45 protein-coding genes and 1 riboswitch (1 of these 46 running past the window's edge) are annotated in these 57,671 nt (G+C 45.1%); of the genes, 31 read left to right on the forward strand and 14 right to left on the reverse strand.

The features are described from left to right. Positions 1 to 160 precede the first annotated feature (160 nt). Positions 161 to 1,363: a TolB family protein gene (locus tag ACP2WE_RS19810; protein WP_425217268.1), complete on the reverse strand. Its 1,203-nt coding sequence runs from the start codon at positions 1,361 to 1,363 to the stop codon at positions 161 to 163. A 261-nt stretch (positions 1,364 to 1,624) separates the two neighbouring features. Here ACP2WE_RS19810 and ACP2WE_RS19815 point away from each other — a divergent pair, with 261 nt between their 5' ends. Continuing rightward, on the forward strand, positions 1,625 to 2,509 hold the full coding sequence (locus tag ACP2WE_RS19815; RefSeq protein WP_425217269.1) for a Uma2 family endonuclease: 885 nt from the start codon (positions 1,625 to 1,627) through the stop codon (positions 2,507 to 2,509). A 291-nt stretch (positions 2,510 to 2,800) separates the two neighbouring features. Further along, a complete protein-coding gene (locus tag ACP2WE_RS19820; protein ID WP_425217270.1) occupies positions 2,801 to 3,004 on the forward strand; it encodes a hypothetical protein in 204 nt (67 codons plus the stop codon). On the opposite strand, the gene ACP2WE_RS19825 is transcribed toward ACP2WE_RS19820, so the two are convergent. Both ACP2WE_RS19825 and ACP2WE_RS19830 read right to left on the reverse strand, forming a co-directional pair. Next, complete coding sequence (locus ACP2WE_RS19825; RefSeq protein WP_425217271.1) at positions 2,976 to 3,461, reverse strand: hypothetical protein; 486 nt, start codon at positions 3,459 to 3,461, stop codon at positions 2,976 to 2,978. The genes ACP2WE_RS19820 and ACP2WE_RS19825 overlap by 29 nt on opposite strands. A gap of 43 nt (positions 3,462 to 3,504) precedes the next feature. After that, the gene (locus tag ACP2WE_RS19830) at positions 3,505 to 5,574 is read right to left on the reverse strand and encodes a ribonuclease catalytic domain-containing protein (RefSeq protein WP_425217272.1); all 2,070 of its coding nucleotides are present in this window, start codon (positions 5,572 to 5,574) and stop codon (positions 3,505 to 3,507) included. 324 nt (positions 5,575 to 5,898) lie between these two features. Between ACP2WE_RS19830 and ACP2WE_RS19835 the strand changes: the two genes are divergently transcribed. Further along, on the forward strand, positions 5,899 to 7,461 hold the full coding sequence (locus ACP2WE_RS19835) for a tetratricopeptide repeat protein (protein WP_425217273.1): 1,563 nt from the start codon (positions 5,899 to 5,901) through the stop codon (positions 7,459 to 7,461). A 141-nt stretch (positions 7,462 to 7,602) separates the two neighbouring features. Here ACP2WE_RS19835 and ACP2WE_RS19840 read toward each other — a convergent pair whose 3' ends face one another. From ACP2WE_RS19840 to ACP2WE_RS19855, 4 genes are all read right to left on the reverse strand, one after another. Continuing rightward, positions 7,603 to 8,301 (reverse strand): HupE/UreJ family protein, encoded by a 699-nt coding sequence (locus ACP2WE_RS19840; protein ID WP_425217274.1) that lies wholly within the window; start codon positions 8,299 to 8,301, stop codon positions 7,603 to 7,605. Between the two features lie 23 nt (positions 8,302 to 8,324). Beyond that, positions 8,325 to 8,470: riboswitch (cobalamin riboswitch) on the reverse strand. Between the two features lie 108 nt (positions 8,471 to 8,578). Beyond that, the gene (locus ACP2WE_RS19845) at positions 8,579 to 9,526 is read right to left on the reverse strand and encodes a PhoH family protein (RefSeq protein ID WP_425217275.1); all 948 of its coding nucleotides are present in this window, start codon (positions 9,524 to 9,526) and stop codon (positions 8,579 to 8,581) included. 10 nt (positions 9,527 to 9,536) lie between these two features. Then, positions 9,537 to 10,637 (reverse strand): peptidylprolyl isomerase, encoded by a 1,101-nt coding sequence (locus tag ACP2WE_RS19850; protein WP_425217276.1) that lies wholly within the window; start codon positions 10,635 to 10,637, stop codon positions 9,537 to 9,539. 182 nt (positions 10,638 to 10,819) lie between these two features. After that, a complete protein-coding gene (locus tag ACP2WE_RS19855; protein ID WP_425217277.1) occupies positions 10,820 to 11,473 on the reverse strand; it encodes a hypothetical protein in 654 nt (217 codons plus the stop codon). Between the two features lie 314 nt (positions 11,474 to 11,787). On the opposite strand from ACP2WE_RS19855, the gene ACP2WE_RS19860 reads away from it, so the two are divergent. From ACP2WE_RS19860 to glyA, 3 genes are all read left to right on the forward strand, one after another. Next, positions 11,788 to 12,726 carry a histone deacetylase family protein gene (locus tag ACP2WE_RS19860; RefSeq protein WP_425217278.1) on the forward strand — a complete coding sequence of 313 codons (939 nt, stop codon included), beginning with the start codon at positions 11,788 to 11,790 and terminating at the stop codon, positions 12,724 to 12,726. Positions 12,727 to 12,869: 143 nt separating this feature from the next. Continuing rightward, entirely contained in the window at positions 12,870 to 13,937 is a 1,068-nt protein-coding gene (locus tag ACP2WE_RS19865; RefSeq protein WP_425217279.1) for a glycosyltransferase, read from the forward strand. 443 nt (positions 13,938 to 14,380) lie between these two features. Beyond that, positions 14,381 to 15,676, forward strand: a complete 1,296-nt coding sequence (gene glyA, locus ACP2WE_RS19870) for a serine hydroxymethyltransferase (RefSeq protein ID WP_425217280.1) — start codon at positions 14,381 to 14,383, stop codon at positions 15,674 to 15,676. Between the two features lie 100 nt (positions 15,677 to 15,776). Here the strand turns inward: glyA and ACP2WE_RS19875 are convergent, their stop codons facing one another. Continuing rightward, positions 15,777 to 16,586 carry a Uma2 family endonuclease gene (locus tag ACP2WE_RS19875; protein ID WP_425217281.1) on the reverse strand — a complete coding sequence of 270 codons (810 nt, stop codon included), beginning with the start codon at positions 16,584 to 16,586 and terminating at the stop codon, positions 15,777 to 15,779. A gap of 186 nt (positions 16,587 to 16,772) precedes the next feature. Between ACP2WE_RS19875 and ACP2WE_RS19880 the strand changes: the two genes are divergently transcribed. Further along, positions 16,773 to 17,672, forward strand: a complete 900-nt coding sequence (locus tag ACP2WE_RS19880) for a methylated-DNA--[protein]-cysteine S-methyltransferase (RefSeq protein ID WP_425217282.1) — start codon at positions 16,773 to 16,775, stop codon at positions 17,670 to 17,672. 6 nt (positions 17,673 to 17,678) lie between these two features. Here the strand turns inward: ACP2WE_RS19880 and ACP2WE_RS19885 are convergent, their stop codons facing one another. Both ACP2WE_RS19885 and ispF read right to left on the reverse strand, forming a co-directional pair. After that, the gene (locus ACP2WE_RS19885) at positions 17,679 to 19,505 is read right to left on the reverse strand and encodes an ABC transporter substrate-binding protein (RefSeq protein ID WP_425217283.1); all 1,827 of its coding nucleotides are present in this window, start codon (positions 19,503 to 19,505) and stop codon (positions 17,679 to 17,681) included. A 39-nt stretch (positions 19,506 to 19,544) separates the two neighbouring features. Beyond that, entirely contained in the window at positions 19,545 to 20,021 is a 477-nt protein-coding gene (gene ispF / locus ACP2WE_RS19890; RefSeq protein ID WP_425217284.1) for a 2-C-methyl-D-erythritol 2,4-cyclodiphosphate synthase, read from the reverse strand. 83 nt (positions 20,022 to 20,104) lie between these two features. Between ispF and ACP2WE_RS19895 the strand changes: the two genes are divergently transcribed. From ACP2WE_RS19895 to ACP2WE_RS19955, 13 genes are all read left to right on the forward strand, one after another. Further along, complete coding sequence (locus ACP2WE_RS19895; protein WP_425217285.1) at positions 20,105 to 21,442, forward strand: hybrid sensor histidine kinase/response regulator; 1,338 nt, start codon at positions 20,105 to 20,107, stop codon at positions 21,440 to 21,442. Between the two features lie 38 nt (positions 21,443 to 21,480). Continuing rightward, positions 21,481 to 22,647, forward strand: a complete 1,167-nt coding sequence (locus ACP2WE_RS19900; protein WP_425217286.1) for a homocysteine biosynthesis protein — start codon at positions 21,481 to 21,483, stop codon at positions 22,645 to 22,647. A 1-nt stretch (position 22,648) separates the two neighbouring features. After that, positions 22,649 to 23,965: a leucine-rich repeat domain-containing protein gene (locus tag ACP2WE_RS19905; protein ID WP_425217287.1), complete on the forward strand. Its 1,317-nt coding sequence runs from the start codon at positions 22,649 to 22,651 to the stop codon at positions 23,963 to 23,965. 94 nt (positions 23,966 to 24,059) lie between these two features. Then, a complete protein-coding gene (gene galT / locus ACP2WE_RS19910; RefSeq protein WP_425217288.1) occupies positions 24,060 to 25,079 on the forward strand; it encodes a galactose-1-phosphate uridylyltransferase in 1,020 nt (339 codons plus the stop codon). 347 nt (positions 25,080 to 25,426) lie between these two features. After that, positions 25,427 to 29,875 (forward strand): PAS domain S-box protein, encoded by a 4,449-nt coding sequence (locus ACP2WE_RS19915; protein ID WP_425217289.1) that lies wholly within the window; start codon positions 25,427 to 25,429, stop codon positions 29,873 to 29,875. Positions 29,876 to 29,921: 46 nt separating this feature from the next. After that, a complete protein-coding gene (locus ACP2WE_RS19920; protein WP_425217290.1) occupies positions 29,922 to 31,715 on the forward strand; it encodes an EAL domain-containing response regulator in 1,794 nt (597 codons plus the stop codon). A gap of 30 nt (positions 31,716 to 31,745) precedes the next feature. Next, positions 31,746 to 32,498: a DUF554 domain-containing protein gene (locus tag ACP2WE_RS19925; RefSeq protein ID WP_425217291.1), complete on the forward strand. Its 753-nt coding sequence runs from the start codon at positions 31,746 to 31,748 to the stop codon at positions 32,496 to 32,498. 386 nt (positions 32,499 to 32,884) lie between these two features. Continuing rightward, the gene (locus tag ACP2WE_RS19930; protein ID WP_425217292.1) at positions 32,885 to 33,349 is read left to right on the forward strand and encodes a GNAT family N-acetyltransferase; all 465 of its coding nucleotides are present in this window, start codon (positions 32,885 to 32,887) and stop codon (positions 33,347 to 33,349) included. Between the two features lie 256 nt (positions 33,350 to 33,605). Continuing rightward, entirely contained in the window at positions 33,606 to 37,856 is a 4,251-nt protein-coding gene (locus ACP2WE_RS19935; protein ID WP_425217293.1) for a GAF domain-containing protein, read from the forward strand. Further along, positions 37,853 to 38,992, forward strand: a complete 1,140-nt coding sequence (locus ACP2WE_RS19940; RefSeq protein WP_425217294.1) for a hybrid sensor histidine kinase/response regulator — start codon at positions 37,853 to 37,855, stop codon at positions 38,990 to 38,992. Before ACP2WE_RS19935 ends, ACP2WE_RS19940 begins: the two co-directional genes overlap by 4 nt. Positions 38,993 to 38,997: 5 nt before the next feature. After that, the gene (locus tag ACP2WE_RS19945) at positions 38,998 to 40,863 is read left to right on the forward strand and encodes an EAL domain-containing response regulator (protein WP_425217295.1); all 1,866 of its coding nucleotides are present in this window, start codon (positions 38,998 to 39,000) and stop codon (positions 40,861 to 40,863) included. Positions 40,864 to 40,936: 73 nt separating this feature from the next. Further along, positions 40,937 to 41,557 (forward strand): cofactor assembly of complex C subunit B, encoded by a 621-nt coding sequence (locus ACP2WE_RS19950; RefSeq protein WP_425217296.1) that lies wholly within the window; start codon positions 40,937 to 40,939, stop codon positions 41,555 to 41,557. 125 nt (positions 41,558 to 41,682) lie between these two features. After that, positions 41,683 to 42,204 carry a DUF4330 domain-containing protein gene (locus ACP2WE_RS19955; protein ID WP_425217297.1) on the forward strand — a complete coding sequence of 174 codons (522 nt, stop codon included), beginning with the start codon at positions 41,683 to 41,685 and terminating at the stop codon, positions 42,202 to 42,204. Between the two features lie 88 nt (positions 42,205 to 42,292). Here ACP2WE_RS19955 and ACP2WE_RS19960 read toward each other — a convergent pair whose 3' ends face one another. Together ACP2WE_RS19960 and ACP2WE_RS19965 are read right to left on the reverse strand one after the other, a co-directional pair. After that, the gene (locus ACP2WE_RS19960; protein ID WP_425217298.1) at positions 42,293 to 43,126 is read right to left on the reverse strand and encodes a pentapeptide repeat-containing protein; all 834 of its coding nucleotides are present in this window, start codon (positions 43,124 to 43,126) and stop codon (positions 42,293 to 42,295) included. 617 nt (positions 43,127 to 43,743) lie between these two features. Next, a complete protein-coding gene (locus ACP2WE_RS19965; protein WP_425217299.1) occupies positions 43,744 to 44,256 on the reverse strand; it encodes an adenine phosphoribosyltransferase in 513 nt (170 codons plus the stop codon). Positions 44,257 to 44,384: 128 nt separating this feature from the next. Here ACP2WE_RS19965 and ACP2WE_RS19970 point away from each other — a divergent pair, with 128 nt between their 5' ends. The 3 genes from ACP2WE_RS19970 to ACP2WE_RS19980 all read left to right on the forward strand — a co-directional run bounded on the left by ACP2WE_RS19970 (position 44,385) and on the right by ACP2WE_RS19980 (position 45,663). Then, a complete protein-coding gene (locus tag ACP2WE_RS19970) occupies positions 44,385 to 44,699 on the forward strand; it encodes a DUF2499 domain-containing protein (protein WP_425217300.1) in 315 nt (104 codons plus the stop codon). Further along, positions 44,696 to 45,013: a DUF3593 domain-containing protein gene (locus tag ACP2WE_RS19975; RefSeq protein ID WP_425217301.1), complete on the forward strand. Its 318-nt coding sequence runs from the start codon at positions 44,696 to 44,698 to the stop codon at positions 45,011 to 45,013. The genes ACP2WE_RS19970 and ACP2WE_RS19975 overlap by 4 nt, the downstream gene beginning before the upstream one ends. A 170-nt stretch (positions 45,014 to 45,183) precedes the next feature. Further along, the gene (locus tag ACP2WE_RS19980) at positions 45,184 to 45,663 is read left to right on the forward strand and encodes a hypothetical protein (RefSeq protein WP_425217302.1); all 480 of its coding nucleotides are present in this window, start codon (positions 45,184 to 45,186) and stop codon (positions 45,661 to 45,663) included. Here ACP2WE_RS19980 and ACP2WE_RS19985 read toward each other — a convergent pair. Next, positions 45,645 to 46,142: a TIGR02652 family protein gene (locus ACP2WE_RS19985; protein ID WP_425217303.1), complete on the reverse strand. Its 498-nt coding sequence runs from the start codon at positions 46,140 to 46,142 to the stop codon at positions 45,645 to 45,647. The two genes, ACP2WE_RS19980 and ACP2WE_RS19985, sit on opposite strands and share 19 nt — an antisense overlap. A 471-nt stretch (positions 46,143 to 46,613) precedes the next feature. Here ACP2WE_RS19985 and ACP2WE_RS19990 point away from each other — a divergent pair, with 471 nt between their 5' ends. Further along, a complete protein-coding gene (locus ACP2WE_RS19990; RefSeq protein WP_425217304.1) occupies positions 46,614 to 48,425 on the forward strand; it encodes a PAS domain-containing sensor histidine kinase in 1,812 nt (603 codons plus the stop codon). A gap of 110 nt (positions 48,426 to 48,535) precedes the next feature. Here the strand turns inward: ACP2WE_RS19990 and ACP2WE_RS19995 are convergent, their stop codons facing one another. After that, positions 48,536 to 50,398, reverse strand: a complete 1,863-nt coding sequence (locus tag ACP2WE_RS19995; RefSeq protein WP_425217305.1) for a serine/threonine-protein kinase — start codon at positions 50,396 to 50,398, stop codon at positions 48,536 to 48,538. 624 nt (positions 50,399 to 51,022) lie between these two features. Between ACP2WE_RS19995 and petC the strand changes: the two genes are divergently transcribed. From petC to ACP2WE_RS20030, 7 genes are all read left to right on the forward strand, one after another. Continuing rightward, the gene (petC, locus tag ACP2WE_RS20000; protein ID WP_425217306.1) at positions 51,023 to 51,562 is read left to right on the forward strand and encodes a cytochrome b6-f complex iron-sulfur subunit; all 540 of its coding nucleotides are present in this window, start codon (positions 51,023 to 51,025) and stop codon (positions 51,560 to 51,562) included. 105 nt (positions 51,563 to 51,667) lie between these two features. Then, complete coding sequence (locus ACP2WE_RS20005) at positions 51,668 to 52,621, forward strand: apocytochrome f (protein ID WP_425217307.1); 954 nt, start codon at positions 51,668 to 51,670, stop codon at positions 52,619 to 52,621. Between the two features lie 717 nt (positions 52,622 to 53,338). Beyond that, entirely contained in the window at positions 53,339 to 53,713 is a 375-nt protein-coding gene (locus ACP2WE_RS20010; RefSeq protein ID WP_330482517.1) for a response regulator transcription factor, read from the forward strand. A gap of 6 nt (positions 53,714 to 53,719) precedes the next feature. After that, positions 53,720 to 54,598, forward strand: coding sequence for a DUF72 domain-containing protein (locus tag ACP2WE_RS20015; RefSeq protein WP_425217308.1), 879 nt, complete (start codon positions 53,720 to 53,722; stop codon positions 54,596 to 54,598). Between the two features lie 52 nt (positions 54,599 to 54,650). Then, the gene (locus tag ACP2WE_RS20020; protein ID WP_425217309.1) at positions 54,651 to 55,595 is read left to right on the forward strand and encodes a branched-chain amino acid ABC transporter permease; all 945 of its coding nucleotides are present in this window, start codon (positions 54,651 to 54,653) and stop codon (positions 55,593 to 55,595) included. Positions 55,596 to 55,720: 125 nt separating this feature from the next. Then, positions 55,721 to 56,380 carry a VanW family protein gene (locus tag ACP2WE_RS20025; RefSeq protein WP_425217310.1) on the forward strand — a complete coding sequence of 220 codons (660 nt, stop codon included), beginning with the start codon at positions 55,721 to 55,723 and terminating at the stop codon, positions 56,378 to 56,380. A 635-nt stretch (positions 56,381 to 57,015) separates the two neighbouring features. After that, positions 57,016 to 57,671, forward strand: the 5' portion of a protein-coding gene (locus ACP2WE_RS20030; protein ID WP_425217311.1) for a response regulator. 514 nt of this gene lie beyond the right edge of the window; the window shows 656 of its 1,170 coding nt (coding positions 1–656); it begins with the start codon at positions 57,016 to 57,018; the stop codon falls past the right edge of the window.

Raw genomic sequence — 57,671 nt, forward strand, 5'->3', positions numbered from 1 at the left:
CTGCTAGTTCTTGTTCTGTTTCTTTGATGACGATCGCTGTTTTCCCTGCCATCTTACTTCTGCCTTTATACTTTTTTCTCTAGTTTAGTCTATCTGTTATCCTACGCCTTTAAATTGGTATCACCTCTACATGTGGGACGACTATTGGAGGAGGCGTCATTTAACCCGCCAATTCCATTGTCGTCCGACACTTGAAACAAAGGCAATGTATTGTGCGTTTCCAATCAGGGCAAAGCCCTTTGTTGAAATCATCAAGCTCTGGATCGCTGCTGGCGATCGGAGAAGCAACTCTGGTGGTCGTTCCATTGTCAAGATCTCGTACAAATAATCCATCACTGGCAACGTTATCGACATTTGTACTGGTGGAATGGAAGGCAACATAGCGACCATCACCGCTAATGCTGGTGTTAAAACTATATCCGTTCGGGGCTTCTCCATTTTGATTGGTACTTACCCTGATCAATTGTCCAGTTTGACGATCTAAGCGAAATACATCAGAAAAAGTATTGGTGTCTTTGTTGTCGAGGCTACTGTCAATGCCAAGAGCAACATAGCGACCATCATAGCTAATTGAAGTAATGCTTCCATTGGTGATGATTTTCTTTCCAGTCTGTTTTACGGAGTATTCATAACTCGTCTTATTCTGTTTAGGATCGGTAATTGAAAGAACATTCCCAAACGCATCATAGGTCGTAGTCGTCACCTTACCCAAAGCATCCGTCACCATATTCCTGCGATTCTTCAGATCGTAGCCATAGCTCGTGCGTTGTCCCAAAGGATCGATCGCAGCCACAACATTCCCATAAGCATCATACTCAGTCTTGGTCGATTGATTGAGCAGATCGATCGCTTCGATTTGACGGTTGAGATTGTCATAGCTTGTATACACCTTCCCGCCAAGCGCATCGATTGTCAAGTATCTACGACCGAGTTGATCGTAATAATACTGAGTGCGATTGCCATTGGCATTGGTCTGGGCAGTCAGTTGATTGTTGTTATTGTATTCAAAGGTCTGGATGCCGTTGGGTTCGATAATTTTTACAAGTCTTCTACTAGCATCATATTGACGGATCGTGACGCTTCCATTCGCATCGGTCGTTGCGATTAAATTATTATTGGCATCATAGGTAGCAGTTTCTTGGCTGCCATCGGGATAAATCTTTGCGATTAAGCGATTGCGATTATCGTATTGATATTGAGTTTTGCGTCCAAGTGGGTCGATCTCGGCTGTTTTGTTGCCAGTTGCGTCGTATTCGTAGCGCATTTCGGGCGAGAGAAGTGACCCAGCTCCGTCGGGGTCTGGGTTAACTAGCTTCACTAATCTGTTGAGCGCGTCATATTCCAAGACTGTACGCCTATCCAACTCATCAATGGCTGCAACTTGATTGCCTACTAGATCGAATTCGTTCTTGGTTCTAGCGTTGTCGGCTAGAGTGGCGGGTGTATCGTCTGGATAAATGGTTTCGATTAAGCGATTGCGTGCGTCATAGCGATATTCTGTGCGTCTGCCGAGTTCGTCGATGCTGGCAGTTTGACATGGATAAATTTACCTTATGTTTACTTGCTCTGCTAAAAAAGCAAAAACTATGACAGAATAGGGCTAACGTAAAAATGTCAAAAAGCCATGTTTACTGTATCTTCGGAATACCGCCATTTACCAACTGCTGAGGAATTGCCAGATTCCGATGAAACCCCTGTGGATAACGAACTCCAAAACGACATTCCCAATATTCTGCTGAACTTGTTGAGAGACATTTGGGACGATCGCTTCGATTGGTTTTGGGGAGTAGACATGGCAGTTTATTACGAACCAAACCTTGAAAAGCCAGAGAACTCCAAAGCAGTTGTTCCCGATGGGTTTTTAGCCATAGGCGTTCCCAGACTTCGCGGCGAAAGTGGACGTTTGAGCTATTCGATTTGGGAAGAAAAAGTATTGCCGATTTTATTTTTTGAAGTAATTTCTAAGACTTATAACAGTGAATACGAGGAAAAGCTAGAACTGTATCAGAATTTAGGCATTCGCTATTACGTTATCTATAATCCCTTTAGCGGAAAAGGAACAGCCTATAAAGACCGTCCATCTTTGGAAGTGTATCAGTTGGTGAATGGCAAGTACGAACTGATGCCATCGATCGCGCTTTTGCCTGAAGGTGGCGAAATGGTGTGGCTGGAAGGTGTGGGGCTTGGTATTGGTTGCATTCGCAACGAACTATACGATTGGCGGCGGGAGTGGTTGTATTGGTACGATCGCAATGGGGTCAGATATCCGACTGCTAAAGAGCAGGCTGCGATCGCTGAGGAGATCGCCGAGCGTGCTAGTTTTGCTCAACGGAGGGCTGAGGAGATCGCTGAGCAGGAAAGACTTGCTAAGTTGGAGGCTGAGGCGATTGCTGAGCAAGCCAATCTAGAAAAACAACAAGCTGAACTAGCCCAGCAACTTGCCGAACAAAAAGCCCAACGACTTGCTGAAAGGCTTAGAGCACTTGGATTAGACCCAGACGAAATGTAATGCAGAGGTACGCATCCTGAATGCGATCGCTCGAACACATGAAATATTTCTTAAAAAAGATCGCTTGCAAGTATATGAATTATTGCTAAAAATAGGCGATCGCTGAGCAAGCCAATAACAAGCAGAAGAGATCGCTGAGCAAGAGCGTAAAATCGCTAAGCAAGAACGGCAAAAAAATGAAACATTGAGAGCTTATCTCAGATCTATCGGAGTTAACCCAGACGATCTCTGAGTTTGGCTGTGGGCGGCGGGACACATTCTGAAAGGAATCGCTTGCAAATTTGTGGATTTTTGCTAAAAACGTGGGATCGCTGTGTGTGCGAATCTAGCCAAACAACTAGCGGATCGGGGGCAACAGCGATCGGTCGCGGATATCTCAATTCTTTGATCGCGTTGGTGGATTTAGTTCTGTTGTCTATGCGATCGGTCTTTGCTTACTGTAATTTGAGTGTGTCTGTGTTTATTTTCACACAACTGGACTTGTCACTTGCTTAATTTCAGGGGTTAATTCACATTCATCATTAACAATCCCAACATACTGCACGTCAGTCCCCTCTCCACCAACAGCCTCACCAGTACAAAAATAAATCTGTAACTCAGGAGAAATATAATTAAATTCTACATAGTCATAAAAAATTTTTATCCCTCTATTAGTTAATTGTTGAATAACATCTTCAATCTCAGAGCCAATAAAGTTGATATCCTCAAAAAACAAACTTCCATTACAAAACAGAATTTCAGATAGTGAATTCTGTTCAAATTGAAATCGAATACTTGCCCCAGTTTCGAGGATATTATCTAAAAACCATCCGTTAATATGGTGTTCTTTAAGTACGCCATGAGCCTGCTTAAGATTGAGTTTTTGACATACATCCTGCCATGAATCATTAAATGTGATTTGGATTTCCCCTAGGGAAATCCCTGTTTTTGGAATTAGCTGCCAGATATTCACAAAATGACTTGATGATTTGAAGATTCAATCATACTTCAGAAACTTATGCCATGCTAAATGACTCAACCTGTTGCACCTCAAAGAACTGAATCAAATCTTTGCGCGGATCGACATCGCTGACTTTGACGTTAAAACTTTCACCGACATTTGTGGTGCGATTGATGCGCATGGGAAGCTTTAAGCCCAAATCTTCGAGAAGTACCAGTCCGAGTTTATCCTGTTCGCGCAACCAGTCCAAAAGGATTGCTCGCCAAGCGGTTTCACGATTGCGTCGCAAAAACTCTAAGCTCCAATAGCGCACGGTTTGACGTTCCAATTGATTGGCTTCATATACCGCAGGCTCAATCACAGATAGGGAATCCGATAGTGTCGCCTCTGTAAAGGGCAAAGGCGTATCATTCAGAAAAGCTTTGATTTGCCAATGGGTAAGAAGATCGGTGTAACGGCGGATTGGAGAGGTGGCTTGGGTATAGGCTTCCAGTCCCAGTCCAGCATGACGTGCAGCATAGATACCCATTTCACCCTTTGCCATGCAGCGACAGACAGCAAACTCGCGCACGGGACCAGATGGCAACTGCATCAAGATTTCTTCCGAGGGCAATTCTGGCGCTTCCTGATAGCGATAGGGAATCGGAATTCCATTCTTTTGGGCAAAATTAGCCGCAACTTCTCCAGCCAAGATCATCATCTCTGCCACCATTTGCCGTGAAAAGGGCTCATCCATCAACTCTAGGGTCATTTGCTCCGTATCGTTGGGATTGACCTTAATGATGGTTTCAGGCAGATCGATATTCACCGCACCTTGGTAGAGCCGCCAGTTGGTTCGGAGTTTGGCATAGTGGGCGATCGCATTGAGATCTTCCTCAATACTCATATCCAACATATCCATCACATCTTCATAGGTGAGGCGATAGTTGGGTTTAATCAGACTGGGATGAATCTCTGCGTAAATGACTTCGCCGCGATCGCTGAGGTCGACCCCAAACGACAGGGCATGACAAACCTGTGACTGAATCAAACTCATCGGTCCCGTTGCCAACTCGTGGGGAAACATGGGAATCATGCCCGTGGGCAAATAAACACTGGTTCCTCTTTTGCGGGCTTCGCGATCGAGTAGGCTCTGGGGTTCGATCCAGCGCGTAGGATCGGCAATATGGATCCATAGCCGCTTTTGACCATTGGGCAGAGTTTCAATACTCAAACCGTCATCAATCTCAGTCGTGCTCTCATCATCGATCGTGTAAACATGCAAATGCGTCAAATCGATCCGCTTCGCTAAAGAGCTATCTGGAATCGGATTTTCTAGGCATTGTTTGACAGCATTGAGAACTTCGGCTGAGAAGGTGGTGGGTACTTGGCTGCGCAACAGGGCAAGGTTTTCATGGCGGTTCCAAATCCCTAAGTCAACCAATAGCTGAAACGCTGATATTTCAGATTTCGTGCGCTTGACTGAAACCAAAATTTCTTGGGCAGCGGATTTATCTGAGGCTTCTTCACCGTAGAGGGCATATCGCTCTAGACTCTCTAAGCGATGCCGTTCCTGTTTTGTCCATTCTGGTTCCGTTGGCGCATCTTCGGGAAGATCGATCTGCTTGCCTGCGATCTTGTTTTGCATCTTGCAGATAAAGGCTTCGGCTTCGCGCTGGCGTTGCTGAGCTGCTTCGGCTTGGTGTTTTAACTCGGCAACTTGGGTGGCGGGTCGAGGCTCATAGCGATCGCCTTTTTGCTTAAAGTAAAGCTTGTCATTGCTCAAGAGCCAATAGGAAGCATAGGAGGTGGCGGCAGATATTTTTGAAAACAGGAGGTTGGCTAGATCGTCAGGGGTGACAGACTTGTTGTCATCGATCAAGATCTCCCAAGCTACTTCAAGACTAGAGGGATCTAAATATTGCTGAACCTGTTGAAAGAAAACTGGGATCTGTCGTGCCGTAAACATCTGCGGATCGGAGTCAGCCGTGCTTTTGATCACAAAGTCAATTTCGCGAGGATGCACTGTGTGGGTCGTGCCATTCTCGTCAATCACCTGTAGGTGCTTTTTGCCCTCAGGTCGATCTACAACTGCCAAGCGGCGATCGCCATGCAAACGAAATTCAACCAATGTGCCCTTTTCCAAAATCGCCCCTTGCCCTTTAGAAAGCTTTAAAAACGCTCTTTCTGAAACCTTACCCTTGCATTTTACTGGATAAATGCCAAGCCAAAGTTTTGTGTATGAAAGACATACTGAATTTTGCTGAAATTGAAAATTGCCTCTGTGCTAAATGTTAAGCCTCTAATTAAGTTTTCTGTATTTTTTCGCTAGAAATTGCCTTGATTTAAAGCGTTTGAGCCAAATTTGGTTGCAAAAATTAAGCTGAATGGATGAGAAAAAGTTTTCTGGGAATGGTTTACGATGGGTGTGTCGGTAATCCTAGCAAAAAGGACATCCAAAAAAAATTCTATGATCAAGCAAGCGATTACTAAGATTTCTACGGTTGGATTTATTTCACTGGTTAGTTATCTGCCCTTGTGTACCCCATCGCAAGCTGCCCCTCAATTTGCAGAGAAGATCGCGCAAACTGCCACACCCATTGAAACGAAACCCGAACAGAATCCCAATGCTGCGATCAAGCTGGTCGAGCAGGCAAATGTCCTAAGAGAGCAAAACAAACTGACTGAGGCAGTCGCACTTTACCGACAAGCAATTTCACTAAATCCTGGTTTTGTTCCTGCCCATTACGGTTTGGGCGTAACGCTGCGGCAACAAGGGGACATTGAAGGGGCGATCGCTTCCCATCGACGGGCGATCGAACTCGACAAAAACTATACACCTGCCTACTACGGTTTGGGCATTGCCCTATATAAACGAGGCGATATGGTGGGGGCGATTAATGCCTACAACGCATTCATTCGTCTCAGCAAACCAGATGCGAGTTTAGCCTCGACCTACTACAATCTCGGTCTGGCTGAAGAACAACGCAATAATCTTGATGGTGCTGTCGCTGCTTTCCAGAAAGCTGTAGGCTTAGACCCACAGTACGCACTCGCCCACAATGGTTTGGGCTCTGTTTTGCGCCGTCAAGGCGATCGCAAGGGGGCAATTACTGCATTTCGACAGGCGATTACGCTTGCACCCCAGTATGCAACGGCTCACTTTTCCCTAGGTATCGCCCTGTATGAAGACAAAGACTATGATGGCGCTATAGAGGCATATAAACGCGCGATCGCAATTAACAATCGCTTCCCCAATGTTTTTTATAACATTGGGATTGCCTACGATGCCAAAGGCGACACCGATCAAGCCATTCTTTCCTACAGGCGATCGATCGAGCAAGACAACAAAAATGCGGATGTGTATGCGGCGTTAGGCACTGCCTTGCTTAAAAAAGAAAAAGCACCTGAGGCAGTTGAGGTGTTTCGGCGCAGTATTGAGTTAAACCCTAAAGTTGCAGCCAACTATAACGGGTTGGGTTTAGCATTGCGCCGTCAAGGCGATCTAAGTGGGGCAATCGCTGCCTACGAGCAAGCCATCAATCTCAGCCCTAGATATGCGGCTGCCTACAACAATCTCGGTCGTGCCTTATCCGATCAAAATAAACCTGTGGATGCGATCGCCGCGTTTCGGAAAGCGATCGATGCCGAGCCTAGAAATAACGTTGCCTACAGTAATTTAGGTAATTTACTCCGCACCCAAGGAGATAGTGCTGGTGCTGTTGAGGCTTTTACCCGTGCGATCGTCTATGGCAAAGAAGAGTTATGGGTTGACTACGCGAGTCTTGGTTTAGCCCTTGCCGATCAAGGCAAAATGCGAGAATCTTTAGACGCTTACAACAAAGCGATTTCTCTGAACCCCAGTTACGCTAGGGCACATTTTGGTTTAGGGGCTTTATACACAATGCAAGGCGATATTAGTAGCGCCATTCGCTCTTATCAAGAGGCACTGAGGCTCTACGAGGCTGACAATAATACAGAGTGGGTAAAGCGTACCCGCCAAGCATTACAGGCTTTGCAGGGCATCACCTAAAGCAATAGATTCATCTCAAACTAAGAAAGACAGTTGTAGAGACAATTCATGAATTGTTACTACAACTGTCCTTCCAGACTCTCCGCCATTTTCAATGGTTGCTGGAGATCTAACCGCCTAAAAAGCAGTTAGATGAATTGATTAGATTTTGGAAATTGGAAATAGAACGGCAATAACTTGGGAAGCGAAGAAAGCTAGACCAATACCAGAAATCACTAGACCGGCAGAACGCAACTGTATGGGGGATTGCTGTTCGGCTTTTTGCTTGAGGATGGTTGCCTTACCAATCCAAAATGCAAGGAGTGACACCACCAGTTGCACAATTGTAAATCCAATCAGATAAGCAATTAGAGGAGTAGTTTCTGCGCCAAAAATGGATTCGCCATACGCATAACCATGAAATATGCCAGCAAGCGCTGAAAGCCCTGCAACGACAAAAGTATTAAATCTATCCTTCTCAATCAACAAAATACCGAATAGCAAGATCGATCCAGAAACAAATAGCTCAACTCCTGGAAGATTTATGCCTGCTAGATGTGCCCCAGTACCAAGCATCGCAGATAATACAAACGAAATCGGAATCATCAGTCCCTGTCGCTTAATAGCAGCAAGCAAGCCAACTGCCACAAGAAATGCAAAATGGTCGGGTCCAATCAAGGGGTGCGCTATACCAGATACAAAACCTTCAAAGAAGTTAGATGCCATTTTTCCATCCATGGCATGGTGAGCAAAAGCTGGTGTGGCTGACAACAACAAAACACCAAACAATGCAGCTAAACAGACTGCCTTATAGACAACCTTATTAAAAGGAAGAAACCGAGAATTTTTAAATTTATTCATTTTCTGTGCCTCGCAGATATTAGGAATGAGCAAGATCGTCGGCGGGCATCCTGACTCAGAGATTTTTGCGATCTCATTACAGTTGCGGGACAGTGTTGGACTTACACCAAGCTTTCCCCGTTAACTCTGACGGTCAAATTCCGACAGAACCGATTTTATAGCCTAATAAAGATATCACGCTTGAAAGTGCCCAATCCTGCCTACGCAATTCTTATTATGGCAACTGTGACAGCTTAATACTTTTCCCCAAAAACAAGGCTCGGAAGTAGTTTGCAAGCTAGTGTTCGGCTAGCTCGTAGGCAGCAACAATTTTTTGCACGAGTGGATGGCGCACAACATCAGACTTAGTAAAGTGACTAAAGGCAATACCCTCAACCCCTTCTAAGATCTTTTGCGCCATTTTGAGCCCAGATTTTTGATGATGGGGCAAGTCAATTTGGGTGACATCTCCTGTCACCACCATGCGAGAGTTAAATCCCAGACGCGTCAGCACCATCTTCATCTGGGAGATCGTGGTGTTTTGTGCTTCATCCACGATGATGAAGGCATTGTTTAACGTGCGACCTCGCATATAGGCGAGTGGAGCAACCTCAATCACACCACGCTCGATCAAGCTGGGGATTTTTTCTGGATCCATCAACTCGTACAAAGCGTCATAGAGAGGGCGCAAATAAGGATCTACTTTTTGTTGCAGATCGCCAGGTAAAAAGCCTAGCTTTTCGCCTGCCTCCACGGCAGGACGGGTTAAAATCAGACGCTCAAACTCCTGATTTTGCAATGCCTTGACGGCTGCCACCGCTGCCAGAAAGGTTTTGCCAGTCCCCGCAGGACCAATCCCAAAGATCAGATCGTGGTTTTCCATGTCCTGCACGTATTGCTGCTGCTTGAGCGTGCGTGGCTGAATCTGTCCACCTCGATGGTTCCTTGTAATCGCTGGTCGATCGCTCCATGATTCCGCCCGTTGTTCTTCCACAGCTTGTTTGGCTGCCAAAATATCGACCGAAGCGATCGCTCGATCTTGCGACCAGAGTTGCTTGAGGGCGCGAACAATTTGCAAACAGAGGGAAATCTGCGGTTCAGTACCCTCGATCAGTAAATCTTGTCCGCGCAGAACCAATTTTGTGCCTGTCTCAAGGGCAATTAATTTAAGGTTTTCTCCCCTAGTCCCTGCCAAACGTATGGCACTACTGGGACTAGGTAGACTGAAAGTTTGGGATTCACCCATGGGTTATAAATTACTTGCTGGTAACGAGGTTTTCTAACCCGCTAATAACGCGAGCAGAAAGAATTTTGTCTCCTAACTTTAGTTTACGCAAAACTTCTTCGCCTGTGGTGACATATCCAAAAGCCGTGTAGTTGCCGTCGATCAAATTTAAACCTGCAGGGGTCAGATCGGACTCAAACAAATACAGGAAAAACTGCGAGGAACCGCCATTAGGATCGGTACCAGGGTGAGCCATTGCCACGGTGCCATAGGCAGAAAACGGCAGTACGGGTAACGTGCCAACCATGCCGAGTTCATCAAAGGTATGTTCGTAGACTGGATCTTTTTTATTCACCACGCGAATTTCTAGGGGCACAGTGCGAACTTTACCTGTTGCGGAATCCACAAAGCCATCTGCCTCACCCGCAGGATCGCCAGCTTGCAAGAAGAAGTTGTCATCAGCCCGATTAAAGGTTAAACCGTTGTAAAAGCCCCGTTGAACCAAATCGACAAATTGACCTGCATTGACAGGGGCACTAAAGCCATCCAAGGTCATCGTGAAATTCCCTTTCTCTGTTTCCATTTCGACGATCGCTCGGCCCTTAAGCTGGGGCAATCCTGAATATTTTGCGGGAACTTCAAAGGGAAATGCCTGAACCATTTGGCTCTCAATCGTTCCCACATATTCCAGCGCTTTTTCGCTTAGGGGTTTGATGTTGTTTCTGTCTTTGGTGGCGATCGCTTCTTGCAGGGGAACAAGCACATTGCCAAGACTGGCAAGGCTTTCTTCCGCCGATTGTTTCGCGGCTGGGGTAACACTTGCCAAAATCTGGTCGCGTTTTTGCGACACGCTTAACAGAATACTATCTACATCTTTGCTTAGACCTTTCCAGCGTTTGAGATTGGCTTGGCGGGGCATACCCTCTAATTTAAGCTGAATCTCCCGCACGATCGAATTGTCAACGGGTAAGGCATTTCGTAGCAAAACGCTTGCATCTTTGATCGCACTTTTATTGGGTAAAGCCGCAAAACTAGGCTGAGGATAAACCACGCACCCAATTGCTATCAAAACTGTCACAGCGATCGCAATTGCGACCTGCGACCAATTTGCCAAGAATTTATTTCTAACCATGAGACCTAGATGAATGAACTAGCCATTTAAAATGCTAGGACATTTGGGAACTAGAGAAAAAAATAAAATGATTCGTTATAGCAATCCTCAATGAGTTGTAATAATTTGTTGCGCAGGCATCTTGCCTGCAAGGGCTAGAAGCCCGTACTACGTTCGCAAACACAAGGATCGCTTTAGAAAAATTAACTAGGACGAATAAACCAGAGGCTTCTTTTGCCATCATGGCTAATGGAGTCAACGATGAGGTCTTTGACTTTGAGGGGCAACCGCGCTTCTTTTCTCGCACGGCGAAGCGTATTGACCGAACATTCTAAAATTTTAGCAACCTCTGTGGTGCTCCAAAGTCGGGTAAACACATCATCGGGCAGATTAGACATGCTTTTGGCAAGTTCTGCCCAAGACTGCACGTAAATTTCTGTGGCATCTTCATGTTCGATGGTTGCTTCTGGCTCACTTTCTTCTGGCTGCACGGGGTCAAGATCTAACGTGCCGTAGATATCTGTATCGACATAAAGCTGCAAGTTGAGGATATCTTCCCAACTTTTTAAAAAATCTGAACTCGCAGGATCGTCTATGTCTTCTTGATTAACCAGTAAATGATAGTTTGGTGGACTAGGTAGGCTAGGTGGGCTTGGTGGGAAATTTACAGAAAGATCTACGCCACCCTTTGGCTCAGTCTTTAATTGCAGAATGAGATCTGAAAGCGCTTTCAGCACGCTATCTTTGCGTCCATTTTCATAAAGAGCGTTAAGCTCATTTACCATCGGAACCAACTCTTCTGGCACTGAAAGCATGGCACTGTCTAGGCGATCGCTGGGCTGGTGAGTATCTACCACAGGGCTTGTTATTGGACACTTTTAAGAAAGATTACTGTTGACAAGCAGGCAAGAAATTACAAAACAACAATAAAGTAAATATAGCAATCCTATTTAATTTGTATGTAGGGGCACATGAATCACCCCTACGATTCTAAGCAGAGAAAAATTGCTCATGAATCATGCTTGATTGCGATTGGTAATGCCTAACGGATAATTCTTAAAGTATAGCGTTAGGTTTAACGTTAAATTTAATCGCGATCGCGTTAGACTGCATTCCTCTCGTTTTACTCTGGCTCGTTGGCTCAGATATTCATCTAGAATACCCACCCTCTATGTCTTTATCAACATTCCCGATAATCTACTCAGATCGGTTTTTAGAGCATCAAACTGGGGTTTATCATCCTGAAAATTCGGGTCGATTAACCGCAATCATCGAGGCTTTAAAAACTTCTGATTTGGCAAATCGTCTGACGTGGAAACAGCCTACGCCGATCCAACAAAGAGATCGCCTGCGGCAAGAGATAGAGCGCTTTCATACGCCCGCATATATCGATGCTGTGCAGGCAATATCGGAACGGGGTGGCGGTCATATTGATGGGGATACGATCGCGTCGAGCCGCACCTATGAAGTGGCATTATTGGCAGTGAGCGCATGGTTAGATGGGGTCGATCTTGTCTTAGCCTCAGACGAACCCGTTTTTGTCGTTGCCCGTCCACCTGGACATCATGCTCGCGCTCACACGGGAATGGGGTTTTGTATTTTCTCGAATGCGGCGATCGCGGCACTGTATGCGCTCGATTTACCAAATATTCAACGAGTGGCGATTTTAGATTGGGACGTGCATCATGGCAATGGTACGCAAGAAGCGGTTTGGGATCGTCCAAATCTTGCCTATGTTTCTACCCATCAAGCCCCCTTTTATCCCTATACAGGCGATCTAGAGGAGACAGGAGCCCATGGCAATGTCTTGAATTTACCGATGAGAGCAAATTGCTCGCTTCAAGAATATTTGGTCGTATTTGAACAACGTGTCATCCCTTTTTTGCAAGACTTCAAACCAGATTTACTGATTGTCAGTGCAGGGTTTGATGCGAATTCTAACGACCCTTTGGCGAGTATGTCCCTCAAGCCTAAAGACTATGGTGTCCTCACAAAGCTCTGTTTGCAGCTAACCCACAAAATAGTATTTGGCTTAGAAGGTGGCTATGAATATTCTAGTTTGTCTGAGTCAGTATTAGCCGTTGTGGGGGCTTGTTTGGCTAGCGATTAGCTTCTATAGGAATCTCTGGTTTAGATTTTAGATCGGACTTTAACAGGCAAAGGTCTAGGGCGGAAGAGCCTCGCCCCTCCCAATGACCAAATCCACATATTGCCCTTCTTCTCTCAATTATTTTTTACGGTTCGTTGAATTCTATGAAGCTTCTATTTATCTCAACTCCTGTCGGTGCATTTGGTTCTGGTGTTGGCGGGGGCGTTGAGCTGACCGTTGAGAATGTGGCGAAGGAACTGATGTTGCGATCGCACACGGTTCATCTTGCAGCTTGTGTGGGTTCTCAATCTCAGACGATTCCACTGATTACGATTCCTGGGGAAGTGCATAGCTTTGCCCAAAATCAAACGAGAACCGATCCCGTGAGCTTCCCAAACAATTCGGTTCTAGCGAATCTGTGGACTTATGCCCGTGAAATGCAAGATAGTTATGACTTAATCGTCAATTTTGCCTACGATTGGTTGCCATTCTATCTCACGCCGTTTTTTGAAACCCCGATCGCGCATTTTGTCAGTATGGGTTCGTTGTTAGATTCGATCGATCGCGCGATCGCTCAAGTCGTACAACAATATCCCGATCGCATTGGCGTCTACACCCAAACCCAAGCCGATACCTTCGATCGCCCCTTCCCTATGGGCAGTCAGTTTCGTCTCTTGGGTAGTGGCATCGATCTCGATCTGTATGAGTTCCAGCCGACTTCAGAAGCTCGCTTGGCTTGGGTCGCCAGAATTTCGCCTGAAAAAGGTTTGGAAGATGCGGCAGCGGTGTCTGAGGCAACAGGTTTAGAGATCGATGTCTTGGGTAAAATGCAAGATCGAGAATATTGGGAACAGGTAAAGCAAGATTTTCCTAAAGCGAAATTGAATTATCTGGGCTTCCATCCTACAGAAAAGCTACAGGAAATCATGGGAGTGTGCCAAGCGCTGTTAATGACACCTAAATGGGTTGAGGCTTTTGGAAATGTCGCGATCGAGGCACTCGCCTGTGGCGTTCCCATTGTCAGCTATGCCAGAGGTGGTCCCGTTGAAATTATCAAACATGGCAAGACAGGTTATCTAGTGGAGCCCGATAATGTCCCAGCTCTGTGTGATGCTATCACAGCCGTGTCTCGGATCAATCGGATTGTCTGCCGCCGCGAAGCCGAGGCGGAATATTCTCTGACAGCTTTAGGCGATCGCTTTGAGCAATGGTTTATCGATATTCTTACTTGAGTTCTGGTCTATTTGGGACAATTCATGAATTGTCCCTACGATTCTAGGCAGAAAAAACTGTTTATGAAGCATGGCTGCAATACTTCAAAAAAAAAGATTAGAAACTTTTTGCGATCGATAATCTAATTTCAAATGAGAGCCGCCCACCCACTCCACTTGAGATTTAGCGCTCACGTTGATGCTGATACCATTTTCAAAAAATGATACGACGCATCATTTTTTGAAAATACCGCGCTCGGCGCGGAACCCCAAATTCGATCTGTTGCAAATTTAAAAGAAATTGGTATGACTTCATCAGCTAGAAGCGTAAAACATCACTGGAAAATAAGCTTGTGCCCCAACACCGATATCCCCTTGCCGTAACAAATTGCTCAATCTAGCGTGTTAGCATATCTCAGTATGACTTGCGTGCATGGATAGCACTACGTTTAGGAGATATTTGAGTGGCAGACATTTCATTTTTAGCGAATACCGACCCCGCGATCGCAGGCCTGATTAATCAAGAACTAGAGAGACAGCGCAGCAATATTGAATTAATCGCCAGCGAAAACTTTACCTCTCCTGCGGTAATGGCAGCACAAGGCTCGGTACTGACCAACAAGTATGCCGAAGGCTTGCCTAGTAAGCGGTACTACGGTGGCTGCGAAATTGTGGATGAGATTGAGGCGATCGCGATCGATCGCGCCAAACAACTCTTTGGAGCCGAACATGCCAACGTCCAACCCCACTCGGGTGCACAGGCTAACTTTGCCGTGTTTTTGACTCTTTTAGAGCCTGGCGATACTTTTATGGGCATGGACTTGTCCCACGGTGGACACTTAACCCACGGCTCACCTGTGAACGTCTCAGGCAAATGGTTTAAGGCAGTGCATTATGGCGTTAGCCCAGAAACCGAACAGCTAGATTACGACATGGTGCGCGAACTTGCCTTGAAACATAGACCCAAGTTATTGGTCTGCGGCTATTCTGCCTATCCTCGCGTGATTCAGTTTGATAAATTTAGAGCGATCGCTGATGAGATTGGGGCTTACCTATTTGCCGACATTGCCCATATTGCTGGGTTGGTCGCAACGGGACATCATCCCAACCCGATTTCTTACTGCGATGTGGTGACAACTACAACCCATAAAACCCTGCGCGGTCCCCGTGGTGGCTTGATTCTCACCCGTGATGCGGAACTAGGTAAAAAACTCGATAAGGCTGTGTTCCCCGGTACTCAGGGTGGGCCGTTAGAGCATGTGATTGCAGGTAAGGCAGTTGCCTTTGGTGAAGCCTTAAAGCCTGAATTTAAAGTCTATTCTGGCGCTGTGATTGCGAATGCTCAAGCGATGGCAACACAACTGCAAAAACGTGGATTTAAGTTAGTTTCTGATGGCACAGATAATCACTTGATGCTGATTGACCTCCGTTGCATTGGTATGACTGGCAAGGTTGCCGATCTGCTTGTCAGTGGGGTCAATATCACGGCAAATAAAAATACGGTTCCCTTCGATCCGACTTCACCGTTTGTCACCAGTGGCTTGAGAGTGGGTTCTCCCGCCATGACCACAAGGGGCTTGGGTACAGAGGAGTTTCGCGAGATTGCCGATATTATTGCCGATCGCTTGCTCAGTCCAGAAGACGAAGCCGTACAAGAAACCTGCAAACAAAGAGTGGCAGACCTCTGCGATCGCTTCCCACTCTATCCCGATCTCTATGCGGGACAAGCTCTAAAAGTTCCTGCTTTAACCAGTCGCTAAAGCCTAAACGGAAATCCTTAATACATTATAAAAATGCCTCTCTTTAATAAAGAGAGGCATTTTTTTGGTCATTCTTATCGATCGAATTTCAAGCCCAACTTCAAGTCAGCGTACTTGGATCGATACCCAACTCGCGTAACTTTGCTGCTAATACGTCAGCACGTTGGCGTTCTTGTTCGGCACGTTGATGTTCTTGTTCGGCACGTTGATGCTCTTGTTCGGCACGTTGATGTTCTTGTTCGGCACGTTGGCGTTCTTGTTCGGCTTGTTCTGCACTCCACAATAATAGGTCGCCAGCTCGATCCCACCAGCGCAGCCAAGTATTGGGTTGGCTTAGTCTTGCCCCAGACCAAATCCCTAAAAATAGTTCTAACTCAGGAATCCAGACGCGACCGCGATCGTCTGGTTTCTGCAAGGAATATTCGCCCATTTGCAGACAACGCACCTCTAAACTAGGTTCGTAGGGATCGAAGGTGACATAGGTAGGAACTTGCAGGATCTGCTCGTAAAAGTACAGCTTGCCATAGGGCGGACTCGATCGCACGGATAATTCGCTGCCATCGGTTTCGGAGAGGAACTCCATCACAATGGCGATCGGAGAACCCTCTAGGCTAGGTGTATAGCTGCGACGAATAATGCCCTCAGCAACAGGCTGCACTTGCGGCACATAAAACCAATCGGGTGCTTTGACCACGATCTTTTTATTGACTGTCGCAACCAGCGCGAAGTTGGAACCGATCAACATTTCTGGCTGGATCAGTCCTGCGGCTCCGAGCGCATCTGTAAGGGCAGCAGCAAGGGAGGGCTGTTGAATGTTTTCCACAGGATCGTCAGGTAATACAAAGTCTGCTGGTAAGGCTTCCCAAGTAATGGTTGGCGCTGTTTTGATGGGTGGGGCTTGCAGAACCATGATAAAGAAAACAAGTTGCTTGTTTTAGTAGGTTACTGAATATGCTTAGAGTGTAACAAACTCTAGCCCTTTCTGAGCTGTTTCGATCGCAGGAGAACCTGCTGATTGCGTCGAGCATCGCAAGAAATGGGTGGTATTGCAGGTTTGTTTTCGATAGAGTAGAGACCTATTCATCATTGCGCCGTTATGCAATTCATGCAGATAGAGAAGGATGACAATACCAAAGACTACGATCGCATTGCGAAAGCGATCGCTTTCATGCGAGAAAACCACCTCAGGCAACCCGATCTCGCCACGATCGCAGAGCATCTTCATCTGAGCGAATATCACTTTCAGCGATTGTTTGCTAGGTGGGCAGGCATTAGTCCTAAGCGTTTTTTGCAATATCTCACGGTGGAATATGCCAAATCTCGGATTGCTGAGACTAAGAATCTTCTAGACCTATCTGTGGATGTTGGTCTATCGAGTTCCAGTCGCCTACACGATCTGTTTGTGAATTTGGAAGCAATGTCTCCAGGGGAATTCAAATCGGGTGGTGCGGGTTTGCAGATTTGCTATGGCATTCACGACACTCTGTTTGGGAGGTGCGCGATCGCGACAACAGCACGCGGTATTTGTAACCTGCAATTTTTAGATGGTGTGGATTTAGATGTAGCTGCCCAGAATATCGTATCCCTACTACGGTTGGAATGGTCACGAGCCGAGATTCTCCACGATCCAAATGCTACGCAATTTACTTGCGATCGCATCTTTCGTCCCACGCTCTGCAAAAATGACACCACTGCGAACGAACCGTTAAAACTTTTCGTCAAGGGTACAAATTTCCAAATTCAAGTTTGGCGGGCTTTGCTCAATATTCCCTTTGGGGCGATCGCCACCTATCAGAGTTTAGCCGAAGCGATCGGTCGTCCAACCGCAGCAAGAGCGATCGGAAATGCCGTGGGAAGCAATCCAATCGCCTATCTAATTCCTTGCCATCGCGTGCTTCGTGCCTCGGGTGAGCTAGGTGGCTATCGTTGGGGATGCGATCGCAAAATTACGATCTTGGGATGGGAAGCCAGTCAATTATTCGCAAACACCGAATAACATTGGCTATTCAGTCAATTTCAACTCTTCAAGATTCCATAATGCGCCACCGATCGCAGTAGGTTTAACGCCTTGGACGCGATCGCGTATGGCAACAAGAGAAAGCGGTGTGACTAAATGAATCAAAGGAAGTTGTTCTTGGACTAACTGCTGAAACTGAGCGTAGACGGCTTTACGTTTATATTCTTTAATCTCTTGAGAAGCCTTGATCATTAAATCTTGGATTTCTTGTTCCCAAGGGGCAATCTCTCGCCCTGGATAGCTTGGTTCATCAGGACTTGGCCCTTTGTTAAACATGTGCAACTCGCCATCCGTAGCCCAGAGGTTGATACTGCCATGGGGTTCAACACCCCCAGTAAAGCCGAGAATAATTGCATCCCATTGTTTGGAATTGTCGAGCTTATCAACCAGAATGTTAAAGTCAATACCTGTAAAGTCTACAGCGATGCCAATCTTATCTAAGTCATTCTTGATCTGCGTGCCGACTTGTCCGCGCACGGGGTTGCTCCCTGAGTTAGTCAGTAAGGTAAATCGGACTGGATTGCCCTGAGCATCCTGTAGCTTGTTCTCAGAATCGTAGCGAAATCCTGCTTGCAGTAAAAGTTCTTTGGCTTTTTGCGGGTCGTAGTTATAGGTTTTTAGTCCATCTTTTTCTGATAAGAAGTAAGGACTAGGAACAGAGATGGGAGAGTTTTGGGTTGCGCCCAAACCGCGATAGGTATTGGTAATCATCGTCTGCCGATCGATCGCATAGGCGATCGCCCGACGGAAGTTGACATCGTTAAACCATTTTGCCTTCATTGGTTCCACAAAGGGCTGATTGGTTTTCGGATCGCGCCCTTTATTTAGGTTAAACATCACAAACAGTTGACCCGTGGAAGGTCCACCATTATAGATTTTGAACTTATTTCTTTGCTCTTCGCGCTTTAATAGTTGAAAATCCTCTCCACGCAAATTGTAGATATCTAATTCGCGAGAACGAAATTTTAAGAATGCAGTATCTATAGAACCTACGATTTGGTAGATAAATTTTTCAATATAGGGTTTAGGCTGATTCCAATAGTAGGGGTTGGGCTTATAGATAAACCGTTCGCTGGGACGGTATTCGGCAATCGTATAGGCAGCATTGCCGACTAGCTCAGTAACTGGGGTCTTGAGCGTCCATGTTTCTAAGAACTTCGGCCGTTTCTTATCATCTGTTTCTGTAATGGTTTTTCCTAAAATATGTTTTGGTAAAATCCCCGTGCCACCAACCGTTCGTAGAAATGGTGCGAATGGCTCTGATAGACTAAATGCAATGCGGCGATCGTCCAGTTTCTCAATTTTTGGCAGTTCCTTCTTTTTACCCACCTTGAGAATATCTCGACTACTGGTAGGAATCTGCTCGTTAAAAATTACATCTTGGAACGTAAATAGGACATCATCAGCAGTTAAAGGAGCACCATCTGACCATTTCAAATTGGGTCGCAGTGTAAATATGATGCGCAAGCCATCCTCCGACACTTCCCACTTTTCTGCTAACTCAGGCTTCAGCTCAGAAGTTACGCCATCAGAGTTCAGCAAGCCATTAAATACTAAACCTAAGACCTGACTACTTGTCGCATCCCCTACTAAGACTGGGTTAAAAGTTTTTGGATCGCTGAGAATAAAATCGACAAGGCGATTCTTTTCAGGATGCGTATCGCCACTTAAAGTTGAACATCCCATCAAAAAAATAGAGCTAACCGCTGCAATTAACAGCAAAATTAACAACCGCAACGTCGATTTAGAACTTCGCCTCACTCTTTGACGAGGATTAATTCCGATCGCATTTGATTTGGGATATGGCTTCATAAAACAAAAAATAGATAAGACTGGTTGATGATGAATAACTCATTTACATAACAAAACCACAGCATAGGCGGCAATACCTTCTTGTTGCCCCACGGAATCTAAGCCTTCATTGGTTGTTGCCTTGACGCTCACCCGATCGCTGTCTAGACCCAGCACTTCAGCAAGGCGATCGCGCATGGTTTTAATATGGGGCTTTAGTTTGGGTTTTTCGGCAATCACCACCGCATCCAAATTGCCAATTGTCCAGCCCTGCGCCAAAATTAGTTGGTAAACCTGCTGTAACAGCACAATGCTATCTGCCCCAGCCCACTTAGGATCGGTAGGCGGGAAATAATGACCAATATCGCCAAGGGCAAGTGCGCCCAGCATGGCATCCATAATCGCATGGGTCAACACATCAGCATCGCTGTGTCCGAGCAACCCTTTATCGTGGGGAATGGCGATCCCGCCTAAAACCAGGGGGCGATCGCTAACCAAGCGGTGAATGTCATAGCCGTTACCAATGCGTATATTCATGGCTCAAAAGAAAAAATAACCTAGGTGTCCTAAGTGACAAGCATCAGAGATATTATAGGGGCAAGGGATCGGGAAGCATGTAAATGAATAGCAGTAATTCTGGTAGTGGTTCTAGTTATAGATCTAGTTATAAGTCTAGCTACAAGCCTAGCTATATTTCTGGAGCTACTTCTAGCGATAATTCAAATTGTGCTGATGAGATCGAGCCGATTTTTTTAGAAGGAACCGTGATGGTGGTGGATGACAACCCCACCAATCTGGGTGTTTTGGTCAATTTGCTCAGAGAAACAGGGCTCAAGGTTTTGGTTGCTACGGACGGTGAAGCAGCGATCGAGCAAATTCAACATGCCCAGCCTGACCTAGTTTTACTGGATGTGATGATGCCCGGCATTGATGGCTTTGAGGTCTGCGGACTTCTAAAAAGCAAAGTGGGTACGCAGGATATTCCCATTATTTTTATGACGGCTCTATCTGAAACAATCGATAAGGTCAAAGGCTTCAATATGGGAGCTGTAGACTATATCACCAAACCATTTGAGCAAGAAGAAGTTTTGGTGCGAATTAAAACCCATCTCACGATTCAAAACTTACGAAAGACTTTACAGGCACAAAATCTGTCCCTACAGCAGGAAATCAGCGATCGCAAACGGGCTGAAGAAGCTTTAAAGATTTTTTTGCACGCAGTCTCTCACGATCTACGCAATCCTGTCACAGGCATGACCATGGTGCTAAACAACTTACTCGACACCGAGTCATCTGAGGTAAAGCTACCCCGTTCCACTTTAATTCGAATGTCACAAAGTAGCGAGCGGCAACTCGGACTGATTAATTCTCTCTTAGAATCCCATGTCAACGATGTCCAAGGCGTGATCTTGCATCGAAAAGCCTGTAACCTATCCGAAGTCTTAGGCGGGGCGCTTCACGATCTCGAACCTTTATTGCAAAAAGAAGAAGCGATCGTGATGAATCAATTGCCACCCGATCTACCCTTAGTCGATGTGGATGGCAATCAAGTTTGCCGTGTCTTTCAGAACTTAATCAGTAATGCAATTAAGCATAATCCTCCTAGCCTACAGCTAACCATTTATGCCAAAGCAATTCTCGACAAGACACCACCTGACCCTGCTGAGGACAGCACAGAATCTGAGTCACCAGTTTTTACCCCTCATATTCATTGTGTCGTCGAAGATAATGGTGTCGGCATGACTCTCGAACAGTGCGATCATCTATTTGAACTCTACGTGCAAGGAAAACAAAGTCGGCGATCGCTTGGTCTAGGACTAGGGCTTTATCTCTGTCGCCAAATTGTCACAGCCCACGGTGGCGAAATTGGTGTAGAGAGCACGCCCAAAGTTGGCTCTAAGTTTTGGTTTACTTTGCCTATTGCTTTAAGCTCTCAGCCGTCAGCGCTCAGTTCTTAATTCTCAGTTTTGCTTTTTACCTTTTACCTTCTCACGCTATGCCCCAAACGATCGCTGATATCAATGCCAAGATTGCCGCACAGACTGTCAAAGTGCTCACTGCCACCGAACTTAAAGCCCTCGTTGCCGAGGTTGGGGTCAAACAAGCTGCCAAACAAGTTGATGTGATTACCACAGGTACGTTTGAGCCGATGGAATCTTCGGGGGCAATCATCAACTTAGGGCATACCGATCCACCGATTAAAATTCGCTCTTGCTGGATCGATGGGGTTCCTGCTTACGCTGGGTTTGGTGCAGTCGATCTATATTTAGGCGCAACCCAAGAAGCCGACGCCAGTGATGATATCGCACTCAACCGTGGGGGTGGTCACGCGATCGCCGATCTAATCGCAGGCAAAGAAGTATCCCTGCGCGCCATCGGGCATCCCAATGATTGCTATCCCAAAGCCTCGTTTGAAACTACGATTACCAAAGATAGTATTAACCAGTTCTATTTATTTAACCCCCGCAATCTCTATCAAAACTTTATCGTGGGGATCAATGGCGGTGAAAATACGCTCTATACCTACTTAGGTCCCTTACAACCTCGTTTAGCTAATGCGGTTTACTCAAATCCTGGGGCAATCTCTCCCCTGTGGAACGACCCCGATCTTCAGCTCATTGGCATTGGCACAAAAATCTTTATGGGCGGCGGAATTGGCTATATTGCTTGGGAAGGAACGCAACATTTCCCCTTGCAAAAACGTCTGGAAAATCGCACGCCGATTGGGCCTGCTGCCACCCTCGCGCTGATTGGTGACGCTAAGCAAATGACTGCTGAATGGGTGAGAGGTTGCTATTTCCGCAATTATGGGGCTTCGCTGATGTTGGGTGTAGGAGTGCCGCTTCCTGTGATTGATGCAGAGGTGGTGGCAAGAGCGGCGGTCATGGATGACCATCTGGTTGCGCCTGTGATTGATTTCTCCATACCGAGACGGGTACGCCCTACCTTTGGTTCGGTCAGCTATGCCCAACTCAAATCAGGTAAGATTACGATTGAGGGAACGACTGTCAAAACTGCTCCTCTTGCCAGTATTTACTTATCTGAGAAAGTGGCTACTACCTTGAAGGATTGGATTGTTGCAGGAAAATTTACACTGACCGAACCTGTGGCGTTATTGCCCAGCGATCGCACCTTCGTCCCTCAAGATACGCGAGGCTTTTAACATGAAAATACACAAAAATCTGGGAATACGCTCGATCTCTTATTTTTTATCGCTGACCCTAGGTTCTTTGACATGGGGCACGGCTTTTGTCACCCCAGCGATCGCTCAGACGGATGCGAAACCTGTAACCCCGACAAAACCAATTGAGAAAACCACGTTTAAAGATTGGTGCAACGATCGCCTAAATCTTTCGGTGGAAACTTGGAATACGGTCTATGCAGTTTTAAAAGTGCTCGAAGCCACCAGTTGCGAACAAGCAGAGCAAAAGCTTGCAGTTCGTACAGAGCTGAACCTCAGTGCCAGTCGGATTACAGATTTGCGTCCTCTGAAAAGCTTGGTAAATTTTACTTACCTCGATCTAAATCGCAACCAAATTAGCGATCTTAGCCCATTACAAAATCTCACTGCACTCACAAGTCTTAACCTGAGCTTTAATAAGATTAGCGATCTCAGCCCATTACAACATCTCACTGCGCTGGCGTCGCTTAAGCTTGAGAGCAATCAAATCTACGATCTATTTCCCCTGCCCAGCCTGACAAATCTCACCGAACTCAATCTCGACATTAACCAAATTACCGATTTGGCTTCGTTGCAGAGTTTGGTAAATTTAAAGAAACTCAGTCTTGCCAAAAATCAAATTACCGACCTGAGTTCGCTTCAAGCTCTGACCAAACTGAACGCACTCCAACTCAGTTCCAATCGCATTACCGATGTCAGTCCTCTACAAAGTCTGACTGAGTTAACCACACTCTCTGCGATCGGGAATCGCATTACCGATATTAGTCCTCTGCAAAATCTAACAAAACTTACCAGTTTGCATCTCAGCTTTAACAAGATTAGTGATGTCGGCGCATTAGAAAACCTGTCAGAGCTAACTGGACTTAGCCTGAATAACAATAGCATTCAAGATATCAGTCCTTTAAGCAGGTTGACGAAGTTGACGGGACTGCAAATCAATCAAAACCAAATCCAAGACCTCTCACCGCTAGAAAACTCCACGGCATTAGTTAGCTTAGATGCTAGTAACAACAAGGTTTTTAGCCTCAATCCTCTGACCAATTTAACCAAGCTCACCAACCTCAATCTGAGAAATAATAGAATTTCGGACATCTCTGCCCTATCGGGTCTAAGCGCGCTCAATGCGCTCTATCTCAGTGGGAATGTAGTTCCAGATCTTGGTGCTGTCAGTAATCTGTCTAATCTGACTACGGTAGAACTGACCAATAGCCCCGACTCAATTCCAATTTGTCCGTTTAAACCAGAGTCAATCTGCCGTTTTGGCGCTGAGACGATCGAGAGTCACACAAAGGTCAGATGACAAGCGCCAGAAATCTAGATTGCGCTTCATTGCGATCGCTAACTGACTACAGGACTTCTTTGGTAATCTCGATCGTATGGAGTAGCGTAAACCAATGAGCGGTAGTCACATCCGATTAAATCGAGCCACTCGAGAATGGGTCATCTATTCACCCATTCGTCGCAAACGGCCCCAAGACTTTCAGCCCAAGCAGCCTGAAGTCCCCCCCCTCGAACCAAGGAGCCATCGCTGTCCCTTTTGCATGATGGACACCAACGATCGCGAGGCGATGTTGCTCGAAATACCCAATCTGACTGGAACGAGCTGGCAGACATGCGTTGTGCCCAACAAGTACCCCGCCCTCTCGCCCGATGTAGAGCCCAAGCGATCGATGTCTGGCATTTATATGGAACTGCCGGGTTACGGTCATCACGAGATTGTGATCGAAAGCCCCGAACACGATCAAACCATAGCGACCATGACGATTGAAGCTGTCAGTGCGGTAATCGAGAGCTATCGCCAACGCTATTTAGAATTAATCAAAATCAAGAAAAATCTATTCGTGATGATTTTTCGAAATCACGGAAAAGCTGCTGGGGCTTCCTTACAGCACCCTCACTCGCAGATCATCGCCACGCCCATCGTACCGCGCCGCCAACGCTGGCTAGAGGATGAAGCCCAGCGCTATTTTGATGAATGGGGAACCTGTGCCTATTGCGACATGGTGGAATTTGAGCTTAGCGATCGCCATCGCGTCATTTGCGATAACGAACAGTTCCTAGCTTTTATTCCCTATGCTGCTGAAGTTCCCTTTGAGATTTTGATTTTGCCCAAAGAGCATAATGCCGATTTCGGTACGATTTCTCCTTCTCAAACGATTTCCTTTGCCAAAATTCTCAAAGAAGTGCTTGCAAAGCTGTACGTTAAGCTCAAAAATCCTGCTTACAACTACGCGATCTTAACAGCAGCGCGATACAAAGCCAGCGAACCGCAGTTGCACTGGTACTGTCAAATTCGGCCCCACCTCACAACCCCTGCTGGTTTTGAAATGGGATCGGGCATTAGAATTAATCCTTCGCTACCTGAGGCAGATGCTGCATTTCTGAATGAGATCGAAAATGAAGTTGAAGCCTAGACATTTAGAAGTTCGGGATAAGAGAATCTGAAACGCTATACATCCCAAGGATCCCTCCAGCCTCCCTTGCAAAAGGGGGGAGAATTTATACCAATTTCTCTTGAAATTGCGACAGATCGGGTTTTGTGTTCCGCGCGGAGCGCGGTCTTTTCAAAAAGATGCGTTGCATCACTTTTTGAAAATGGTATTACTTGTCCCCCTTTTGTAAGGAGGCTGCCCTATCGGGCAGGGGGATCAAACTCTTCGGTTCCAACCAGTTGGTTTGCTTTGCTCCAAAGTCCTTAACCCGAATTCACGTTAAAGTAGAATGATTTCAAAGATGTGGAAACTTTAGCCAAAGTAGTCCTATGCGCGATCGCAATCTCCAAGATCCAGTCCTGTCTCGCAAACCCAAAAAGTTAACGCTTCGGTTTATTCTGATCGGTCAGTTCTGCGTTTTGATTGCTGGCATATCAGGACTAGCAGCCTGGCTATCTTGGCGCAGCGAACAAGAGACGATTGCAAATTTGGTCAGTCAACTTCAAGATGAAATCAGCGATCGCATCGGGCAAAAACTAACCTCCTATCTCGAAACTCCGCATCTAATCAACCAGATTAACACCGATGCCATCCAACGGGGAGAGCTAAAACCACAAGATCGAAGTAGCGAACGCTATCTTTGGCGACAGATTCAACTTTTCCCATCAGTCTCTTGGATCTATTATGGCGGCGAAAAGAAGGGGGAATTCATTGGCATCACGCGATTAGAGTCGGAGCGATCGCTACAACTGGCAATTAACCATGGTTTTCAACGCTACTATTACAGCCTAGATCGTCAGGGAAATCGTCTCAACCAGAAAGGGAATCCAGAATTTTATGATGCTCGAACCCGACCTTGGTATCAGGCATCTCTAAAAACTGATAAACCTGTTTGGAGTGAAATTTATCAAGATTCTGTTCTACTCGATCGAGTGATTACTGCCAGTCTTGCTGTCTATGATGCTGCGGGTAATCGCATAGGCGTTTTGGGTGTCGATTTTTCTCTAAAGGATATCCACAAATTCTTAAGCAGCCTAAAAATTGGCAAGTCTGGTCAAGCCTTTATTATTGAGCCTTCAGGGTTAATGGTAGCTAGCTCAGAGGCTGAAACTCCCTATGCGATCGCAAGCGACTCCAAGACAGGTCAACGACTACCGATCGAAGATAGTAGCCAGCCGCTGATTCGCTCCGCAGCTCAGTACCTAGAACGCCAGTTTGGTAGCTTCGAGCAGATTCAGAACGAACAAAAACTGGAGTTTTTTTTAGGCAATCGACGCCAGTTTCTCAGGGTAATCCCTTATCGAGACGCTCGCGGCATTAACTGGCTAATTGCGATCGTCTTACCCGAATCTGATTTCACGGAGCAAATTGATGCGAGGCGACAGGTCACAATTTTTCTCACTTGCTTGGCTCTTGGAGGTGCGATCGCTTTAGGCATTCTCACCACGCGTTATATCAACAAACCCCTGCGGCGTTTGACCTTGGCAAGTCAGGCTCTGGCGAATGGCGATCTCGAGCGGGAAGTTCCCTCTGCTGAGATTGACGAACTCAATATGCTCTCCCAAGCCTTTAACCAAATGGCATTTCAGTTAAAGCAGTCTTTTGCGAAACTAGAGAGCGTCAATCAGGGATTAGAACAACAGGTCGAGGAACGCACTTCAGCATTACGAGCATCAGAGGAACTTTTCTCTAAAATATTCTGGGCTTCTCCATACCCGATCGCGATTTCCAATCGCGCTAACAGACGAGTCGTCAAAGTCAACCAGAGCTACTTGTTTTACACGGGCTATACATTAGAAGAATTGATCGGAAAGAAGGTTGAGGAACTACCCCTTTGGTATAATCTCGAAGATCTAGTTCGTTTTTCTCAAGCTTTAGATGAAAAAGGCGCGTTTTACAACTTTGAATTTAACTATCGCAAGAAATCGCAAGAAATCGCGACAATTCTGGTCTCCGCTGAAATCGTTGAAATCAACGGAGAAGCCTGCGTTCTTTCGCTCCACAATGATATTACCGATCGCAAACAGATAGAAGCCGCTTTAAGCCATAGCGAAGAGCGGTTTAGAACCCTTGTTGCCAACATTCCTGGAATTGTCTATCGTTGTGCCTGTGATGCTGACTGGACGATGGAATTTATTGGTGGTGCGGTTTTAGAAGCAACGGGCTATCCAGTTGAAGATTTTATTGGCAATCAAGTACGAAGTTGGGCAAGCATTATCCATCCAGAAGACCAACAGATGGTGGAACGAATTGTTGGTGAGGGTGTTGCGCTCAAGCAGCCCTATATTCTTGAATACCGCATCATTGATGCTAATGGTGAGATCCGTTGGTTCTATGAAAAAGGGCAAGGGATATTCACGCAAGATGGCAACTTGCTTTGGCTTGATGGCGCGATCTTTGATATTAGCGATCGCAAGCAAGTGGAAGCCAATCTTTTAGAGCGGGTTCACCTATCGATCTTAATGGCAGAACTTGGCTCGATGCAGAGCCATGCTGATTCCTTAGCTGAACTGCTCGATGGTTGTGTTGAATCTCTATGGCGACATTTGAATATTGCCCTCGCCCAAATTTGGACGCTCGATGAAACTGAGAGTGCCTTGGAATTGCAAGCCAGTGCTGGGCTGTATCATATAGAGATGACTCACAGGCACATTCCAGTAGGTCAATACAAGGTCGGTCTAATCGCTCAAGCTCGTCAGCCATACTTGACCAACGATTTGCTCAACGAGCAGAATATTCTTAACAAGGAATGGATGCTACAAGAAAACCTAGTATCATTTGCAGGATATCCCTTGGTGGTAAAGGAACGTATCGTTGGGGTCATGACCGTTTTTGCTCGATACCCATTAAGCGATACAACGCTTAAAGAAATGGAGTCCGTAACCAATGCGATCGCCTTAGGAATCGATCGCAAACAGGCAGAAGCAACCATCCAAGCCGCAAATGCGGAAATGCGCGCACTATTTGCTGCCATGGATGACTTGATCCTCGTTCTCGATTCTGATGGACGGGTGCTCAAAATCCCCTCCACTGAGCGACAACTCGGATTCCGAACTTTTAGTGACATGATTGGCAAGACTCCCGCAGACATTTTCTCTTCAGAACAGGCTAAGCGATTTGCAAGTTCCATTCAACAATGTTTAGAAACCCAAAAAACCTTAAATATTGAGTATAGTCGCCTCAATGCCGATCGTGAAGTTTGGTTAAATGCGAGAATTTCTCCGATCGATGATGAAACAGTAATTTGGGTGGCGCGTGACATCACCGAACGCAAGCAAGCCGAGCAAGATCTCAAACAGGCAAAACAGGCCGCTGAGGCTGCTAGCCAAGCCAAAAGCCAGTTTCTAGCAAACATGAGTCACGAACTGCGGACGCCACTCAATGCCATTCTCGGATTTACGCAACTGATGGCGCGGGATCTATCCCTCAAGGAAAATCATCGTTCTTATCTAAAAATCGTGCATAACAGTGGAGAACATCTACTGGAACTAATCAATGATGTTTTGGATATGGCAAAAATTGAAGCAGGTCGAATTACGCTGAATGAAACGAGTTTCGATCTCTGTCATCTCTTGAATATCCTCGAAGAGATGTTTCAAATCAGAGCTAAGGAGAAAGCATTGCAATTGATTTTTGAGCGATCGCCAACGGTTTCGCAATGGATTATCACGGATGAAGGCAAACTGCGCCAGATTTTAATCAATCTGCTCAGCAATGCGATTAAATTTACCGATCGCGGCACTGTGATGCTATCAATTGAAGCGATCTCCCCCTCGACAGATATAGAATCTCTAAATACCGAAACCAAGACGATGCTGATCTTTGAGGTGGCAGACACAGGTAATGGCATTCCAGCAGATAAGTTAGAACAGGTATTTGAGGCATTTGAACAAACGGAAATCGGCAAACAAGCGATAGAAGGAACTGGCTTAGGATTGCCCATCAGTCGTAAATTTGCGCAATTAATGGGTGGAAAGATCTCAGTCAGAAGTAAGTTAGGCGAGGGTAGCATCTTTCAAGTCTGCCTTCCAGTCGATGTCATCGAAGCAAAAATGCAATCGCCGCGATCGCCCGATTTGCAGGTCGTCGGTTTAGCACCCAACCAACCAGAATATCGTCTTTTAGTGGTGGAAGATCGCTGGCAAAGTCGGTATTTTCTCGTTAAATTACTGGAATCCATTGGCTTTCAAGTGCAGGAGGCAGAGAACGGCGCGCAAGCGATCGCGATCTGGGAACAGTGGCAACCGCACCTAATCTGGATGGATATGCGAATGCCCGTTATGGATGGATACGAAGCGACCAGGCAAATCAAGTCTCACTTAAAAGGTCAAGCCACAGTCATTATCGCTTTAACGGCTAGTGCTTTAGAAGAAGAAAAAGCGATCGTTCTATCCGCTGGTTGCGATGATTTTGTGCGCAAGCCATTTCGAGAAGCGGTAATTTTTGATAAATTGGCAGAATATTTGGGAGTATGCTATTTGTATGAAAACGAAATAAATAAAAACACTAACTTAGAAGAAACAACTGACGCCCCTATATCTGATGCTGACCTAAAAACATACTTATGCCTGATGCCGAATACTTGGATTGAGCAACTCTATCAAGCTGCTACTCTTGCCGATAATGATTTAATTGCCGAATTAATCAAAGCAATTCCTGCAACGAATCATTCTTTAACTCAGGCATTACTCAATCTAATTAATAATTTTTGTTACAATCAAATCATGGTTTTGGCTCAAGAGGCTCTTACCAACAACGAATCAGCGACAAATAACTAGTCAGTTAGGAAGCTTTAGACCAAAACTTTACGGGTGTTAACTAAGAATGGCTAGCAAATATAACGGTGACATCTTAATTGTTGACGATACGCCAAACAACTTACGGTTTTTATCGACAACCTTGACTGAGCAAGGCTATAAAGTACGCAGCGTCATGGAAGGGGCTATGGCATTGACCGTGGCGCAGGCAGCCCAGCCAGATTTAATTTTGCTCGACATTATGATGCCAAATATCGATGGTTATGAAGTTTGCCAACACCTGAAAGCCAACATAAAAACCCGCGATATTCCTGTGATTTTTCTGAGTGCCCTAGATGAAGTATTAGATAAGGTCAAAGCCTTTACTGTGGGCGGTGTTGATTACATCACCAAGCCATTCCAGTTGGAGGAAGTTTTAGCCCGCATTCAAACCCATTTGAGCCTGAGAGCCGCTCAAAAAGAGATTCATCAGCTCAATTCCGAACTCGAACAACGGGTTCGCCAACGAACCTCTCAACTGGAACACGAGATTGCCGAACGCCTGCAAGCGCAAGAGAAGTTGCTGCATGTAGCTCTGCACGATGTCCTCACAGGACTGCCAAATCGAGCCTGGTTTATGAAGTCCTTAGAGCAAATGCTCAAACAGGTCAAGCAGCAGCCCGAGCATCACTTTGCCGTACTTTTTTTAGACTGCGATCGCTTCCAGTCGATCAATGATTCCCTTGGACATCTGGTTGGCGATCAACTGCTGGTTTCCATCTCCCGTCGTATCGAGCTATGTTTGCGCCCTGGCGCGACCTTTTGCCGCCTAGGCGGAGACGAGTTTACAATTCTGCTTAAGGACATTGAGGGTCTTACTGACGCTACCCAAATTGCCAAAGACATCCATCGAGAATTAGCAACACCTTTTCAGCTTGGTGAATACCAAGTATTCACGAATGTCAGTATTGGGATTGTGCTGGGAAGCGAAAGTTACGAACAGCCCGAACATATTTTGCGAGATGCCGATACAGCCATGTACCGAGCTAAGGCAAATGGTAAAGCTTGCTATCAGGTGTTCGAGTCGACGATGCATCAACGCGCCTTTACCAGTTTGCAGTTGGAAACTGACTTGAGAAAAGCCTTGGTAAGGAATGAGTTTGTCACCCATTACCAGCCAATCCTCTCGTTAGCTGACAACCAAATTGTGGGATTTGAAGCACTGGCGCGATGGGTTCACCCAGAGCAAGGACTGATTCCTCCTGGCAAATTTATTCCGATCGCCGAGGAAACTGGGTTAATTATGGCAATTGACCTTTGTATTATGCGCCAAGCCTGTCGCCAACTTCTGATTTGGCAAGATCGAGGTTTAGTCGCTCAGTCTTTAACCATGAGCGTAAATCTTTCGGTCAAGCACTTCATGAGTTTCGATCTATTGGAGCAAATCGATCGTATCCTCCAAGAAACAGGAATCCAAGGTCAGAATTTAAGGCTGGAAATTACAGAAAGTGACATTATGGGCAATGCTGAATTTGCCAGCAAAATCATCGAGCAACTGCAAAATCGGCACATTCAGTTGAGCATTGATGATTTTGGTACGGGTTATTCTTCCTTAAGTTATCTTCATCGTTTGCCGATCGATCGCCTCAAGATCGATCGCTCCTTTGTCATGAGAATTGGTAAAAATGGTGAGAATACTGAAATTATTCGGGCGATCGTGGCATTAGCTAAAAGTCTGGGTCTGAGTACGACAGCCGAGGGCATAGAAACTCAGGAGCAGTTAACACAGATCAAAGAATTAGATTGCGGATTTGGGCAAGGGTTTCTGTTTTCCAAACCTCTGGATGCTGAAGCGATCGGAAAAATGTTAGAACCTGTTTGAGAAGGCAGGAGATTTCTGGAAACAATATCCATGTTAGATTTTTGGGCAAGAACCAGTGGGACATGGGTTAATACCCTTGCGATCGCGATCGGAACCTTTAGCGGACTGTTACTGCGAGGGCGATTGCTATCAAATATGAAGTATATATTTACGCAATCCACAGGACTGATCGTTCTCTTTATCAGCCTCAATATGGCAAGTAACCTACTCAAGGTCAAAATCGGTAAGATCGATGGCATCTTGATTGGCTTGGCAGCCCTCGCGATCGGTGGCATCTTAGGGGAATGGTGGCAAATTGAGCGGCATTTGGAATATGTAGGCGATTGGCTAAAAGCCAAATTTAAAGGCAGTGGAAAATTTACCGAAGGTTTTGTGATAGCTAGTTTGCTCTTTTGCATCGGGCCTATGGCAATTATCGGAAGCCTCAACAATGGACTCACGGGGGACAGCAACCTGTTAGTACTTAAAGCAGCCCTAGATGGCTTCATTTCCATCGCTTTTGCCAGTAGTTACGGTATCGGTGTGGGTTTCTCGGCATTACCCGTATTTCTCTATCAAGGTGGTTTGTCCCTGTTAGCAGGTGGCTTGGCACAGGCACTCCCCGACCCCGCAAATGCTCCCCCCGTACTGCTGATTACAGGCGTGGGTGGCATTTTGCTCTTGGGCTTGAGCTTAAACCTATTAGAGCTTGCGACGGGTGCAACCAAAATCAGAGTTTCTTCTTTTCTACCCGCGATCGCGATCGCACCCTCGATCTACTGGTTCGCGATGCAAATACTTTAATGGATAGATATTTCCTTTTGCAATCTGAAACTTGCGTTATGTCCAGTTCATCTCAAGCTTTTATGGGGTAAGGCATGAGAGAATAGATGGATCGACAGATTCTATTCGGATTTGGTATTTAATACCATTTTCAAAAGATAATGCGACGCATTATCTTTTGAAAGACCGCGCGGAGCGCGGAACTCAAATCTCGATCTGTTGCAAATCTAAGTAAAATTGGTATAAAGTCAGTTCGGGATAAGAAACCCTGAACCGCAATGCAATTCAAGATCCCCCTCAATCCCCCTTAAAAAGGGGGAAGAATCAAATTGATTCGCAATATCCAAAAATCCTTAACCCGAACTCACGTTATTTAAGCAAGCGATCGCTGAGGAGGTTTGTCGCTGATGGTGGAAGTCAGATTGTTTGAAATCCAAGATGCCGCACAGGTAGCGCAGTTGTTTCACGACACCGTGCGGGAAATCAACATTCGCGATTATTCCAGCGAGCAAATTAAAGCATGGGCACCTGACAATCTTGATTTTAGAGACTGGGCAAAGGTATGTTCGAGCCGCTTTACCTATGTCGCCGAGCGAAAGGGTGAAATTATTGGGTTTGGCGAATTAGAACCTCACGGTCATATCGACTGCTTCTACAGCCATAAGAACCATCAGCGCTGTAGGGTTGGCAGTCAAATCTATCGGGCGATTGAAGCTAAAGCCGTCGATCTGGGTTTGTGTCGCGTATTTGTTGAGGCAAGCATCACGGCAAAGCCCTTTTTTGAGCGCATGGGATTTTCTGTTTTATCTCAGCAGGAGGTAGCTTGTCGAGGCGAAACATTCGTCAATTACATTATGGAGAAATTACTGTAAAATAAACTATATATAGCAATGCGCTAGATTCAGAGGGGGAAATTTAAGCAGTTGGGGAAGTTCGTTGCCAATCCGCCAAATTGTTTGATACTGAACAACTATCGAGTCTTCTCAAAAAAATGCTTCTATATAAATATTGATTTTATGTGAATGTCGTTTTTTTTAACCCATCGTTCAAAAATCCTATGGATTCAATCAATTACCCTATTTTAGCTGCCACTATAAGAATGCTAGCTATAGCCTAAGCTCCACAAAAATGCTTATTCCTGCAACAGCCCTGACTCAAGATGAACTTACTTCTGCGATCGTTCGCGATCCTTTAGTGGTTGCACCTGATATGACTGTGATGGATGCGATCGCCATGATGAGCGGTTTGCGTACGGTTTGCTCCACATTAAAAGGCGTTAATAGCCAGATGGATGACTGGCATATTGAAGCGCGATCGAGTTGCGTATTAATTGTCCAAGACCAGAAGCTTTTGGGCATTCTGACAGAACGGGATGTGGTGCGACTCAGCGCTCAGAAACGATCTTTAGATAATCTGGGAATTCGCGATGTCATGGTATCCAACTTGATTACGCTGCGCGAGTCTACCTTTACCGATCTCTTCTTTGCAATCAATCTACTCCAGCAGTACCATATTCGCCATTTGCCCCTGCTTGACGATCGCGATCGCCCAGTAGGATTGCTGACCCATGAAAGTTTGCGGCAAACATCGCGTCCAGTCGATCTGCTACGTCTGCGTACTGTGGCTGAAGTCATGACCTCTGAAGTAATTTGTGCGCCTCCAGATGTGCCGATGCTGGCGATCGCGCGATTGATGGCAGAGCATCGCGTCAGTTCCGTCGCGATCGTGCAAGCCCAAGTGGGCGAGCAGCAGGAATCCCTACAAATTCCCGTTGGAATTGTGACCGAGCGCGATGTCGTTCAATTTCAAGCGTTGAATCTAGATTTTGAGACCTATCAGGCCCAGTCAGTCATGAGTGCGCCGATCTTCTCAGTGAATCCTGATGATTCGCTTTGGGTCGTACAGCAGATGATGGAGCAGCGATTAATCCGTCGATTGGCGGTGACGGGTTCGCAAGGGGAATTGTTAGGCATTGTGACCCAGAGCAGTCTTTTGAATGCCCTCAACCCCTTAGACCTCTATAGGTTAGCTGAAGTTTTAGAGCAGAAGGTTTTGCGACTAGAAACCGAGAGAATCGATCTGCTAGAGAATCGCAATACCGAACTAGAACGGCAGGTTAAGGAACGAACTGCCTCACTACAAAAAAAAGCAGAGCGGGAACAACTGATTGCTTCAATCGCCTCCCAAATTCGGTCTTCGCTCAACTTACAAGAGATTCTCAATACCACCGTTGAGGAAATGCGATCGCTTTTACGCTGCGATCTTGTTTCTGTTTGGCAGTTTCAACCAGATTGGAGTGCAATTGTTGTAGCCAAATCGACCACCGATGGCAATGGCTCGTACATTGGGCAGCAAATTTACGATCCTTGCTTTGCGGATTGGATTGATGCCTATCGCGATGGCAAAATTCGTGTTGTGTCGGATATCTACAGCACCGAAATGAGCGCGTGCCATCGAAATCTACTGGAAAACTTACAGATTCGGGCAAAAATTTTAGTCCCCATCTTGCATGGAGAGACTCTCTGGGGAGTGCTAAATGCAACGGAAAGTCACTCTCCTCGCGAATGGCAGACAGAAGAGATCGCGCTCTTGGAACAGCTTGCAACCCAACTCGCGATCGCCATCCAGCAGGCAACTGCTTATCAACAGGTGCAATCCGAACTGTCAGAACGACAGCGGATAGAGTCGGAGCTACTTGAAAGCAAACACTTTGTCGAAGCGATCGCAAATAACTCGCCACAGCTTTTATATGTTTTCGATCCTATTGACGGTAACTATCTCTACGTTAACAAGCAGTCCTTAAATATACTTGGCTACATCCCTGAGACGATCCGTCAAAGAGGCTTCCAATTTTTCTTAGATATTCTGCACCCAGACGATCGATCTTTGTTCGTGCAAAGTCTGCTCTTTTGGGAAACTGCTAAGGATGGAGAAGTGTCAACTTCTGAGTATCAAGTGCGTCATCAAGATGGCTCTTGGCGATGGATGCGATCGCAAGAAGTCGTATTTAGTAGGAATGAATATGGTATACCCAATAAGGTTCTGGGGACAACTCAAGACGTTACCGATCTTAAAGCAGCAGAGCAAGATCTCTACCAACTGAACCAGTCACTAGAAGCAAAGGTAGAAAAACGCACTTCCGAACTTAAAGAACGGGAAGAGCAAATGCGCAGTCTGTCAAGTCGATTAGAACTAGCAGTTAAGTCTGCCCAAATCGGCATTTGGGAATGGGATGTTGTTCTGGATAAGCTCATTTGGAATGAGCAAATGCACGAATTGTATGGAACGAGTCCATCGAGCTTTGATGGCTCCTATGAAGTGTGGCTGAGTAGGTTGCATCCAGACGATCGCCCCAATGCTCAAATTTTTACTAAAATGGTATTGCAGGGCGAGGTTGAATATGACACAGAATTTCGCATTACCCACCCTAACGGAACGATCAAGTTCATTAAAGCTTATGCGCTCATCCATCGAGATCCGCAAGGTCTTCCTATCAAGTTAATTGGTGTTAATTTTGACATTAGCGATCGCAAACTTACAGAAGCCAGATTAAAAGAACAAGCACAAAGAGAAGCCTTACTGCGAGAAATCACCCAACGAATCAGTCAAGCGATTGACTTGTCTGCGATTTTTGACACAGCTTGCCATGAGATTCGTCAATTTATGCATACCGATCGTGTCGGTATCTTCAAGTTTTATCCCGATTCAAACTTTGATGATGGTGAGTTTGTCGCCGAATCAGTACTTGAAGGGTTTGACTCTGTCTTGGCAATTAAAGTTCGCGATCGTTGCTTTGGCGAACGGTACGTTGCCCAATATCAACAGGGGAGAATTCAAGCGATAGATGATATCTATAATGCCGAACTGCTTGATTGCCACCGAGATGTTTTGGCGCAGTTTCAGATTCGAGCAAATCTCATTGTGCCGTTGCTTAACGGAGAAGAGCTGTGGGGCTTGCTCTGCATCCATCAATGTTCTGATTCTCGGCATTGGAAAAAATTTGAGATTAAGTTTATTCAGCAGATTGCCAACCAATTAGCGATCGCGATTCAGCAAGCAAGCCTCATCCAGCAGTTGCAAAAAGAATTGCTAGAGAGACAAACCGCCGAGGCTCAACTTACAAAGACCAATCAGATACTTGCGATCTCTAACGAAGAACTTATGCGTGCGACTCGCCTCAAAGATGAGTTTCTCGCAAATATGAGCCATGAGTTGCGCACGCCCCTTAACGCAATTTTGGGGATGTCTGAAGGGTTACAAGAAGAGGTGTTTGGAGCGATCTCGCCTCAACAACGACGGGCATTGCAAACCATCGAGAATAGCGGTACGCATCTACTGGAACTAATTAACGACATTCTCGAACTGGCAAAAATCGAAGCTGGACAAGTACAATTGCACTGCACGTTCGTATCCATCGAACAACTTTGTCAAGCTAGTTTGGCGTATATCAAACAACAGGCTTTCAAAAAACAGCTTCAGCTTGAAGTCAAAATTCCATCCAATCTGCCAACTATGCTGCTAGATCAGCGGCGCATCCGACAGGTTTTGATTAATCTGCTTAATAATGCTGTGAAATTTACGCCAGAGGGAGGTCATATCACCCTAGAAGTAACATACCTTCCCTCTCTTGCAGAAAAGACAAATTTCTCTGCATCAGGTTTCCCCCCTCAGGATTTTATTCGGATAGCAGTGATCGATACAGGCATTGGGATTGCGCCAGAAAATCTCAACAAATTATTTCAGCCCTTTATCCAAATCGACGGTGCCCTAAACCGCAAATATGAAGGCACAGGACTTGGACTTGCCCTCGTCAAGGGCATCGTCGAACTGCATGGGGGAAAAGTAGGTTTGAGCAGTGAAGTCGGTATTGGCAGTCGTTTTACAGTCGATTTACCCTGTGATAACAGATCTTTACTATCTCCTGAGGTTACGAATGATATCAATCCTGATAGGAATTCCACCCTTAGGGAAACAGAAGAAACGGTAGGAGAGTTAAAATCACCCCTGATTTTGCTGGCAGAAGATAACGAAGCCAATATTAGCACCATCTCTAGCTATCTAGGTGCCAAGGGATATCGTATGCTCTTGGCAAAAAATGGACAGGAGGCGATCGCCATGACCAAGGCAAGCCTGCCTGATTTGATTTTGATGGATGTCCAAATGCCCGTCCTCGATGGACTAGAGGCAACAAAGCTAATTCGTGCCGATCTCCAATTTGCCCATATCCCCATCATTGCCTTGACTGCTCTAGCAATGCCAAGCGATCGCGAAAGATGTCTTGCCGCAGGTGCTAATGAATATCTCGCGAAACCTGTTAAGCTCAAACAATTGGCAACTGTAATTCAACAACTTTTAGCAGCAAAGGATGTGAATCCATGAATATGCCCTCTATCTTAGTTGTAGACGATGAACCTAATAACTTTGATGTGATTGATGCTTTCTTGTCAGATAGCGAGTATCAGTTGCACTATGCTTCTGGGGGGCAAGAAGCGTTAAAGTCTCTAGATATATTCCAGCCTGATGTCATCTTAATGGATGTCATGATGCCAGGAATAGATGGGATGGAGGTGTGTCGGCAGATTAAAGCCATGCCTGAATGGCAAGCAGTACCGATCATCATGGTTACAGCCTTAACAGCTAAAGAAGACCTTGCTCGCTGTCTCAAAGCGGGAGCTGATGATTTTATTAGTAAACCCGTCAACAGTATTGAACTTCGCGCTAGAGTTAGCTCTATGCTACGAATTAGACAGCAGTACGAAAGCATCCAAACAATGTCAGAGCTGCAAGCAAATACGATTGACCTCTTGCAAAATAGCTTGAGTGAATTACGTCGTAACCTAGTCTCTAGTTTACCCCACGAGTTAAATACGCCCCTAAGCGGGATTTCTGGAGTCATCGGAATCTTGATCGATCAATACGACAGCATGATTGCTGAAGAAATTTATGAATTCTTGATACTCGCTCAACAGTCAGCCGTTCGATTAGAAAAATTGATTCAAAGATTTTTGATTTACCTTCAGTTAGAGATGGATACCCATAAGATCGATAATTCTTCAGCAAATGGATCTGATTACGGACGGATTTCTTCGCAAAATGAAATTGAATATATTGCTAAAGCTCTAGCTGAAAAATTTAATCGAACCCTTGACCTAGTCCTCGATTTTCAAGAATTTAAGGTGGCTGTAAGCCCTAAAGATTTGCAATGTATTGTCGAAGAACTGTTGGAAAATTCTTTTAAATTTTCTCAATCGGGAACATCTGTCAAAGTAATCGGTAAAATTGATCGCATGTTTCATCTATGGGTTTTAGATCTCGGACGAGGCATGACCGAAGAACAGATAGCTAAAATTGGGGCATTTATGCAGTTTGAACGCAAGTATTACGAACAACAGGGGGTTGGTTTAGGTTTGAAGATTGTTAAGAAAATCACAGAAATTTATGGGGGCGAATTCTCAATTTCAAGTATTTACCACCAAGAGACCTCAGTTCATATTACATTGCCTTTAGTAAGATAACCGTCATGCATCAGTTTTCTATTCTAGTTATTGATGATGAACCCGAGAACTTTGATGTGATTGAAGCTCTCCTTCACAACCGTGGTTATCAATTGCATTATGCTTCGGGTGGTCAAGAAGCGATCGCTTCTTTGGAGGCATTTCAGCCTGATGCGATCTTGTTAGATGTGATGATGCCAGAGGTCGATGGGATTGAGGTTTGTCGGCGGATTAAAGCGATGCCTCAATGGCAGGCAGTTCCGATCATTATGGTTACAGCCTTAACTACCAAAGAAGACCTCTCCCGCTGTCTTCAAGCAGGTGCTGATGACTTTGTCAGCAAACCCGTCAATGGGCTCGAACTGCGGGCGCGGGTTCAATCGATGCTGCGGATTAAACATCAGTACGACCAATTACAAACATCCCTCGATCGCCAAGCCATCCTAGAAGCAGAGAAATTAGAGCTATTAGAAAGCCGCAATACTGAACTAGAAAAACAAGTAGAAGAGCGGACGGTAATGCTCATTCATAATGCTTTATATGATGCCCTCACCGATCTGCCCAACCGCAAGCTTTTGATGGAACGGCTTGAGTTCGCGATTATCCAAGCCAATCAAACGGAAAATTATACCTTTGCTGTTTTATTTCTTGACCTTGACGGGTTTAAGATGATCAATGACAGTTTGGGGCATCTTGTCGGCGATCGCCTGCTGATCGATATTGCACAGACCATCCAAACCAAAATTAACGAAACCGATTTAGCCTCTCGGTATTTAGCTTCTAGGCTGGGCGGGGATGAATTTGTGATTTTGTTAGAAGATATTGCAGGCATTCAAGACGCACTTCGGATTGCAGAGCATCTGTTTGCCGAGTTCCAGTCTCCCTTTAAACTCAACGAGCGCGAAATATTTATCACGACCAGTATTGGGATTGTACTGGGAACTCCCGATTATGTGAAAGCTTCAGACTTGCTGCGAGATGCCGATATCGCTATGTATCGCGCTAAAGCTCAAGGGAGGAACTCTTATAAGATTTTTGATGCCGAAATGCATACCCAAGCCGTAAATCGGCTAACGCTTGAAACCGATCTGCGAAAGGCGCTGGAGCGGGAAGAGTTTGTCGTATACTATCAACCAATTGTCGATATTGTTAGCGATCGCCTCATCGGATTTGAAGCCTTGGTGCGCTGGCAACATCCCACGCGCGGGTTCGTCTCTCCAGCAGAATTTATTCCCGCAGCAGAAGCCAATGGACTGATCGTACCGCTTGATAGCTGGATGTTTGCAAAAGCCTGTCAACAGATGGCAATCTGGAAAACAAAGTTTTCCAGTCACTTCCCACTCAAGATTAGTATTAATCTCTCTGCCCAAGATCTTCGCAAAGTCAGTTTCATTGAAGATATCGATCGCGTTTTGGCTGAAACAGGGTTAGAAGGAAGTACCATAGCTCTAGAAATTACGGAGAGTATGCTGATTGAGAACATCAAAAAGACGATTGATTTATTGACCCAGCTAAAAGACAGGAAAATCCAGATCAGCATCGATGATTTTGGTACTGGATTCTCATCCCTTAATTATTTGCATCGGTTTCCCGCCGATAATTTAAAGATCGATTACTCCTTTGTCAGTCAAATGCAGCAGGGAAATCGCAATTATCAAGTTGTGAGTACGATCGTTGCCTTAAGCAATCAACTGGGTTTAGACGTGGTAGCAGAAGGAATTGAAACACCACAGCAATTACAATGGTTACAACAGCTTGGATGCGAATTTGGACAGGGTTACTTATTTTCTAAACCCCTCTCCGCGCCAGAAATTGAAACACTCTTTCTCAACGGCAAAGAGAAGAAGTTGTGTCAACCTCATTTGAGTAATCCACCTCAAAGTACCATCTGATTAACAGGTGTCTTACCCTGTCAAGGAGCTTCGCTCCTTCTAAACTGACTTTATCTTTAGATCTTAAAAGTTCATGATTCGTTATTTGCCCCTTGTGGTTGGTTGTATTGGTGGACTAGGACTCATGGTCAACCGACTCTTAACACCAACCATCACCTCCAGTCAATCGCGTTCAGATGCCCTAGGTGTAATTCTTAGTGCTCTGTTAATTTTAATTGGACTGCTATGGCAGCAGATCCAACCCAAGCTACCCGAATCAGTGGTGTTGGTGGGCGAGGAAGGTTTTGAATTAGACCAAACCTTACCAGAAATCGTTAAGACTGAACTGGCTTGGGCATCGCACACTTTACTCACCAATAGCGTCACTAAAGCGATCGTGGTTTGGTATGAGGGCAAGACCATCTGCCGTCGCGGTATGCTTGGAAAAGCAAATCAACTCAATGTCGGAACCATCGTGCAACGGGTGCTAAAAACCCAAAAACCTGTGTATTTAGTGAGTTTGTCCATTTATCCAGGTCGGTTTGAGTTTGCCTATTTGCCCGAAAACACCCAAGGCGTGATCGTGCAGCCATTAGGAGAGAAAGGTGTCATGGTTCTGGGGGCAAACGCACCGCGTAGTTATACGAAGCAGGATGAAAATTGGGTCAGCGCGATCGCGGCAAAATTACTACACAGCCTTGAGTCTTGTGTTTGAAATCATCACAAACCCCAGAGGTACAAGTTTTCACCTATAATCCTATCGAACCATAAAATTTCAAACTCTAAAATCCGTAGTTTTCAGCCCCAACCTTCAACGTAGTATCAGTAATTTTTAGACAGATGGCAATTTTAGATCGGCAAGGTCGCTTGTTTGGCAAGGTTAGTATTCTTGATATTGGTGCGATCGCGGCAATTGTAATCACCGTAATTGGCTTATTTTTGCTTCCTGGTAACAATGGCAGCTCTATCGCCCAAATGATTGCTGCCGATACCAAACCTGTAGAAGTAGATATGATTGTAAGAGGGCTGAGCATTATTGACCCCGCTAATGTCATAAAAGTGGGTGATAAGGTCAGCATCATCATTCGCAATCAACCCCGCGAGCAGGTTACGATCAAAAAAGTCGAAATTTCTATTCCTAAAATACTCGTTCCTAAACCCGATGGCACAACCCTAGCGGTTTCCGATCCTCGCTCTATCGATACATCCCAAAGAGATCTTTCGATTATCTTGGCTGGCACTGCCCGAATCACCGAAAATGGCATCGTTTTTGGGAGTGAAAAGGTGAAAATTGGCACCTCCATCGACATTGAAGGGCCAAAATACATCATGCGTGGAAGTGCGATGGGAGTGCGTTATTAGGACAAAACACTAGGAGGAAATTGACGTTCCCAAAAGTGTTCCGAGCTAAATGATTCTGGCAATGGATAGACATCCTGATTCGGAAAGCCTACTTTTGCCTTAGGTCGCAGCCTGAATTATCAACTTGTCCGTTGGACATGGTGGTAAGACATAAAATAGCTCCTCTAAGATCGGCACTAGTGAGATTGGTATGGTTGAGATTGGCAAAGCTGAGATTGCTGCCTGTGAGGTCAGTCCCTTCAAGGTTAGCCCCAATGAGTATAGCTCCCTCTAAATTAGCTCGATTGAGATTGGCTTCGCTAAGATTGGCTCGATGGAGGTCTGCATCCAAAAGATTGGCTCCTCTGAGGTTCGCATCAAAAAGATTAGCACCCACGAGGTTCGCTCGATGGAGGTCTGCATCAAAGAGCCTGGCTTGCCAAAGATTGGCTCCGCTAAGATTGGCTCCGCTAAGATTGACTTCACTCAGATTCGCACCTCTGAGGATAGCTTTGTTAAGATTGGCTTCGCTAAGATTGGCTTCGCTAAGATTGGCTTTACTCAGATTCGCTTGATTGAGATCGGCTCGATTGAGATTGGCTTGCCAAAGATTGGTTTCGCTAAGATTGGTTTCGCTAAGATTGGCTCTAATCAAGTTGGTTTTTGTAAGATTGGCACCGATTAGGTTGGCTGCTGTGAGGTTCGCGCTAATGAGCGTAGCTTCTGTAAGATTGGCTTTGCTTAGATTCGCACCGATCAAACTGGCAGCAAAAAGGTTCGCACCGATCAGGTTAGCCCCCTCAAGATCGGCTTCTCTGAGATTAGCACCTCTAAGGTTGGCTCCAATTAGCTCAGATCCCTTGACGACAAACTTTTCTGCATCAATACCTTCCGTTTTTAGCAGCCATTGTTTATGCTTTTCTAGCTTTTCTCGGATGTCCATCAGTAAATAGCCTGCAATTTGCCCTAGAAATATCAAAACATTACAACTACCAAATTTGCATATTGTCTGAACCCGAAAATAGAAATTCCTTAGCTTCCTCAGAGCGCGATCGCGCTCTGAGGAAGCAATTACCTAACTGCATTATCGTACTTTTGCTTGACATTCCGAGCGAGAACTTTACATTTCCGCTACAATCCATTACCGATCTCAACCAATGCTGAAGGAAGAATTTCCAGATCTGCTTTTTGGGCGATGCCCAAGCGATTGATGGAGAGAGCCTTTGTGGAGAAGTTAATGATTTAGGGCGATCGCTGAGAATGTAAGAATAGAGAATGCCTTCACCTTGTAGCCATTTGTGAAGGTCGTTGGGTATAGCATAATATCAGGGATTTTCTGAATCTAGGCAATGGTATTACACCCAATACAAATAATTCAAAAGTATTGAATTCACAACAGAGCGAAATTTAAGTTCAGTGCATAGCGCAACTTTTAAACTGCGTCGTAGTTTTTTAATCGTAGGACAAAGCGATGGGATTAGGAAAAGCCAATACCCAGCGATCGCTCCATCGAGCTAAGCCTCAAAGGCTTTCTAAAACGATAGTTAGCGAATAAGCCAACTAATAATTGACCAAAGACACGATCGGCACATCAGGCAAAACCTTACGACCTGCTAAAAAGTCTAGCTCAACGATAAAGCCAAAGCCCACAAGCGATCCTCCTGCCATAGAGACCAGTTTTGCCGCCGCTGCCGCCGTACCACCTGTAGCAATAACATCATCTAAGATCAAAACCTTACTGCCTGATGGAAAAGCATCTTGGTGCATCTCTAGCTTATCCGTACCATACTCCAAGGCATATTCGACTTGATGTACAGCGGCAGGTAGCTTATTGGGTTTGCGGACGGGGATAAAGCCACAACCTAAATGTTGCGCCATAGGCGCACCCACGATAAAACCGCGAGACTCCATACCCACAACATAGTCGATCTGGACATCGGCAAATCCAGATGCAAAGCCTTTAATAATTGTGGTGAGTCCTTGTGGATGTGCCAGTAAAGGGGTGATATCCCGAAACAAAATTCCTGCTTGAGGAAAATCGGGAATATCGCGGATGATCGTTTTTATATCCATCGGGCGTAGAGTATTAGGTAATTCGTCTTAAACTTATAGTACAAAGCAGTCGAATAGCAATGCTGGCAATTTCAATTTTGCCTAATTACTAACATCTCGTTTGTATCATCTAAAGCCAAAATAAATTCATGAATGCACTTTCTTTTCCCACATGGATTATTCATATTTCTAGTGTGCTGGAATGGGCGATCGCGATTTGGTTGATTTGGGAATATGCCAAACTTACGCAGCAAGCAATCTGGCGCGGACTAGCGTTTGCCATGCTCCCCGCTTTAGTTAGTGCGATGTGTGCTTGTACCTGGCATTTCTTTGATAATCCGCCTGCCTTAGAATGGCTGGTAACGGTTCAAGCGACGATGACGCTGGTGGGAAATTGCACCTTGGCGATCGCGGCTTATCAAATCTGGCGCAGCCGATCAACAACCGATCGGGAAATCTTATGAACAAAGAAACAATCTTTGCCCTCTCTTTATTCCCCTATCTTGCCTTCCTGTGGTTTATCACAAAATCCAAACTTATGCCTAGACTCGCATTATTTGGGTTCTATGGCACGTTAGTCTTTGTTGCCCTCACAATTCCCGCAGGGATCTATGCCTTAAAAGCCTATGGCGAGACGCTCGCGAATGTGGACTGGTTGCATGGTGGAGCGGAGTCATTTTTAACCCTTGCCAATATCCTCGTGGTACTAGGGTTTAAAGCTGAAATCGATCGGATCAAACAGCGATCGCAACCCACTGCCGATCGAGCCGTTGAATAGTACAGATCGCGATCGGGATTCTTTCATACCAAGAATTTTTGATTTAGGGATGGCTGTCTAGGCGATCCCACAAATTTTTATAGATGGCATCGCAGGCAAGCATAAACTTGCGATTTATTTTCCATGTCACAATATGGATGTAGATTCAAATCGAGTTTTGACGAAACGCTATGTTAAACAAGAAAAGAGGTGAGATCTATTCATTAGCTCATCTGAAAACGGCTTATTTGTTCCCTGTGTCGCTCATCTTCTCTGTGGCTTTTGGGAATGTTGCCATAGGGGCTGAATCTGTTTGGGCACAAAAAAACGATACCGATCTACCCAATGTTGAGGGGCAGATCAAGCCCAGAAAAGGTGATGCCAATACGCTGCGATCGCCTCAGGGAGAGCCTGTAACCCCTACCAATGGGAACTTATTCGATCGCCAAGTCGTTGACAATACCTCTGATGTCAACCTTCAGAAAACAGAGATTAATTTTGTGCCAACTGTGTCGGTCACACCAGCTACCCCAAATGCTTCACCACAAAGTCCGACCCTAAATGTACCAGGTGTTTTTACCTCCGATCCGCTTCATGCGGTTCCTCTGTTTCAAGGCTCAGGGGATACGAATAGCAATATTCAGTCTCTGCCTCAAAAAGGACGGAAGTAAGGATAGCTACGCGGCGCGCCAAACTCTTTATCCATATCAAAGTTGACCACCCCCCAGCGGGGCTCAACTTGTTCTGAGGGACTAAACTCGACTAGCAAACCATAGAGTCTCTGAATTTCACTGTCAATGGGGCTGCGCTCTAAATAAGAACTTACCAAGTCTTTGTAGCGATGCGCGATCGTTACTTTTGTGGCTCGGTATCCTTGCGTATAAAGTTTATCTAGGGTCTCGTGAATCTCAAAGCGAATCCCATCTGGATGGGTATGTTGTCGATACCATTCGCCCTCCCACAGTCGCCATTGACGCTCTGATTGGAGATGGACGAGGTCTTTGGTTTCTGGTTTGACTTCAAATGCTCCATGCCGAGGACAGAGATAGGTATCAGTCAAAATTAAGGCTGGAATAATTTGATGGCAGTGCGGACATTTGATCTCTGGGCCAAAAACAGGATACTGCTGGGATGATATGACATTCCACATGGATATAACCTAAGGGATACGAGACTTCAGATCCTAATTACTGAAACATTAGGTCTGATGGCTAAGACTCATACTTGAGATTCTGGTTGGGGAATCACAACTTGAGAATTCAAATACCCCAGTCATTTTAAGGGTGATTAAAAACGCTAGGTAAAAGCCTAGAGATGCTTTGAGCTTTACTGGCTAACAACACTAGTGGTCAATTTTAACATGCTGATTGTGTTTAAGCTGTTTTGAAAATTTGGTCGCGCCCGATCGCCTTAAGTTCAGTAAATATTTAGATTCAGGGCGTTGGCATTTCCAGATTTTAGCCTGCGATTCGATCGGAAATTTATAGAGAATTGCACAATTTAAGCAAAATTGCGGGCGATACAATGTTTGTATACTTCAAGTAAGGATCGAGAAGCGATGAGCAGCTAGCTACATTCTTAAAAGCTGAAAGCTAACTCATAGGACGAGAGGGGATAGTCAGTGACAGATTTTGAGCAATATCAGGACTGCTTAAAAGCAAAAGCAGAGCTTGAGCAACAACTTGAAGCGCAAAAGGTAGCTTTGCAAGCTGAGGTCAGCGATCGCATGGCGATCGAGCAGGCGTTTTTGCAGATTGGTACTGCACTTGAGAGTGCCAGTGATGCCATGAGCATTTTTGATGCCAATAGCAGGGCGATATATGTAAATAAGGCATTCTCCGATCTGTTTGGCTATTCTTTGGCTGAGCTAAAAACACCTGGACTACCACCAACCCTATTTGCCAATCCGCTGATTTCCGAGACGATCCTCAAAACTGTTATGGCTGGAGGCTCTTGGAGTGATGAAATCGAAATGTGCAACAGCATGGGGCATATAATTCCCATTTCATTGCGGGCGAATGCGATCAAAGACTTTTCAGGCAAAGTAACTGGGGCAGTAGGAATTTACACAAACATTAGCGATCGCGTGCTCGCCGAGGCCGAAACCAATCGCAGCTTTGCCCTGTTGGGAGCCACCTTAGAAGCCAGTGCTGATGGCATTCTCGTCGTCGATCATCAAGGAAAAGTCGTGATCTGCAATCAAAAATTTGCCGATCTGTGGCACATCCCACAACGCATACTCACATCTCATCATGACAGTCAGATTTTGGGGTTTATGCTCGATCGACTCCAAGATCCAATGGCATTTACGCATAAATTCGAGCAGCTACCCGTTCAGGTGGATAGTTTCGATACGGTCAAACTGAAGGATGGTAGAACCCTAGAATGTTATTCGCAGCCGCAGCGTCTCGATAGTATATGCGTGGGAAGAGTTTGGAGTTTTCGCGATATTACGGAGCGACTGGCGGCAGAAACAGCTTTACGAGCGTCAGAGGTTCAATCGAGAAAACAAGCACAACGATTAGAAAAGGCACTGAGTACGCTAAAACATACGCAGGCTCAGTTGATTCAAACCGAGAAGATGTCGAGTTTGGGGCAACTTGTGGCGGGGATTGCCCATGAGATTAATAATCCTGTGAACTTTATCTATGGCAATCTTACCCATGCCGACAGCTATACCGAAAATTTGCTCGATCTATTAAATTTGTATCGACAGCACTATAGCGATCCTGTGCCCGAAGTTAAAGCCAAGTCCGAAGAGATTGATATCGATTTTCTGGCAGAAGACTTTCTCAAACTGATTGCCTCGATCAAAATTGGGGCAGAGCGGATTCAGTCGATTGTGCGATCGCTCCATCACTTTTCGCGCACAGATGAAACTGGGTTTAAACCTGTTGATATTCATGATGGTTTAGATAGCACCTTGATGATTTTGCAAAATCGGATCAAGGCGTCTCCGGAGCATCCTGAGATTCTGATCGTGAAAGAATACGGCAGACTGCCTGCGATTGCATGTTTTGCCAGTCAGTTAAACCAGGTGTTTATGAATATTCTGGTGAATGCGATCGATGCCTTAGAAGAGGAGGGGCAATCGCGCGGTAAGTGGTCGTTTGTGAACGGACAGCCGACATGGCAGGATGGTCAAACAAAAGCTTTAAGCATTCGCATTCAAACCATTCAGCTCGATGCCTTTAATATTGCCATCCGCATTGCGGATAGTGGCAGGGGCATTCCCAAGTCCCTTGATGCCAAACTGTTCGATCCATTTTTTACCACTAAACCCGTTGGGAAAGGGACAGGACTGGGATTATCGATTAGCTATCAAATCATCACCGAGAAACACGGTGGCAAACTGTATTACATTTCCGAGGAAGGTCAAGGTACGGAATTTGTGATAGAACTTCCAATCAAACAAGATGTTGAAAACTCTTAAGATCGAGATTCAGTATTTCCGAGACCAGATATAGCAGTCAGTCTAGAATCGTAGAGGCAATTCATGAATTGCCTCTACATACCAATCAAAATACCAATCAAAAAGGATTGCTAAAAAATTAGATCGATATCTAACTCTTTTAGATCGATGAAACATAAACGATTGCGCTGATTTTGAATGACAGAAATTGCTAGGGATTGGATACCGATCGCCGCGATCGCCACAATTTCTCCTTCTACTTCTAAGCAACCAAGATTCTGACCGTAAAAATCAATCAGGACAATTGCTGTTTTGCGAGTTTCCACTGATTCGTGATTTGCTAGAGAGTTTTTACCAACTCCTGTAATCGCATAGCCCCAATCTGTTGGTGCAATTAAAATTGGTTGATAGGCTAAGACGATACGCGTAATATGATAAGGCTTGAGATCGAGCAAAAGAATGGTTTTAGGATTTTTTGCCTCCACCAAAAGCAAGCGATGAGAAGGTTGACCCGCGATCGCTAGAGCAATGAGGGATGGCAATGTCAATTTTTCCATCAGATTTCCCCTGCGAGAGATCGTCATGAGGCGGCTATCTTGGGTATTGGGTTGATTGGCGATCGCCACGAGATGATGCTGGTCAATCGCGACAAGAAAGTTGATAATTCGCTGGTTAAATCCTAATTTTACGGATCTTAAATATTTGAGGTTCTTAATTTCTAGCGAATTGCCGATCGCAACAGCAATCCAATCTGCTTTGGGGGATATCGCCCAGAGAAAGCTTTTAGATGACTGTTGATTTTGAAGTTCTGCTGTCTGAGTTTCGGGAGTTTGACTGATTTGATAGATAGTCTGCCATTTGCCTGCGATCTGGCGATGAACTGTGCGGCGAGTAATGACAAAGGCAATGTCACTTGGCTGTGCGGGGATAACGATCGCGGCAATCTGATGATTGAACTTAGCAACGAACTCCTCATCCCCATAAAAGCTCAAATCCTGAGACACCTGTTGTCTTAGGATTTGGGATGTTGTGGCATAGTACATCCATTCACTTTCTTGAGACGAATAGGCAATTGATACCACGAGATCGGGCATATTTTGCCATAGGAGTAAATCCGATCGCTCTGCTAAGGAGACAGTTGGTAAATCGTTGAGACTGGAAATTGGCTCTAGAACGAGGTTCATCACTTCGGGTGACTTGGCGATCGCTTGCAATTCTTCCAGCATTTGCCGCGCTGTCGTGTAACGACGGGCTGGAAGCTTCTGGAGTGCTTTTATGATAATTGCTTGCAGCGATCGAGGTACTGAATCAGGAATGGATACTCTTTGATTCATGTGAGCGGACATTAACTCAGAAGGCTTGCCAGTAAAAGGACGATCTTTTAACAGTAACTCATAGAGCATAATGCCAACAGCATAGATATCCGAAGCGATCGAAAACTGACCGTAAAATCGTTCGGGAGCCATATATCCTGGCGAACCCGTATTACCTGCCCCATTTTCTTCAGCAATTTCTTGGCTCAGGCGAGCAATGCCAAAATCAGAGAGCTTTGCTTTCCATCCCCCTGTTGTGAGCGTTAGCAGCACATTCTCAGGTTTGAGATCGCAATGAATAATCTCGGCATTGTGGGCATGTTCTAATCCCAATAAAATATCCATCACCAAGGCGATACACTGCTGAGGCGAAAGCCGATCGTGGTGGTCGATCAATTCCCTCAATGTCCCTGAAGCACAATATTCCATGACAAGATAGCGACAGTTCTTGCTATGAACGAGTGACATACAGGACACAATATTGGGATGCTGCAAGCTGATTAAAAATCTCAGTTCTCGCAGCAATTTACTCGTAGGAAATCTTTTTTGTTCTAGCTCCTTAAGTGCGACCAAACTTTTGGTGTCTCGGTTACGGGCACACAAAACCCTGCCAAATTGCCCTCTGCCAACCAGACCTATGATTCGGTATTTTGAAAACTGCGAGGACTGATTTTGGGACATAGAGGCAATACAAAAAATAAGGCTACTATCCCCTAGCTGCTACAGAAGCATCTGTAAAAAAACATCGTTAGTTTCAGCCGAAGATCGATTACTTTTCATCTTACATATAGCAATCCTAAATGCATTGTAATTAATTTGTAGCGCAGGCATCTTGCCTGCTACGTTCACAAACAATTAAGGATCGCTATAGAAGCCCCAAAAACCAGAAGTCTCTAAAAATAATTCATTCATCCAAAAGTGAACTCCTTATAAATTTACTGTTTCAAATTTCAATTGCAGTTGTGAAGCGAGAGATTTGAGTTTTGCGATCTGTTATAGGCTTGCATAAAAAGTTCTCGCGCAAAAGATATTTGCCCCGATAGCCTGCTATCAGCACATTAGGGATAAAAAAGATCTGACAATTTCACACTTATTTACAAAATCAGCTTAGTTAACATTTCGTTGCAAAACAAATCGCGAGAAGGGCTGAGATAGTAGATATGATGGTACAGAACAAGATACAAAATGTAATATTCACGCTTGCCCGTTATTAAGCCAATCACAATCAGCCAATAACAAATCGTAAGTCTGTGGAAATCATTGCAGTTAAGAGCGAAGGATAAATAAGAAGGATAAATTTCAGGTATGAGTCAAGCTTCCGTATCAGGTGATGTGCCTAGCATGGGTCGTCGCCAGTTTATGAATCTTCTAACTGGTGGAGCGGCTGGTGTCACAATACTAGGGGCGTTGTATCCCGTAGTGCAATATTTTGTGCCACCGTCTAGCGGTGGTAGTGGTGGTGGTGTAACTGCCAAAGATGCTCTTGGTAACGATGTTGTTGCCTCCCAATTTTTGGCTACGCATCAGGTTGGCGATCGCGTACTGGCTCAAGGTCTAAAAGGCGATCCAACCTATTTAGTTGTGACTGATAACAAAGATATTGCGGCTTACGGAATTAACGCCGTTTGCACGCATTTGGGCTGTGTTGTCCCCTGGAATGTAGCCGCCAATAAATTTATGTGTCCTTGCCATGGATCTCAGTATGACAATACAGGTAAGGTAGTACGTGGACCTGCGCCATTATCTCTTGCCTTGGTTCATACCACAGTTTCTGATGACAAGGTACAGTTTACCCCTTGGAAAGAAACTGATTTCCGCACCAACGAAGCACCTTGGTGGTCATAGATTTGGTTCGCTTTCAGCGATCAGTTGTGGGATATTCATTACCCATCAAAAACTGATTCCATAATTTTGCACTTATATATTTCTTAGATATTTAAACCATAATCGATGAAAAAGACGTTGCTCGTAGCGATCGCTGCTATAACTATTCTGTTTTATGGGTTAGCAGCATCCCCCGTTCAAGCCTATCCCTACTTTGCCCAAGAAGCCTATGAAAATCCTAGAGAGGCAACGGGTCGAATTGTTTGTGCGAACTGTCACCTAGCCGAAAAAAAGACAGTATTGGAGTTGCCCCAATCTGTTAAGCCTGACACTGTATTTGAAGCAGTGATTAAAATTCCCTATGACCATAGCCAACAGCAGGTTACGGCCGATGGTTCAAAGGGCGGGCTAAATATCGGCGCAGTCTTGGTATTGCCCGAAGGATTTAAAATTGCTCCAGAAGATCGCATTCCTGAAGAATTAAAAGAAAAAACCAAGGATATTTACTATCAGCCCTACAGTGACACCAAAGAAAATATTGTGTTGGTAGGTCCAATTTCAGGCGATGAATATTCTGAAATCGTTTTCCCTGTGCTATCCCCCGATCCTGCTACAGACAAGAGCGTTCACTTCCTCAAGTACGCCGTTCATGCTGGTGGCAATCGCGGTCGCGGTCAGATCTACCCAACAGGTCTAAAGAGCAACAATGGTGAATATACATCGCCTGTATCTGGTACGATTGCTCAGATTTCAGAAATCGCCCCCAATGAAGATGAAGGTATCTATGGTGGCTACGAAGTAACCATTCAGCCTGAAACTGGAAACCCTGTTGTCGAAAAGATTCCTGCTGGTCCTGAATTAATCGTAACTCAATATGATTCCGTCAAGGCAGGTGCGCCCCTAACCAAAAATCCTAATGTGGGTGGGTTTGGACAAGCCGATGGCGAAATTGTGTTGCAAGATCCAAGACGAATTCAATGGCTCTTAGCTTTCTTTGCTTCCGTGATTGCGACTCAGGTCATGTTAGTTTTGAAGAAGAAGCAAGTTGAAAAGGTTCAAGCTGTGGAACTAAACTTCTAAAGCTGACGAAGCTAACAACTACGCAATTCTCACAATTAATATCTAAAAAGCAGGCTAAATGCCTGTTTTTTTTCACTCACCAATTTGTAATATAGCAACCCTATTTGCTTTGTATGTATAGACAATTCATGAATTGTCCATACGATTCTAGGCAAAGAAAAATTGCTTATGAATCAGGCATCATTGCTATATCACTGGCAATTGAATTGGCAATAGATCGAGATTTGAGTTCCACGCAATGCGCGGTTTTCCCAAAAGCGGCGATGCCGCTTTTGGGGGAATGATATAAAATCTCATGCCATCCATGCATTTTAAAAAAGTTGCACATCGATCCTAACTGTTATGCAATGGGTTAGGTCGCTATTTTCATACTTGAGAACTGCTGAGTTGTTAACGCACGATACGCTAAACAATTTGCATTCTGTTATACTGTCGATTAATAATTTCCCTGATGTTCTACTAGAGGCGTACAGCATATATGATTGATCCTTGCTAAGGCACTTCATAAATAAACATGGTTGTTGACTTACTTAATTGTTGTATGTGCAACCAGGTAGCGATTTCATGTCGTGTATGCTGAATAAATATTTAAGACTTATATATTTTAGAAAAACAAAGACTAATAGGTATGTTGGCGGCAAAAATCAGGCATATAAGTAATATGAGTGAGCTAGCCCATCCCGTCAACGCTAAAGTAGGTTTAGCAGGAAGGTAGATATGGCGACGATTTTGATTGTAGATGACAGTGCAATGGTGCGGGATATGGTCTCAGGGCAACTGAGACAGCAAGGTATGGATGTGATCGAAGCTCAAGATGGGGCTGAGGCAATTGAAAAAATGAAGGGGACGACGCCAGACTTGGTAGTAACAGACGTTGTGATGCCTCGGATGAATGGCTATGAGCTATGTCGTTGGATTAAAAATAATGCCGCCACAAAAGATGTCCCCGTGATCATGTGTTCGACCAAAAGTGAGGAGTTTGACAAATATTGGGGAATGAAGCAGGGGGCTGACGCTTATTTGACCAAACCTTACCATCCACCTGAGTTACTTAAGACCATTAAGCAGCTGCTCAGCCAAGTAAAAGGCTAGTTGGCTGTGGATAATTTTACGCCTAATTTTTTTCTGGGCTGTGCTGTTTGGGCTTACAAGGGCTGGATCGGGGATTTTTATCCGCCCAAAAGTCAACCAACAAATTTCTTGAAACTCTACAGCCAACGCTTCACAACTGTAGAGGGGAATACAACATTTTATGTGACGCCTAGCAAAGACACTGTGGCACGTTGGGCTGTCGAAACACCCCAAGGATTTACATTTTGCCCTAAAATTCCTAAGGCTCTTACCCATCAGGGACTTCTGGCTCCGATGATTCCTGAGGTGCTCAAGTTTTTAGAATTAATGGGTGGCTTAGGGAATCGCTTAGGCATTACATTTGCCCAGTTACCCCCCAGTTACAGCCCTGCTCATACCAACGATCTCACCCAATTTCTCAAAGCCCTTTCTCAAAGCGGCTATACCACTTCATTAGAGGTGCGTCATCCTGCTTGGTTTCGCGAGCCCTATGCCAGCAATCTGACGGAGACCCTACAACAACTCGGCATTGGGCGTGTCTTACTAGACTCTCGACCGATTTATGAGTCACCCGAACCTTTTTTACCTGAGTCAATGCCATCCGAACGGCGTAAACCTAGACTCCCCCTGCAAGTCAGCATGACTACTGATTTTAGTTTCGTCCGCTTTGTCAGCCATCCCGATCGCTCCTATAACCAACCTTTTTTAGCAGAATGGGTGACTTGGATTGAGACATGGTTGCAGCAAAACAAACGCATTTATTTCTTTATGCACTGTCCGATTGAGGAGCGATCGCCCCACAATGCTCTCTATTTTCAACAGATGTTAGAGCAGCAAAACCTACCTGTGCCGTCTTTGCCTTGGACAAAACTGGCTCAGCCCGCCCAGCAGCTCCAACTTTTTTGAACCTCACTGGCAATTTTTTAATCGCAATCAACTTGATGATCCCTAAACCACAATGGCAGATTTTTTTAATACCTATGGTTCTCTAATTGTGCAGATGGTACTGGGTTCCATCTTGGGAATTTCGGTGTATTTACCCCTGATGGCAGGGCAGCTCTCTTTGGCGACGCCTGGGTTTTATGCCTTGGGTGGCTATATTGCCGCAATTATTTCGATTAGGGTGAGCGTGCCTGCTACAGGTGAGCTTTCCTCAATGCCCCTGCTGTTTTTAGAGATGCTGATTGCTGGCGTCGTTTCAGGGCTTTTGGCGATCGTGCTGGGGATTCCCGTTCTACGTTTAAGGGGAATTTACTTAGCGATCGCGACGATCGCATTTGTACGCATCTTGCAAATTTTCTCGGAGACTCAAGAGATTACAGGCGGAGCAGTAGGAATTTTTGATATTCCGCAGCCCTTTCGCACGCCCATTGAGTATCTATGGATTGCACTACCGTTATTGGTGCTCAGCATGGTGTTTATGTATCGCCTAGAAAGGATCAGAGTCGGTCGAGCCTTGATCGCCATTCGCGAGGATGAGCTGGCTGCCGATGCCATGGGTATAAATCCTACCTATTACAAGGTTTTGTCTTTTACCTTGGGGGCAATTTTAGCGGGTATAGTTGGGGCGCTGAGTGCCCACTTTCTCAATACTTGGAATGCCCGTCAAGGCACCTTTGATGCCAGCATTACCTATTTAGCTTTTGTACTGATTGGTGGCTCCAGAACTTTTATTGGGCCTGTGGTGGGGGGCATGGTTCTTACCGCTCTGCCTGAAATTCTGCGCGCGATCGCTGGCATTGAAGGCATCCCGATTTGGCTGTCACAATTTTTGAGTGCGGGTCGCTTGATTATTTTTGGTTTATTAATTGTGTTAGGGAGCATCTTTTTTCCTCAGGGTATTATTACGACCGATTTGCTTAAATTCGTTAAGGGATGGATCCCAAAAAGAGGAAGATCGTAAAAAATCTTAAAATCAATGAATCCAAAAAATCAATGAAGCATCTGGTTCCATCTAATCTAAAAATGCACCTCAAACTTGCGCAAAGACACCTACTGGATCGAGCAACAAGAAAGTCTAGTAGGTTTGTGAAGTTTAATCAGATTACGACCGAACAGCAAAAATCTTTTCAGCCTCAAATAACGATCGCCCAGGCAATTTACCCAACCAGCTACTCAGAGAGTAAAAAACATAACCTCGCGATCGCCATTCAAAAGATTGAGAACGTGCTCATTCATCCCGATCGAATTTTTTCATTTTGGCACTTGATTGGAAAACCCGACAAAAACAAAGGTTATTTAGAAGGTCGCACGATCTTGGGGGATGAACTCAGTGCCGATGTGGGGGGAGGGTTATGCCAGCTATCAGGTTTGTTATACTTCCTCGCACTCAAAGCAGGACTCATTGCAATCGAGCGATATCCCCACTCGCGAGATTTATACACAGACGAAACTCGGTTTGCCCCCTTAGGGTCTGATGCAACGGTTGTCTATGGTTATAAAGACCTTCGCATTCAAAACAATTTGTTGTTTCCCATTTGCTTTCGATTTAACCTTCAAGATACTGAAATCTCCGCTTCATTATGTGCCGAGCAGGTGGTTCCTGCCCACAGAGTCGAATTTAAAGTAGAAGAGTTTGCAGGTGGAGTAAAAGCTGACACGATCCGCTTCGGCTTTATGCATCCCCACTTGGAGAATTACAACCAAAATCAATTTGAAATTATCGATTCCACCATTTATAGGAAGTAAGCGCTTTAGCCTGTCGTCGCTTGATTTTCCAAATATAGCAAGCCTAAATCGTTTGTATGTCGTAGGGGCAATTCACAAATTGCCCGATTCTCTCTTGACTCTCAAGACAGTATCTACGATTCTAGGTAAAGAAATAATTGCTGATGAACCACGCTTGGATTGAAATATCAGAAAATGGTGAAAAATCACTAAATAATGTATATTGAGCTTAAAGTTTGCCGAATTCCAATTTGCTAAGATTTGAACGAATCAATTGCCGATCTTGACTACAGAAAATAGCTTTATTTTTTTACAGAAGATTTTGTAACTGATAATGCTGAGGTCTTACCTGAAAAAAAACAAAATTTAGGCACTAAAATAGGATGGTTTGAACCTCACCTTGTTGGGTGATGTTTTGGAACAACCATAGCTCTAAAGTTAGATAGCAATGCATAGCTTAAGAAATAAATTGAGCGCTCGATTCAATCCTATTTTCAGGGTAAAAGTTAAAAAGCTTAAAAGTTTTCCTTTACTATGCGATCGCTCTCTAGATTGTGTTGAAGTCAGTATTGTATTTTCTGAGACAGATCGAAAGTTTTATGAATCTTTTTTGATTCATGCTGCTGGGGTACCTGAGTTGTTTTGAAGTAAATCTAATGGATACAGATGCTACATCGACAATAGAAATTGCTCCTCATCTGAAGCTAATCCAAGATGAGCGCAGCTCTGGGGAACTCGTCATTTTTTCAGAAAGAAACCCGTCAGTTCATTATTTTCTCTACTTCTATTTAGGAAGATTGGTCTACGCCACGGGCGGCAGTCACCGCGTTAGAAGATTTTATCGAGCTATGAGACAATATTGTCCTAACGCAAAACTAGAGGAATGGTTTAGCAAATTTGGCGATCCTACTGAACCTTGGGAGTTTTTTGTCGTCAACCAAGCCCTCAAGCAAGGATTGATCGAGCAAGAAAAAGCCAAAATGCTAATTCTTGGGAGCATTCAAGAGGTTTTTTATGCGCTGATTAGTCGGCAGGAACTAGTGACGACTTGGACTGAACATAGAAATCCTCAACAGCCTTTTGTCCTAGTGTCTTCTCAGCAAGTTTTGCAAGGTGCGTTGCAGGCTAGGCAAAAATGGCTGAATTCGGGGCTAGGTCACGTTCAAAATATGATTCCGGGCTTTTCTTTAAATTTTGTGCCCGTTTTGCTTGCACCCGATCGCTTAGAAGCAATGGTGGAAGCCGAGGCACTTTCAAAAGAAGCCCATCAGATGTTGGTGAAGTTGCTCAATAGTAACAACACAATTTGGGA

This window comes from Tumidithrix helvetica PCC 7403 (assembly GCF_965232925.1).
Taxonomy (GTDB): domain Bacteria; phylum Cyanobacteriota; class Cyanobacteriia; order Pseudanabaenales; family Pseudanabaenaceae; genus Tumidithrix; species Tumidithrix helvetica.

Bases quoted from the DNA above. Each gene is read 5' to 3' on its own strand.
- ACP2WE_RS19945 (WP_425217295.1), top strand. From the start codon at position 38,998: ATGCATCAGTTTTCTATTCTAGTTATTGATGATGAACCCGAGAACTTT.
- ACP2WE_RS19995 (WP_425217305.1), bottom strand. From the start codon at position 50,398: ATGTCCCAAAATCAGTCCTCGCAGTTTTCAAAATACCGAATCATAGGT.
- ACP2WE_RS19885 (WP_425217283.1), bottom strand. From the start codon at position 19,505: ATGAAGCCATATCCCAAATCAAATGCGATCGGAATTAATCCTCGTCAA.
- ACP2WE_RS19940 (WP_425217294.1), top strand. From the start codon at position 37,853: ATGAATATGCCCTCTATCTTAGTTGTAGACGATGAACCTAATAACTTT.
- ACP2WE_RS19835 (WP_425217273.1), top strand. From the start codon at position 5,899: ATGATCAAGCAAGCGATTACTAAGATTTCTACGGTTGGATTTATTTCA.
- ACP2WE_RS19850 (WP_425217276.1), bottom strand. From the start codon at position 10,637: ATGGTTAGAAATAAATTCTTGGCAAATTGGTCGCAGGTCGCAATTGCG.
- ACP2WE_RS19920 (WP_425217290.1), top strand. From the start codon at position 29,922: ATGGCTAGCAAATATAACGGTGACATCTTAATTGTTGACGATACGCCA.
- ispF (WP_425217284.1), bottom strand. From the start codon at position 20,021: ATGAATATACGCATTGGTAACGGCTATGACATTCACCGCTTGGTTAGC.
- ACP2WE_RS19840 (WP_425217274.1), bottom strand. From the start codon at position 8,301: ATGAATAAATTTAAAAATTCTCGGTTTCTTCCTTTTAATAAGGTTGTC.
- ACP2WE_RS19925 (WP_425217291.1), top strand. From the start codon at position 31,746: ATGTTAGATTTTTGGGCAAGAACCAGTGGGACATGGGTTAATACCCTT.
- ACP2WE_RS19960 (WP_425217298.1), bottom strand. From the start codon at position 43,126: ATGGACATCCGAGAAAAGCTAGAAAAGCATAAACAATGGCTGCTAAAA.
- ACP2WE_RS20005 (WP_425217307.1), top strand. From the start codon at position 51,668: ATGAAAAAGACGTTGCTCGTAGCGATCGCTGCTATAACTATTCTGTTT.
- ACP2WE_RS19935 (WP_425217293.1), top strand. From the start codon at position 33,606: ATGCTTATTCCTGCAACAGCCCTGACTCAAGATGAACTTACTTCTGCG.
- ACP2WE_RS19865 (WP_425217279.1), top strand. From the start codon at position 12,870: ATGAAGCTTCTATTTATCTCAACTCCTGTCGGTGCATTTGGTTCTGGT.
- ACP2WE_RS19980 (WP_425217302.1), top strand. From the start codon at position 45,184: ATGTTAAACAAGAAAAGAGGTGAGATCTATTCATTAGCTCATCTGAAA.
- petC (WP_425217306.1), top strand. From the start codon at position 51,023: ATGAGTCAAGCTTCCGTATCAGGTGATGTGCCTAGCATGGGTCGTCGC.
- ACP2WE_RS20010 (WP_330482517.1), top strand. From the start codon at position 53,339: ATGGCGACGATTTTGATTGTAGATGACAGTGCAATGGTGCGGGATATG.
- ACP2WE_RS19860 (WP_425217278.1), top strand. From the start codon at position 11,788: ATGTCTTTATCAACATTCCCGATAATCTACTCAGATCGGTTTTTAGAG.
- ACP2WE_RS19845 (WP_425217275.1), bottom strand. From the start codon at position 9,526: ATGGGTGAATCCCAAACTTTCAGTCTACCTAGTCCCAGTAGTGCCATA.
- ACP2WE_RS19930 (WP_425217292.1), top strand. From the start codon at position 32,885: ATGGTGGAAGTCAGATTGTTTGAAATCCAAGATGCCGCACAGGTAGCG.
- ACP2WE_RS19975 (WP_425217301.1), top strand. From the start codon at position 44,696: ATGAACAAAGAAACAATCTTTGCCCTCTCTTTATTCCCCTATCTTGCC.
- ACP2WE_RS19915 (WP_425217289.1), top strand. From the start codon at position 25,427: ATGCGCGATCGCAATCTCCAAGATCCAGTCCTGTCTCGCAAACCCAAA.
- ACP2WE_RS19905 (WP_425217287.1), top strand. From the start codon at position 22,649: ATGAAAATACACAAAAATCTGGGAATACGCTCGATCTCTTATTTTTTA.
- ACP2WE_RS19815 (WP_425217269.1), top strand. From the start codon at position 1,625: ATGTTTACTGTATCTTCGGAATACCGCCATTTACCAACTGCTGAGGAA.
- ACP2WE_RS19970 (WP_425217300.1), top strand. From the start codon at position 44,385: ATGAATGCACTTTCTTTTCCCACATGGATTATTCATATTTCTAGTGTG.
- ACP2WE_RS19965 (WP_425217299.1), bottom strand. From the start codon at position 44,256: ATGGATATAAAAACGATCATCCGCGATATTCCCGATTTTCCTCAAGCA.
- ACP2WE_RS19950 (WP_425217296.1), top strand. From the start codon at position 40,937: ATGATTCGTTATTTGCCCCTTGTGGTTGGTTGTATTGGTGGACTAGGA.
- ACP2WE_RS19955 (WP_425217297.1), top strand. From the start codon at position 41,683: ATGGCAATTTTAGATCGGCAAGGTCGCTTGTTTGGCAAGGTTAGTATT.
- ACP2WE_RS19875 (WP_425217281.1), bottom strand. From the start codon at position 16,586: ATGGTTCTGCAAGCCCCACCCATCAAAACAGCGCCAACCATTACTTGG.
- ACP2WE_RS20020 (WP_425217309.1), top strand. From the start codon at position 54,651: ATGGCAGATTTTTTTAATACCTATGGTTCTCTAATTGTGCAGATGGTA.
- ACP2WE_RS19880 (WP_425217282.1), top strand. From the start codon at position 16,773: ATGCAATTCATGCAGATAGAGAAGGATGACAATACCAAAGACTACGAT.
- ACP2WE_RS19985 (WP_425217303.1), bottom strand. From the start codon at position 46,142: ATGTGGAATGTCATATCATCCCAGCAGTATCCTGTTTTTGGCCCAGAG.
- galT (WP_425217288.1), top strand. From the start codon at position 24,060: ATGAGCGGTAGTCACATCCGATTAAATCGAGCCACTCGAGAATGGGTC.
- ACP2WE_RS19895 (WP_425217285.1), top strand. From the start codon at position 20,105: ATGAATAGCAGTAATTCTGGTAGTGGTTCTAGTTATAGATCTAGTTAT.
- ACP2WE_RS19900 (WP_425217286.1), top strand. From the start codon at position 21,481: ATGCCCCAAACGATCGCTGATATCAATGCCAAGATTGCCGCACAGACT.